We start from the raw sequence: 55,752 nt of genomic DNA, 5'->3' as shown, positions 1-55,752 counted from the left end.
AACGCGAGACAGCCGATGAACGCCATCATCAGCAGCGGCACCGCGAGATTGCGGTTGCCGCGGACGTAGCGCAGGCCTTCGCGCAGCTGCCCGCGGGCGCGCTCGGCCGGCGCGGACCGGTGCAGCGCGGAGGTGTCCAGTCGCACCAGCGACGTCACCACTGCCACGAAGCTGGCGGCGTTGAGCAGGAAGCACACGCCCAGACCGCCCGCGGCGATGGTCACACCGGCGACGGCCGGTCCGACGATGCGGGAGACGCTGACCATCGTCGACTGCAGGCTCACCGCGTTGCGGAGGTCGCGCGATCCCACCATCTCGAGCGTGAAGGACTGGCGCGCCGGGTTTTCGAAGCACTGGTTGAGACCGAGCAGCAGCGCCAGCACGTAGACGTGCCACAGCTCCACCGTACCGGTGATGGTGAGCACGCCGAGGACGAGGGCCTGCACGCCCATGACGGACTGCAACCCGATCATCAGGCGCCGCTTGTCCGAGCGGTCGGCGACGACGCCGCCGTAGGGGCCGAGCAGCAGGATCGGCAGGGTCTGCAACGCGACGACGACACCGATCGCGGTGCCGGAGCCGGTGAGTTCGAGGACGAGCCACGACTGCGCGACGGTCTGCATCCAGGTGCCGACCAGCGAGACGGCCTGGCCGCTGATGAAGCGGCGGAAGTTGCGGTTGGCCAACGCGGCGAACGTCTGGCGGCCGAGTTTCGTGGCCGCCGTCATGAGCGGGCCGTGGCCCGGACCTGACACATGCGTTCGCCCAGCGCCTCGAGGGCGGGCAGGGCAGCGAGCAGATCCTGGGTCTTCGACTCGGGGAGCTGGGTGAGGTACTCGGCGAACAACCGCGTCCGCTTCTCGCGCAGCTCGGTGTGCAGGGCGATCCCGGCGGGCGTGGCCGACACGACGACGGCCCGGCCGTCGTCCGGATGCGCCGAACGCGCCAGCAACCCGGCGGTCTCCATCTTGCCGATCATGCGCGAGAGCATCGTCGGGTTGAGGGTCTCGATCTCGGCCATCTCACTGGCCCGGATCGGTCCCCGCCGCACCGCGGTCGTGAGAATCGAGAATTGCGTCTTCGTCAGCTCACCGCCCGACGTCTGCCGATCGACCTGCCGGGCGATACGCCCGAGCGCGACCCGCAGCCGGGACACCTCGTCGTCGTCGAAGAGGCTCGTCACACCCACCTCCAAATTGTTTGCTTGTCGGCAAGCATACTCTTCGGCGGCGGTCGATCCCACCCGTCGAGACGACCACCACAGCAGCGGCGGCGCCGGTCAGGTGAGCTTGACGCCCTTCGCGATCGGCAGCACCCGCTGCTGGTTGTCGACCCATTCGCGCATCACGACCATCTCCTCGCGGCGCTGCACCGAGTCCCACGTGGCCATCTCGATGTTGCCGACGAGGTTCTGGCTCTCCTTCACCACGCGTTCGCGCTTGGCCTGGACCACCCGGTCGCGGTAGCGCTGCACCGAGACCCGCAGGTCCTGGATGGCGTCGATCTCGCTCTTGATGACCTCGACCGGACGCAGCACGTCCTCGTCGAGTTCGGCCGGGTCCTCGATGCCTGCGGTGACGAGACGCTGCTTGAACAGGTGGATCCGGTAGACGTCGTTGTTGATCTTGCGGGCCACGTCGTCGAGCTTCTCCGGCGTGATGCGGATCGCGCTGATGTCCCGGCCCGCCCACTCGAGGAACGCCTTGAAGAGCGCCACCTCGGTCGCGAGGTACACCAGCAGCGCCACCTCGGTGAGGACCTTGGGGTCGTCCGGGTGCGGTCGGCTCTTGACGCTGAGCAGCTCGCCCTTCACCAACACCTCGTGCTTGGGGAACACGCGGTGCAGCAGATCGAGGTAGACGCCGGGGCTCACCTTCTTGGCACGGATGCGCTTGATCCCGTACTCGTAGCGGGCGGTCCACTCGCCCCCGTCGTTGGGGATGTCGTACAGGAACACCCGGACGGGGTCGCCGTGGGAATAGGACTGATCCGGGCCCGCGCCGTCGTCGGCGTCGGCGACCGGCACGCTCTCGGCGTCGCCCGCCGCAGGTTCCTCGACGGGTGCGGGGACGACGGGATCAGGACCCGTCTCGCCCTCGTGCTTGCTGACCGTTGCCATGACTAGTGAGCGGCCGCGTACGCCTTGACGATGTCGGACGCGATGCGACCGCGCGTCGAGACGGAGTACCCGTTGGCGGAGGCCCACTCGCGGATCTCCTGGGTGCTCGCACCGTCGGAGGCGGCCTTGGTGGCGGCGCGGGCCGTCTGCCGGCCACCCACCTTGGTCGCGTGCCGGATGTAGTAATCCATCTTGCGATGGAACTCGGTGGCGTTCTTGTCGTTGAGGTCGATGGTGTACTCGACGCCGCCCACCGCGAAGCTGATCGTTTCGCCGCCGACGTCGATGGGCTCCCCATCAAGATCATCGATGAGCTCGACAATTACCTTCTGTGCCACGTATCACTCCCGAGGTCCGCCAACCAAGCTGCATCGAGAGCCTACGGGACAACCCCGCACACAATCGGACGCGGATCAGCGTTGCCATGTCGTCGATCGACGGGCCGCCTCGTAGATCGAGTGCAGGGCGGGCAGGGGGTAGAAGTCCTCCTGCTGCAGCAGCCACCGCGCGAACTGTCCGCGCGGCACGACGTGGACGCCGTCGGGCGCCCGTTTGATCGTGACGGACCGGGCGTTGACCGGGACGATGACGGCCTCCACATGCACAGGGAACCCGACTGCCGCGGTCAGCAGACGCGCGGCCCGGGCCGCCTCGTGGCGACTGTTGCGCAGGTACGGCTGGTTGGTCCCGTTCACCAGGAACGTGTTGCCCGCGATCCAGATACTCGCCCGTGGGTGGTGCTTCGTGTTGACCGTGTAGATACAGCCGGGACCGATGACGAGATGATCGATGTCGCTCCCCCGGTCACCGACGGGAATCGCGTGCAGCGCGCACCACCGCGGATCCCGTAGCCGCACACCGGCCAGTTCTGCGGCCACGATCGCCTCGCCGTCCGCACCGATCCGCCAGGCCCGCTCCTCGGTACGCGCGCCGAGCAGGCGCGCGAAGAACGTCCTCACGGGTGCTGCATCGCGGGCGGCCCTCGCCTGCACGCGCGCCGCGGAACCGGGCTCCGAGTGCGCGAGGTCGTAGACCGGCCGGTCCGTCGCAGCCGGCACGTGTCCGTGTCGCGCCAGCCAGCCCGTCGCCGCGGCCGTGACGGTCGACTCCCGTTCGGCGGTGCCGGCGTGCGCACGCCCCGACGCGACGTCCCACCACCCCAGTTCGGTGCCGTCGGCGGCCCGCACGTAGAGGCGGTCGTGTCCGTACCGCTGCCATCGCGTCACCACTACGTCGTCGCGCATACCTGGAGAGATACCAGCCCGACGAAGACAAAGTCCCAGGAACGAGGGATTTCGAGAACGCCCGGTTTGCCGTGCCGTGTGAACAAACCAAAAGGTTGATAAGTTCTCATCGTCCCATTCGGTTCAGTTGTACTGACAGGCAAGGAGTGTCGACCATGATCAGCGTCAACGATCTGTTCACCATCGTCCTCAATCTGGGTCTCCGCGTGGGCTCTGCCGGGTTCGCGCTGAACACCTCGGTGGAGAACCCGGTCTAGGGTTCACTCACCACGGCACTGTGCCCCCGGCGATTTCGCCGGGGGCACAGCTCTGTTCGGTAGGTTTTTCGTCGACACGGCGTCGGAGTGCCGACTCCGGCGCGCGGTCAGCGTCGGCGGCGGCGCCTGACCACGGCGCGGACGAGAAGCAACGCGACCGCCGCCCCCGCCACGGCACCCAGCACGGGGCCGCGGCGCTGCGCCAGCTGGACGGCCTCCTCGGTCTTTTCGTGCACGGCCGCCTTGGTCCGCGCCGACACGTCCACCCGGTGCGTGAGTTCCTCGACGGTCTCCGCGAGCTCGGCTCGTTGCCGCTCCACGTCGGGCTGGGTGGTGTCGTCAGGTCCGGATTCGGTCATCGCACGGTTCCTTTCACGGCTTGCACGTCCCGCCGGACGCTCTCGGCGGTGTCCGCGGGCACGGGCGGTGCGGCACTCTTCGCCCGCGCGGCGCCCACCGCGCCGAGGAGCCCGCCGATCGCGAGCACCACCAGGGACACGATGAGGGCCGCCAGCCACGGTGCCAGCGCGGTGGCCAGGCCCAGGATCGCGGTCGCGATGAGGGCGCCGACGCCGAGGTAGACGAGCATGAACCCCGCACCGGAGACCCCGACGCCGATTCCCACCCTGGTGCCCTTGGTCTTCACTTCTCCGACGGCGTTGGAGATCTCCGTGCGCACGAGCGCCGAGACCTGGCTCGCGAGGCGCTCGGTCAACTGAGCAGTGGACAGATCGTGTGGGTCCGCCTCACGGGGACCCGTTGCGTCAGCCATCGTCACTTCCCTTCCGTTCTGCGGTCGATGTCGTGGTGTGGGACAGGCGGAGTCGACGGCCGTCCTCGACGTCCTTGGTCCGCTGCTTCTCACGCTTCTCGATGTCGTGGGTGTCACGAGGCGGCAACTGGATCGTCTTCTCGGCGGGCATGCCTGCCTGGAGTTCACGTCCGCGCTCGAGCTCGGCGTCGAACTCGGCACCGAAGAGCAGCGCCAGGTTGGTGATCCACAGCCACAGCAGGAACACCACCGCGCCGGCGAGGGACCCGTAGGTCTTGTTGTAGCTCGCGAAGTGCGAGACGTACACGGCGAACAGGGCGGACGCGGCGATCCACGTGACGATCGCGATCGCGGCGCCGGGGCTGATCCAACGGATCTTGGGCTGAACGACATTGGGCGTCACGTAGTACAGCACCGCCACGAGCAGCCCCACCAGCACGAGCAACACCGGCCACTTCGCGATGTTCCACACGGTGAGGGCGGCGTCGCCCAGACCGAGCACGTCTCCGACCGAGCGAGCGACGGGACCGCTGACCACCAGCATCAACCCGGCAGCCCCGACCGCCAGCAGACAGAAGGCGGTGACCACGAACATCAGCGGCCGGAGCTTCCAGATCGGCCGCCCCTCCTCGATCTCGTAGATGCGGTTCATCGCGCGGGCGAAGGCGCCGACGTAGCCGGACGCCGACCACAGCGCACCCAGCACACCGAGGACCAGCGCAATGCCGGCAGACGGGGAGGCGACCAGCTGCTCGACCGGCTCGCGGAGGGTGTCCACCGCGTCGGACGGTCCGAGCTGCCCGACCAGGTCCATCACGGCGTCCACCGTGCGCTGGCCCTGACCGAACACGCCCAGGAGCGAGACGACCACCAGCAACGCCGGGAAGAGGGCCAGGACGGCGTAATAGGTGAGCGCGGCGGCCAGATCGGTGCACTGGTCGGTGCCGAACTCCCGGGCCGTCTTGCGGAGGACGTAGATCCAGGACCGTTTGGTGAGGTCCTCCGGAGAATCCGGCTCGACTCCGTCGTCTGCAGGGCGTGCCGAGCGGCGCGCGGTGGATGAATCGTCCCGAGCTGTCATTTTCGGGTGATACCCGGCACTCGCGGTACGTAAACAGCGGCCCCCACGATCAGGCTGGCAACGGCTCGTCGAAGGTGACCGGCATGGTGCGGGCCGGCCCCCCGAAGATCAACCGGCGCAGCGTGAAGCGGTGGCGGTCGGGATCGTACGGGCGGTACGCGAGGTAGGCACCGAGGTGAGTCACCCAGTGGAGCCGCAGGAGGCGCCGACGTTGCGGAGTCATCGCGTTGTGCCGCTCGAGGGTTTTCACACCGGCCTCCAGATAGTGCGAGAACTCGCGGGGCGGCGTCAACGCTCGGCGCGGGGACAGATCGGCGCGCATCTGGGACAGCTGCGCGATCTCCCAACCGGCCTCACCCACACACAGGGCCAGATCGACGTCCTCGTGCACGTCGCGGTCCCTGCTGGTGGAAGCCCGAACCTGCTCCCAGGTTTCCCGGCGCATGGCCATGTTGGCACCGTGCAGATTCCGTATCCGCTGTTCGCCACCCAGCACGCCCTTGGATACCAGGCGGCGGACGTACCAGCCCTTGATCCGACGGTACGGCGAGTCGTACGAGTTGCTCAAACCGGTCACCACGCCGACCTTCTCCGTGTCCGGACGCTCGAAGAAGTCGAGAACCTCCCGGCACCAGTCGGATTCGACACGCGTGTCGGCGTCGATTCGTCCCAGCACGTCCCCGGTCGCGGCCGCGAACCCGGCGTTGCGTGCATGAACCGCACCGGGAGCGGGCTCCCGGACCAGACGCACCACCGGGTGCTTCGCAGCCACGCGCGCAACGATCTCGGCGGTACCGTCGGTCGAGTTGTTGTCGACCACAACGATTTCGCGGAGGTGCGTCTGCTGCGCCAGCAGCGCGTCGAGGCACGCTCCGATGTAGTTCTCCTCGTTGTAGGCGGGCACGATGACCGACAACGTTTTTCGGGAAGTCATCTCTCCCGTATACCCAATCCTGCGCCGCCCCGCACGGCACGGTGCGCATCGATATCCGGTCTTGATCTTCGACCGGCGTCTCCCGGGCGCTGCCCGGACGCCGCCGCCCATCGCGGGTACCGTGGGGCGCGGAACGCCCGCCATCGACAGCCACGTCAGTGGTCCACCGTCGTTTTCCGTCCGATGGCGGGCGTTTCCTCTCACCCCATTTTCCTTGCGCTACTGCGGAACCGGGCTACGTCGCCCATGCGCGCGATTCGGCATCCTGGGGGATTTCCCAAAATGCGCTGTCTTGCAAGCACGGTCGCCTCGCCGGCGAGCGCCGGGTTCAGAGCAACCCGGCGAGCGGGCTGCGGTCGAGCTCGTGGCGTAGCGCCTCGACGTCGTCGCAGCAGTAGGCCGCTCCCGCCTCCTCGAGTTCCCCGCGCGAGATTCCGCCGCTGAGGACCCCGATGGCGGGCAGCCCCAGCCTCCGGCACGCGCGCACGTCCCAGACACTGTCGCCCACGAACACCGCCCGGTCGGCGTCGGTGCCGGCCCGGTCGAGAGCGATCTGCACGATCGTGGGATCCGGTTTGGCGGTGTCGACGTCCTCGCCGCCGGTCACCGCGTACAGCACGGACTCGCTGTCGAGGAGCTCACGCAGGATGGCCAGCTCGTCGGCCGGCGCGGAGGTCGCCAGCACCACCCGCAGGCCGGACGCGTCGAGGTGCGCGAGGATCTCCCGCGCACCCGGCAGCAGGCGCAACTGCCCGGCGTCGTTCTTGTAGAACCGCGAATGCAGCTCGTCGACGCGGTCGGCGGTGTCGTCGTCGATCCCCGGGCACAGTTCGCGGATGAGGGTGGAACCGTCCATGCCGATCGAGCGGTGGATGCGCCACGTCGGCACGGTCAGACCCGCCTCGGTGAACGCGCGATGCCACGCGTCGGCGTGCAGGTAGTTGGAGTCGACGAGGGTGCCGTCGATATCGAACAGCACCGCGGCAGGCAGGTTGGACATCGGAATTCGTGCTCCTCAGTTCGATGGTTGGTGTTCGGCCGGGTCAGTCGGCGACTCGGCCACCGCGAGAAAGCGCTGGACATCCTCCGGGTGGAGTCCCGGTTCCGCCGACACGGCGTCCACCAGCAGGCGCAGCTGACGCTGCAGGGCCGGGACGTGTTCCGGCCGCCCGCACTCCGCGACGTACTCGGTCAGCATCCGCAGCACGCGCGCGAGCGCGATGGCCACGTGTACCTGCCGCGGGCACGCCTGTCGGATCTGGTCGAAGGCGTGGTCGACGTACTCCGACGGCGACAGCAACCACGGGCGCACCATCGTCCGCCCGTCGTGTCCCGAGACCACCACCGGCGGCATGTCGGTCACCAGCAACGTCCGCAACAGGCTGCCCAGCCGCAGCACCACTTCGGTCGCCGTGGTGGGGTCGTTGATGGCCGCACTCAGCGCCCGCAGAGCGATGTCGACCAGTTGACGCAGCGCGAAGTCGACGTCCTGCTGCATCGTGCGGCTGTTGCCGATCTCGACGGCCGCCTCGAGCCGACGCCGGACCCGGTCGTCGCGCTCGGGGACCGGCGAGACGCGCAGCAACACCTCGCCCCGGTGGATGTACGCGCCGGTGCGCGTCTCCAGCCGGACGACGGTCGAGGACGGCACGGCCGCGAGGATCTGCTCGGTCGGCACCTGCGTGACCCACCCGTCGCGCGCCGCCCGGACGATCAGCTCGGGAACCTCCTCGGGAATCTCCGGTGTCGGAGAGCCCGGCACCTCACGGTGGGCGGCGCGGGAGGCCGAACCGATCACCCCCTCCGCCTCACCGGCGATCGTCCGCACCACCTCGCCCACCTGCAACCCCCGCGCGAGGCGGTCGAGGTAGGCGATGATGAGCACGACCGTCGCCACGGCGAGGACCAGCGCGGTCGTGAGCGGGATCCGCGGCGCCGGGTCGGTGGCGTTCCCGCTGATGTGCCGCAGGGTGAGCACGCAGAAGACGAACGTGGCCACCAACATTCCGATGACCGTCTGGCTCACCCGGTCCCGGATGAACGACCGCATCACCCGCGGCGAGAACTGGCTGCTGGCCAACTGCAGACTGACGACGGTGAGGGAGAAGACGACGCCGGCGGTGGTGATCGTCGCGCCCGCGACGGTACTGAGCAGCCAGGTCGCGCCGTTGCTGTTCATCCGCACGCCCCACCCGGCGCCGCCGTCCTCCACCAGTGCGCGATCGAGATAGGCGCTCACCTCCGCCAGCGCGACCCCGGCGACCACGAGCACCGTCGGCAGCGCGAACAGGCTTTCGCGGAAGCGGTACGCGGCGGCGGCGAGACGCAGCCGCGGGAGAGGTCGGGTGCCCCGGGTCATGCCATCCAAGGCTATCGGCAACGGGTCGGCGCCGCCCCGCACCGCGCGGCCCGCCGGAGCGGAAGTTGCCGAACCCGCAACTTTTCGTGCCGCCAGGTGGCCGGCCCGGCGACACTGGGCGTCCGAGTTCTCGACGAAGGAGACCCCCCATGCAGACCTCGCCCCGCGGGTCCCGCACCGACGCTCGGCCGCCGCGCCCCGGGAACACCGAACACGAGACCCTGCGAGCCTTCCTCGACTACCTCCGCACCTCGGTGGCCGCCAAGGTCGAGGGCGCGCCGGAACCCCAGGTCCGCACCGCCGGCGTGCCGTCGGGCACGAACCTGCTCGGTCTGCTCCACCATCTGACGCACGTCGAGCGCTGGATCTTCTTGGGCGAGAGCGTCACCGAGTGGCCGGCCACGTTCCACGCGGCACCGTCCGACACTGTGGCCGACGTGCTCACCCGCTACCGTGAGGCCGTCCGGCGGGCGAACGACGTGCTGGACGGGTGCACCGACCCGGGGGCACCCCTCCCCCGCCCGGACGGGCGCGCGCCGACCGTCCGCTGGGCGCTCACCCACATGATCGAGGAAACCGGCCGGCACGCCGGGCACGCGGACATCCTCCGCGAACTGATCGACGGCGCGACCGGACGCTGAGACGGAGGATCGGTCCGGTCTCAGCCGGCCGCCACTGCCGCCTGCGCGTACTCGACGTCCTGTTCGGGCTGAGCGCCGCTGACACCGAGCCCGCCGACGACCTCGCCGTCGACGACCACCGGCAGGCCACCGGGCAGCGTGGTGAGCGACTGCCGGGTCTGCGCGTCGATCAGTTCGGCGAGCGCGGGATGCGCGTCCGCGAGCCCGGAGTAGGCGGTCGTCGGGATCCCGACCAGTGCGGCGGTCGCGGCCTTGGCCCGGGCCACACCGGCGGTGAACCACGCGGCGCCGTCGTCGCGGACGACGAGGATGTCGTGGCCGCGGGTGTCCACCACCGCCACACTGACCCGGTTACCGGCGCGCCGGGCGGCCTCGAGTGCGACCTCCACCGCGTGCCGTGCCGCCGCCAGGTCGAGCCGTGCCCGCTGCTCCGCCATCGAATGTCCCTCCTCGCAACCGGTGTCGAGGTCACGAGCGTACGTGAGCGGGCCGGCGACGCCGGAGGGTGATGCAGGTGGCGGCGGTGCCCCACCCTCCGACTTCGCCATCGCTCATTCGCCCGCCCACGCCCCGAGGCCGGTGAGCTTCTGCGGATTGCGGACGAAATCAACTGCGGTGACACGGTTGTCGTTGATTCCGAGCGCAACCACCCCGTCCAGGCGGTCACCGACGAAGACCAGCAGTGCCGGATTGTGGTTGACCACGGTGGCGCGCATCGTCTTGCGCGGCCCCTGCTCGGCGACGGCGGCGAGGAACGCGGCGATGGCGTCGGCGCCGTGGATCGGTTCGAGCGCCGCACGCACGACGCCGCCCCCGTCGGCGGTCAGCACCGCGTCCGGGTCGAGAATCCGCAGCAGGGCCTCGAGATCTCCGGAGGTCGCGGCGGAGGCGAAGGCGCTCACCACCCGGCGATGCTCGGTGGGGTCGACGTCGAATCGCGGCTTGCGGGACTCGATGTGCTCGCGGGCGCGGGAGGCGAGCTTGCGGCAGGCCGCGGGGTTGCGGCCCAGCGCGGTGCCGATCTCGGTGAACGACAACCCGAACAGATCGTGCAGGACGAAGGCCGCGCGTTCGGCGGGGGCCAGGGTTTCCAGGACGACCAGCATTGCCCACGAGATCGAGTCCGCCAGGCCGACCGCGTCGGCCGGGTCGGCGGCCGTCTGCACCGGTTCGGGCAGCCACGGGCCGACGTAGCTCTCACGGCGGTGGCGTGCCGAGCGCAGGACGTCCAGCGCGAGCCGGGACGTCGTGGTCACCAACCACCCGACGAGGTCGTCGATCCGGCCGATATCGCTGCGTTGCAGTCGTATCCAGGCTTCCTGCACGACATCCTCGGCCTCGGTCACGCTACCGAGAAGACCGTAGGCCACGCCGAGAAGGCGTGGGCGCAGGTCGTTGAACACCGTGACGGCGGACATCTCAGCCCCACTGTCCGGGGGTGTAGCTGCCTGCCGGGGTGGCCGCGAGGACATTCATCCGATTGTAGGTGTTGATCAGCGCCACGAGGCCGACCAGCGCGGCGAGTTGGTCCTGGTCGAAGTGTTCGGCAGCGTTGGCCCACACGGCGTCGGGCACCCCTCCGGCGGCGTCGGCGATGCGGGTTCCCTCCTCGGTCAACTCCAGCGCGGCCCGCTCGGCATCGGTGAAGACGGTGGCCTCGCGCCAGGCCGCGACGAGATTCAGCCGCACCGATGTCTCGCCCGCGTGCGCGGCGTCCTTGGTGTGCATGTCGGTGCAGAAGCCGCAGCCGTTGATCTGACTGGCACGGATCTTGACCAGTTCCTGGGTCGCGGCCGGCAGCGTCGAGTCACCGATCACCTTGCCCGCCGAGTTGATGTACCGGGCGAACTTGGCGGCGGTGGCGTTGCCGTAGAAGTCGAGACGAGCGTTCATGGTGTTTCCTCCGGTGCGCTGATGCAGGGTCGCAAGGAGGACGAGGCGGGTCGCCGATGTGTGACCGGATGTGATGCACGTCACCGGAACAATGCCGCCGAGGGTGAAGTTGACGTTCGCACGGCGACGTCAACGGGCCCAAATCACCCGGGCCTTCATCATTTTCGGTAACGACAAGCCGGACGGACGCCCGCTAGCTTCATGACGCACACTGTCGCGTTCGGGAACGATCAGATCCGTCCCGGACTCGGCAATCTTTGCAGGCCAACCACTTTGGTTTCAAGGAGAAACAATGGGATCCCTCTCGCTGCTCGACATGGTCGAGATCGCCCTCGGCAGCTTCGTCCGGGTCATCGCCAGCGACAGCGGCTCGGTCAGCGAGCTCAACGTCTTCACCGCCCTGAGCTGACGGCACTCGACGAGACCCCCGGCCGCCCCCCGGACGGCCGGGGGTCTTGTCGGTCGTGGACGGCCGCGACCACCCGGTCCGGCGTCCCGGGCGCCGCGCACTGGGGGCGGCCCCGGAAAGCGAAAAGCCCCCCACCTGCACGCAGGTGGGGGGCTTTCTGGCGGTGGCGGAGGGATTTGAACCCTCGGTACGGGGTTACCGTACACAGCATTTCGAGTGCTGCACCTTCGGCCGCTCGGACACGCCACCGCCGAGAACTGTACCGGAGTCGACGCTCAGCCAGAAATCGGCTGGTCAGCACTACTTTCCGGTGAGTTTATCCTTGGCTGTCGAGGCGGCGTCCTTGACCTTTTCGCCCGCATCCTTGGCGGCCGACTTGACCTGGTCGCCCTTGCCCTCGTTCTTCAGGTCCTCGTCGTCGGTCGCCTTGCCGGCGGCCTCCTTGGCCTTACCCCCGAGGTCCTGAGCCTTGTTCTGGGCCTTGTCTCCGATTCCCACGAGTCACCTCCGTGAATCCGTCCGAACCTTGCGGCTGCGGTGCCACACGAGCACCTACCTCCACGACACCACGTTTCGCGGAATCCTGCCGGGGATCCTCGGCGACCGGGGCCCCGATACCAGACGTCGTCGCAGGTCAGAGGGTCAGCGCTGGCCCTGAAAGAAACTTGCGAGAACGCCCGCGCACTCGTCCTCGAGCACCCCGCCGCGCACCTCGGGGCGGTGGGTCAGACGGCGGTCGCGGACGACGTCCCACAACGAACCGACCGCGCCGGTCTTCGGTTCCCACGCGCCGAACACCACACGCCGCACCCGGGCGAGCACCAGGGCGCCCGCGCACATCGTGCACGGTTCCAGCGTCACCGCGAGGGTGGCGCCCTCGAGACGCCAACCGTCCCCGTGGACCCGCGCCGCGGCGCGCAGGGCGAGAATCTCGGCGTGCGCGGTCGGGTCGGCCGCGGCCTCGCGGGCGTTCGCCGCCCGGGCCAGTTCCATCCCGTCGGCGTCGAACACGACCGCACCGACGGGCACGTCGATGTCGGCGGCCGCGGCGGCCGCGTCGAGCGCCGCGCGGATCATCCGCTCGTCGTCCTGCAGGGTCACGCGCGGCTACCGGGGATCAGTGCGGCAGCTTGTCGAGCGCCGCCGACAGCTCCGCTTCGAAGCCGCAGCGCTGCGCGATCATCGTCAGCTGCTCGTCGGGGTACAGGTCGGTCTCGGCGAGGATCACGCCCAGGACCGCCTCGGGCAGCCCGAGGTCGGCGAGCACCCCGAGGTCGCCCTCCTCCCAGGGCTCGACGTCGTCGAGGTCGTCCGGGTCGATGTCCGGGACGTCGACGTTGAGGGCGTCGAGCACGTCGGCGGCGATGTCGTAGTCGATCGCGGCGGTGGCGTCCGAGACCAGCAGACGGGTGCCCGCCGGCGCGGGCCGGACGATGACGAAGAACTCCTCGTCCACGTCGAGCAGACCGAACACGGCACCCGAGCTACGCAGCGCCAACAGTTCCTTCTCGGCGGTCCGCAGGCTCGTGAGCGCTCCGTCGGTCAACGGCGTGCACTTCCACCGGCCTTCTTCACGGACGACAGCGATGCCGAAGCCGTCCAGGTCCTCCATCGACCCGGCGGAGGCCCGGTTGTCGTTCGCGCGCTGTGCACCCATGCGCGCAACGGTAGCCCGCGCACCGCCTCCATAAGAAGTCCAGCGCCCGATGTGCCAACCTGTTCGGGTGTCTGCCTCCGTTCCCGCACCTCCCGTCTGTGTTCTCGGCCTGGGTCTGATCGGTGGGTCGCTGCTCCGCGCCGCCGTCCGGGCGGGCCGCCGCGGGTGGGGTTGGAACCGTTCCGCGCCCACCGTGGACGCCGCCCGCGCCGACGGTTTCGACGCCGACACCGACCTCGTCGCGGTGCTCCGCCGGGCCGCTGCGGACCGGGCGCTGATCGTGGTCGCGGTGCCGCTGCCCGCGGTCGACGCGACGCTCGCGGCGATCGCCGAGCACGCCCCCGGCTGCCCCGTCACCGACGTCGTCAGCGTCAAGGCCGAGGTGGCCGCCGCCGTGGCCCGTCACGGGCTGAGGGACCGGTTCGTCGGCGGGCATCCGATGGCCGGGACGTCGCAGTCGGGCTGGGAGGCCGGCGACCCGGACCTGTTCCGCGACGCGGTGTGGGTGGTGAGCGCCGACGACGGCGTCGACCCGCAGATCTGGTCGCAGGTGGCGCGGCTGGCGCTGGACTGCGGCGCCGTGGTGGTGCCGGCCGAGTCCGCCGAGCACGACGCCGCCGTCGCGCGGGTCTCGCACCTGCCGCACGTGCTGGCCGAGGCGTTGGCCCTGGCCGGGGCGGCCGGCGGTGAGCTGGCGCTGGGCCTGGCGGCCGGCTCGTTCCGCGACGGCACCCGGGTGGCCGGCAGCGCGCCCACCCTGGTGCGCGCGATGTGCGAGGGCAACCGGGACGCGCTGCTGACCGCGCTGGACGAGACGCTGGCGGTGCTGAACCGGGCGCGCACCGAACTCGCGGACCGGGGAACGATCGCCGACCTGGTCGAGGCCGGGCACGACGCCCGCCGGCGCTACGAGCAGCGCGAGCGGTGGACCGTCACGGGGATCGAACCGGGCGAGGACGGCTGGCTCGAGAAGCTGCGCGACGCCGGACGCCGCGGCGGGGTGCTGCGCCCGTGAGTCTGCGCGACGTCGCCGAGGCGCTGGCCAAGCGGGAGACGACGGCCACCGAGCACATCCGCACGACGCTCGACGCGCTCGACGGGCTGCTGGGCACTCCGTGGGAGAACCTGGTCGCGGCCCGCGACGACACCGCCGCACTCGAGGCCGCCGCCCGCGCCGACGCGGCGATCGCGGCCGGCGACTGGATCGGTCCGCTGCACGGCGTCGCGGTCGCGGTCAAGGACAACATCGACGTCGCCGGGATGCCGACGCGATGCGGCAGCGCCGTGCTCGCCGACGCCCCGCCCGCCGCCGCCGACGCCCGGATCGTCGCGAGGTTGCGGGAAGCGGGCGCGATCGTCGTCGCCAAGTCCCACCTGCACGAGTTCGCGTACGGGCCGACGGGCGCGGTCAACGCCTCCGGTCCGGCCGCGCACCCGCACGATCCCGGCCTGGTCACCGGTGGCTCGTCCTCGGGTGCGGCGGCGCTGGTCGCCCGCGGCGTCGTGCCGGTCGCGCTCGGCACCGACACCGGCTGCAGCGCACGCACTCCCGCCGCCCTGTGCGGGGTGGTGGGGATGAAGCCCAGCTTCGCGGCGCTGCCGACGTCGGGCATCTTCCCGCTCTCGACCACGTTCGACCACGTGGGGCTGCTGGCCGCCGACGTGTTGGACGTGTCGTTGGCGTGGGGCGCGCTCCCCGGCATCGCGCACGTGCGCACCCCCGTCGCGGGCCTGCGGGTGGGACGGCTGCGCGGCGAGAACTGGGACGCCGTCGACCCCGCGATCGCGGCCGCCGTCGACACCGCCGCCCGCGCGCTCGGCGACGCCGGCGCCGACGTGGTCGACGTCGAACTCCCCGAGACCGAACAGTTCCTCGCGGCATACCCGGTGATCACCGGGTCGGAGGCGTACGAGACGCACCGGCGGTGGTTCGAGTCGACGCCCGAGCGGTACCAGCCGCCGACGGCGGCACTGCTGGCCGCGCAGCGGGACCGCCCCGCGGTCGACTACGTGCACGCCGTCCGCACCGTCGAACGTCTTCGCCGTCAGGCGCTTTCACGACTGCGCGGCGACCTGGGCCTGGACCTGCTGCTCACCGCGACCACTCCGCTGCGGGCGGTCACGCAGGCCGACGCCCTCTCCCCCGACCCGGCGGTGGCCCGGACGCCGTTGCTGCGCATGTGCATTCCGTTCAACGCGCTCGGTGTCCCGGCGATCTCGGTGCCGGTCCGGATCGACGACGGCGCGCCCGTGGGCGTCCAGGTGATCGGGCTGCCGACCACCGCGGGCGGGCACGGCTCGCACCCGGCCGAGTCCGCGGCGCTCGCCGCCGCGCTCGCCGTGGGCTGAGGCCGTTCAGATCCGCTCGGCCAGCCCGGGGTAGTCGAGCACGAACCCGTCCGCGTCGACCGTGATGGACGACGACGACACCGGCGAGAGCACGTGGATGCCGTCGGCGCCGCTGCTGTAGGTCAGGGACGCCTCCTGCACGGCCAGGTCCGGCAGGTTGACGTACACGACCGGCACCTGGATGTCCTCGGACTCGTGCTGCATGCCGTATCGGCGGATCGGCAGCGCGTTGAAGAACGGGCTGAGCACGACGTCGACGTCCTTGGCGCCCGCGAAACCGGACCGCAGGTGCGTGGTCCCGGCCTCGACCATCCAGACGCCCTCCTCGTCGCGGCTGATCGACATCTGCCGCTCGCCGGTCGCGAGCGCGGTCCGCAGGGACAGCCGCCGGGTGACACCGGCCTCGTCGGTGACGAGGTCGTAGGAGGCACTGAAGGCGGGGTGCTCGGGGCACTGGCCGCCGATGATGCGTCCGGCCGCCTTGATCCGGTTACCGCTCACCTGTACGCGTACCGACTCCATGCGGGGCGCGCTGTGCGCGCGCCACGTGAGAACGGCAGGCCAGGGCGACGCGATGCTCGGGATGCTCACGGTCTCTACGGTAAGCGACGAACGGGGTCCGGGCGTGTTGGGCGGGCGGGATTGTCTCGGGCGGGTCGTCATTCGGACATTTCGACCGGTGCGTCGGCGCGTTCGAGCACCACGATGCGGCGGGAGAACACCACCAGCGCGGACAGCCCGACGGCGACGTTGACGAGCGCGCCGAACTCCTCGGCGACGAAGTTGAACACCTCGGTGAGCAGAATCGTCACCAGGGCGGCCACCCGCAGCATCCGCACGGGCCAGATGCTTCCGGTCCGCAGCCGGGCGATCGCCACCCAGCACAGCACGAAGGCGATCGCCGAGCCGCACATCTGGCCGATCGTCGTGATGTCGGTGCCGGTGCCGCCCGCCAGGTCGTCGGCCAGCGTCACCACCGCACCCACCACCCCGGCGGTGGAGAACAGCGCCAGCGCGACCGCCGCGACCCACAGCGCGCGGGGGCCGTCGAACACCCGCGAGAGCCGCACCCGCAGCCACCCGCCCGCGCCGTCGATCCGCCCGCTGCGGCGCGGCGCGCACCGGGCCAGCAGTTCCTCGACGCCCGCGATCGCCTGCGGATCGACGCCCGCCGCGGCCGCCCGCCGCAGCTGCCGCATCGCCTGGGCCCGCCGGTGCACGGTCAGGCCGTGCACCAGTCCGTCGGCGGCGGTGCTGGCGGCGTTGAGGAGATCCTCCGCGGTGGTCTGCTGCCGCACGTCGTGCAGCCACCGGTTGAGCAGCAGCAGCGCCACGACCACCACGTACATGATCGCGACCGACGGCTGGAAGAAGTAGTCGTTGGTCTTGGTCACGAACTTGCCGACCTCGTCGAGGAACAGCCCGAACCCGATCCCGCCGGCGACCACCGCGACCATCCGGGGCAGCGCGCCGAGGAAGGAGAACACGATCACCAGCGCCACCACCATGCCCAGCCCGCCCCACAGGGCGTGCGCGATGTGCAGCGTCGATCCACCGACCTGCGGGTAGCCGGTGGCGTGCAGATAGGCCCGGGTGACGAGGATGGTGAGGATCCCGATGACGACGAATGCCTCGACCAGGGCGCTCGCCTGGGCGTCCCGCAGCAGTCGCGGATTCCGGGGTACGGCCAGGCGGTCGACGAGTGCGGGCTCGGTCTTCATGCGGCACAAACCCTTTCGGACGAGGTTGGCGGCGCGTGCCGCGGTCCGGACCCGAGCACCCTTTACTTTCCCCCGCCGCGGTCGCAAGGTTGAGTGAAGTCCGTTCGACCTGTGCGGACGAGTCCGAACCAGATTGCTGAATCCAGAGATTTGGAGGATAGGACATGACCGAAGGTTGGGGTCGTATGGACAGTCCCTTCGATGACATTTTCGCCAGGTTCTTCGGATCGGGGCTGTCGTCCCAACCCCCGGTCCAGCGGGTCGATCTGGGGCGTCTGCTCAACGACGGTGCCCGCCGGCTGATCGCCACGGCCCGCGACGCCGCCACCGAGTGGGGCAACAGCGAGATCACCCCCGAACACCTGCTGTACGCGGCGGCGCAGAACGATCCCACGCGCGGCGTGCTCACCAGCATCAATCTGGATCCGGACGAGGTGGCCTCGAAGATGGCCGCGCACCTGGACAAGCACGGCACCCCCAAGACCACTCCCGGTTCGCCCAGCCTCAGCCCGGCCGCCAAGCGGGCGCTGCGCACCGCGCAGCAGCAGGCGAGCGAGTCCGGCAGCAGTTACATCGGTCCCGAACACATCCTCATCGGCATCGCCGCGAACTCCGAGAGCCCCGCCGGCAAGGCGCTGCTGGGGGCCACCATCGAGGGTGAGAAGGCCGCCAGCCCGCCGAGTTCTACCCCGACGCTCGACGAGTACGGCCGCGACCTCACCGCCGAGGCCCGCGCCGGCAACATCGACCCCGTCGTCGGCCGTGCCACCGAGGTGGAGCAGACCATCGAGATCCTCTCCCGGCGCCGCAAGAACAATCCGGTTCTCATCGGCGATCCGGGCGTCGGCAAGACCGCGATCGTCGAGGGTCTCGCGCAACGCATCGTCAACAACGACGTGCCGTCGACGCTCACCGACCGCCGCGTCGTCGCGCTCGACGTGGGTTCGCTCGTCGCCGGCACCAAGTACCGGGGCGAGTTCGAGGAGCGGCTGACGAAGATCCTCGACGAGGTCAAGGCGCACTCCGACGAACTGGTGCTGTTCATCGACGAGCTGCACACCATCGTCGGCGCCGGCGCCGGCGGGGAGGGCGCGATGGACGCCGGCAACCTGCTCAAGCCCGCGCTGGCCCGCGGCGAACTGCACGCCATCGGCGCGACCACCATCGACGAGTACCGCAAGCACATCGAGAAGGACGCCGCGCTCGAGCGCCGCTTCCAGCCGGTGCTGGTGGCCGAACCGTCCGTCGACGACACGATCGAGATCCTGCGCGGGCTGGTCGACAGCTACGAGGCCCACCACCAGGTGCACTACACCGACGAGGCGCTGGTGGCGGCCGCCGAACTGTCCGACCGCTACATCACCGACCGGTTCATGCCGGACAAGGCGATCGACCTCGTCGACCAGGCCGGCGCCCGGGTACGGCTGCGCACCCGCACCCCCGACCTCGACACCCGCACCGCCGAGGAGGAGATCGCCCGACTCAAGCGGGAGAAGGACTCCGCCGTGGGGCAGGAGGACTACGAGCGCGCCGACGCCCTCAAGCGACAGATCACCGAGGCCGAGGAACGTCTGGGCGAGACCGCCGAGGAGACCACCCCCGAGGTGACCGTCGAGGACATCGCGCACGTGGTGTCCCGGCAGACCGGAATCCCGGTGGCGGACTTGACCTCCGAGGAACGCGAGCGCCTCATGAGGCTCGAGGACGTCCTGCACGCCCGGGTGATCGGGCAGAACGAGGCGGTGACCGCGGTGGCCGAGGCGGTGCGCCGGTCCCGCGCGGGGCTCTCCGACCCGGACCGCCCCATCGGCTCCTTCCTGTTCCTGGGGCCCACGGGGGTCGGCAAGACCGAGACCGCGAAGGCGTTGGCGGAGGCGGTGTTCGGCGACGAGAACCGGATGATCCGCTTCGACATGAGCGAGTTCCAGGAGAAGCACACCGTCTCCCGGCTGGTCGGGGCGCCACCCGGATACGTCGGCTACGAGGAGGCCGGCCAACTCACCGACAAGGTGCGGCGGCAGCCGTACTCGGTGGTGCTGTTCGACGAGGTCGAGAAGGCTCACCCCGACGTGTTCAACGTGCTGCTGCAGCTCCTCGACGACGGCCGGGTCACCGACGCGCAGGGCCGCACCGTCGATTTCAAGAACACCATCGTGATCCTCACCAGCAACATCGGTTCCGACCTCATCCTCGGCACCAAGGGCGACGAGGTCGATGACCTGGTGCCGACACTGATGGAGCGGTTGCGCTCGCACTTCCGGCCCGAGTTCCTCAACCGGATCGACGAGACGATCGTCTTCCACCGGCTCGACCAGACGGAACTGCGACAGATCATCGAACTGATCCTCGACGGCACCCGCCGGCAGCTGCACGCCCAGAACGTCGAGCTCGACATCACCGACGACGCGGTCGACTGGCTCGCCGAGAAGGGCTATCAACCGGAGTTCGGCGCCCGGCCGCTGCGCCGCACCATCCAGAAGGAACTCGACAACCGGCTCGCCGGCCTGCTGTTGTCGGGTGAACTCGAACCGGAGGACACCGTCCGCGTCGCGATCGACGGCGCCGGGCTCGAACTTGGTGTCGTGCACCACAACGGTGCCGAGGGCTCGCTGCCCACCGAGCCGAGCGAGCCGGAGAAGGCGTCGTCGGAGACCTGACCACCCGTTCCCCGCAGACGCTCGGCCGGCTCGTCCGGCCGAGCGTCTCGTTCCGTGCCCCGCCCGAGGCGAACCCCACCGAGTGTGACTCGGGCTCCGTCGGAGGACTCGAGTAACGTGCTCCTGGTATTTGCGCGTGAGGAAGGGTGCCGTGACGTCGACGGGGAACATGGTGGGGCTGTTCGCCGGCATCGGCGGGGTGGAGTTGGGCCTGCGCAGTCACGGCTGGGAGACCGAGCTGCTGTGCGAGATCGACCCCGGCGCCCAGCAGGTCCTGCGCACCCGGTTCGCGGACGTCGAGCTGCACGGTGACGTCACCCGGCTGCGGTCGCTGCCGCAGCGCACCGAGCTGGTGGCCGCCGGGTTCCCGTGTCAGGACCTGTCCCAGGCCGGCCGGACGGCGGGCATCACCGGCGCCCGATCGGGGCTGGTGGACGAGGTGTTCCGCCTGGTCAAGCGCAAGAAGGGTCCGCGCTGGCTGCTGATCGAGAACGTGCCGTTCATGCTGCAGCTCGGGCGGGGCGCCGCGATGCGGCACATCACCGACGCGCTCGAGGACCTCGGCTACACGTGGGCGTACCGGGTGGTGGACGCGCGTGCATTCGGTCTGCCGCAGCGGCGCCAGCGGGTGCTGATGCTGGCCTCGCGCACCGACGACCCGCGCGAGGTGCTGTTCGGGCAGGACGCGGGCGTCCCCGTCGAGGGCGATCCGTCCCAGTTCCCGTGCGGCTTCTACTGGACTGAGGGCATCCGCGGGCTGGGCTGGGCGGTCAACGCGGTCCCGACCCTCAAGGGCGGTTCCACCGTGGGCATCGCCTCGCCACCGGCGGTCCGACTGCCGTCGGGCGAGATCGTCACCCCCGGACTGCTGGACGCCGAGCGCCTGCAGGGGTTCGATCCGGACTGGACGGCCCCGGCCACGCAGCTCAAGGGAATCCGCAACGGCCATCGCTGGCGGCTGGTCGGCAACGCGGTGAGCGTGCGGATGGCCGAGTGGGTCGGTGGCCGGTTGACCGACCGCCTGCCCTACAGCCGCGACCACGAGACGCCGCTGAAGCCGGGCGACGCGTGGCCGAGCGCGGCGTGGGGCCGGGACCGGCAGGCGTTCCGGGTGCACGAATCGCAGTGGCCGGTGCAGCACCCGTACGAGGACCTCAGCGGGTTCCTCGAGCACTCGCAGTTGCTGTCCGCCCGCGCCACCGCCGGCTTCCTCAAGCGGGCCCGCACCGGCAGCCTCCGGTTCGTGCCCGGCTTCCTCGACGACGTCGAGAGCCACCTCGACCGGATGGGCGGCTACCCCGAGGCGGCCGCCTGACCCTGCCGCGGAGCAGACGCCCGCGACCGGTGCCAGGATGGTGACGATGCCGTCGACCGATCCGCTCACCAGCGCCCGGATGCGGGCGCAACGCCGCCGCGACACCGCCCCGGAGGTGGCGCTGCGCCGCGAACTGCACCGCCGCGGCGCTCGGTTCTTCGTCGATCGCGCGCCGCTGCCGGGGTTGCGGCGCCGCGCCGACCTGGTGTTCCCCCGCAAACATGTCGCGGTCTACGTCGACGGCTGCTTCTGGCACAGCTGCCCGCAGCACGCGACCGCGCCCAAGAACAACGCCCAGTGGTGGGCGGACAAGTTGGCGGCCAACGTCGTTCGCGACCGCGACACCGACGCCCGGCTCGTGGCCGCGGGGTGGACGGTGGTGCGGATCTGGGAACACGAAAATCCGGCGGAGGCGGCGGATCGGGTGCAGGTCGCGCTCGGCGCGGTGTGATCGGTCTCGAATCGGCCGCGGATCCGGCGCGGTCGGTGGCTTTTTCCTAGGCTCGTGCCATGAGGATCCTCGTCGCCGGCGCCGGGGGGGTCGTCGGGCTGCCGCTCACCCGGGAACTGATCGCCCGCGGCCACCACGTCGTGGGCACCTCGCGCAACCCCGATTCGCGGCCCGAACTGCGCGATGCGGGCGCCACGGTGGTCCGGATGGACGCCTTCGACCTGGCGTCGGTGGAACACGCCGTCGCCGAGGCGCGCCCGGACGCGGTGATCCACCAGCTCACCGATCTGTCGGCCGTCGACCTCGAGGCCAACGCGGAACTGCGCATCGTCGGCACCCGCAACCTGGTGGACGCCATGCGCCGGTTCGGGGTGCCGCGGCTGGTGACGCAGAGCATCGCGTGGTTGTACGCCGACGGGGTGGGGCTTGCCGACGAGACGGTGCCGCTGCGCGCCGCGACCGGTCCGGGTGCCCGCACCGTCGAGGGCGTGGTCGCCCTCGAGCACACGTCGGCCGAGATCCCGGATCACGTGATCCTGCGCTACGGCAAGCTGTACGGGCCCGGAACCTGGTACTCCCCCGACGGCGATTTCGGTCGCGCCGCCCGCGACGGGGTGTTCGAGGGCAACGGAGTCGAGAGCTTTCTGCACGTCGCGGACACGGTGGCGCCCACCGTCGCCGCGCTGGACTGGCCGGCCGGGATCGTCAACATCGTCGACGACGAACCGGCCGAACCGGACGAATGGCTGCCGACGTTCTGCCGCTGGGTGGGCGCGCAGGCACCCACCGGGAAGGCGCGCGGCCCCGGCCGGGGTGCGTCGAACGCCAAGGCCCGCACACTCGGTTGGCAACCGCTGTACCCGACGTGGCGAAAGGGCATGGCCGACTGACGATCCCGGACCGTCACCCGAGCGAGCGCAGAGGACGAGGAACCAGCGGATGCCGCGCCGGGAGGCGAAACCCCGTAGCCCGCCGGCCCTACCGGACGTCGAGGTCCGCGATCTCCGCGAAGGCCTCGAGCTGCTCCAGGTACTGCGCGAGCGATTCGTGCCGCACCGTCAGGTTGATCTGGGTGGCGCCCGCCTTCTCCGCGGTGTCGATCACCTCCGCCACCTGGCCGGGCTCGGCGACGGGGTCCAGACGGTGTCCCGGCGAGAAGACGACGTCGAAGTCCTCCGGCAGCTCGTGCCGGTCGAGCATCTGCCGCATCAACTCGGGGCTGGGTCCGCGGAAGGCCTGCGGCGCCGGAGCCCAACCGTCGGCGAGGGTGACTGCCCGGCGCAGCGCGCGTTCGCTGTGCCCGCCGATCCACATCGGCACCCGAGCCTGCGCGGCGTGCGGGTCCACGACCATGTCCCGGAACGCGTAGTACGGGCCCTCGTACGACACCGTGCGTCCGGACAGCGCCGCCCGGAGCGCCCGGAGGGCGTCGTCGGCCCGCGGTCCGCGGTCCTCGAAGGGAACGCCGAGCATGTCGAACTCCTCCTCGAGGTTCCCCACCCCGAACGCGAGGATCAGTCGGCCGCCGCTGAGGTGGTCGAGCGTGCCGTACCGTTTGGCGATCTCCAGCGGGTGGTAGAACGGCAACACCAGCACGTACGGCAGGAACCGGAGCCGACGCGTCTGCCCCGCCAGGAACGAGAAGGTCGACAGCGGGTCGTAGAAGCGTTCTCCGCGCGGCAGCCCCGGCGGGACCGCCACGTGGTCCCCGCACGTCATGAACTCGTAGCCGAGCCGGTCGGCGGCCCGCGCCACCCGGACGAGTTCGGCGGGACCGGCCGCGGCCTCCCAGTCGGGACGCTTACCTGCCAACGCCACGATCGGCGAGCTGATTCCGATCTTCATGCCCGCGCCTCCGTCCCGTGCAGCTTCCGCTGCAACCGGATCAGTGGGTCGTCCCCGTCCCTGCTGCCGGACGGTCCCACACCCTCCTTGGGCATCAGCCGGCCGGCGTCCGAGCGGGTCCACTCGCGGGTGGCCCACCGCTCCGCGATCGCCCACCGGCCGTCCCGCCACTCCATGTGGTCGATGAACCGGACGCCGCTGGTGAAGTTCACCCGGGGGTCGTCGGCGGGCTCACCCCAGTGGACCGACGTCCCGTACGTCTCGCTGATCGCGGTATCGCCCAGCAGTTCGACCAGATGGTTGCCGACGATGTGCATCGTGCCGCCGCGCCGTGCACGCAACTTGGGCTCGACCCAGGCGATGTACTCGTCCAGGGTGCCCTCGAAACCGGTGTGATGGTCGACGCCGTCCGGGTGGTACGCCGACCGGACGAGGTCGAAGTCCAGCCGGTCGATGCCGCGGCAGTACCGCAGGACGACGTCGTGGATCTGCTGGCGATCGGACCACTCGCTGCGTTCTACGTTCATATCGAGCGAACGTAGAGAAGCCCACGCCGCCGCGCGGCCCGCATCCTGCTGTGCGAGAAATCCGCTCGTGGCAACACAGTTTCCTTGGCCGCCACAGGTTCTGGACCCGAGCAGCCGCGGCCCGGCTCCGGGCGGGCGGCGATCGACACGGGCAAGCCCCCGCACCCGAGACGGGTGCGGGGGCTGCTCCGTTCGCGAAGGCGCGCGTCCGCGGGCTCGCGCCGGTTACACCAGGCGGGTGACGCCGATGGTGTGATCGGTAGTGAACTCCTCGATGGCCCACTCGCCGTTGAACCGGCCCAGTCCGGAGTTGCGCTCGCCGCCGAACGCCACGTGCGCCTCGTCCTGCACGGTCCGCTCGTTGATGAAGGTCATGCCGGCCTTGATCTGCTGCGCGAACTGCAGCCCGCGATCGAGGTCCTGTGTGAACACCGCGCTGGACAGGCCGAACTCGTGATCGTTCGCCAGCGCCAGGGCGTGGGCTTCGTCGTCGGCGCGCAGGACGGCGACCATGGGCCCGAAGATCTCCTCGCGGGCGATCTCCATGTCGGCGGTGACGTCGGCGAACACGTGCGGGGGCACCACCCGGCCGCTGATCTCGTCACCGACCAGGACGCGGGCGCCGGCCTGCCGAGCACCGGCGATCTTGTCCTGGAGACCGGAGAGCTGGGAATCGTTGACCACCGGGCCGACCAGCGTGTCCTCGCGGGCGGGATCGCCGAAGGGCACGGCGCGCACGGCATCGGCGAACCGGGAGACGAACTCGTCGTAGACCGGGGCCTGAACGATGATGCGGTTCACCGACATACAGATCTGACCGGAGTGCAGGAAGGCGCCGGTCACGGCCTCGCTCACCGCGGTGTCCAGGTCGGCGTCGTCCAACACCACGAGTGGGGCGTTGCCGCCGAGCTCGAGCGCCACCTTCTTCAGGTACCGGCCGCCGGTCGCGACGGTGCCGACCTTCTGACCCACCGGGGTGGAGCCGGTGAAGGAGATCAGCCGCGGCACCGGGTGCGCGACGAAGTCGTCACCGATCTCCGAGCCGGCGCCCACCACGACGGACAGCACACCGGCCGGCAGTCCGGCCTCTTCGAAGATCCGCGCGATCAGCAGACCGCCGCACACCGGGGTGTCGGACGCCGGCTTGATCACCACGGCGTTACCGAGCGCCAGGGCCGGGGCCACCGAGCGCTGCGACAGGTGCAGCGGGAAGTTCCAGGGGCTGATGACGCCGACGACGCCGACCGGCCTCTTGTAGACCCGCATCTCCCGGTTCGGGGTGTTGGAATCGAAGATCCTGCCGTGGACGCGCGTCGGGAACGACGCCGCCTCCTGGGTGATCCCCGCCGCGAGGGAGATCTCGGCGTTGGCCTTGATCACGGTGGAGCCCGACTCCGCCACGAGCCAGCGGACGATCTCCTCCCGCCGGTCCTCGAGGATCTGCGCGGCCCGGCGCAGGACCGCGGCCCGCTCCGCCGGGGCGGTGGCGGCCCACTGCGCCTGGGCGGCCTCGGCGGCCCGGTACGCGTCGTCCAGGTCCTCCTTCGAGGCCTGCCGGATGGTGGCCACGACGGTGTCGTCGAACGGATTCGTGTCGGTCAACACCCGCTCGGAACGGCCCTCCCGCCACTCGCCGGCGATGAACTGGGACTGCACCGGTTGCCCGGCGAACGTGGCGGTGGACTCGAGCTCGGTCGCTGTCATGGAAGTGCTCCTCGGGTGGGGCGTGCGTGACTGTCGGGCGGACCCGGCACGTCTTGCATCATGACACCTTCGCCGGGGGCGGCGCTGGACGAGTCCGCGCCCGGACCAACGGTCCGCTGCGTCGCATTTGCGCACGTCACGGGCCTCATGGGGCGGCTCGATCCGGCTTGCCGGGCCGCGATCCGGGCGTCGAGGCGTACCCCGACGTGACGGATCAGACGGTGCGGGGTCCGGCGTTTCGTCGGTCACCCGGACGGCCCCTCGCGGGCCGGTACGCGAACCCGGATCGTGCCCGGAAACGGCCCGGTCCCGACCGCTTTCCTCGGTACCATCGGTGACGGGCTCGCCGCCCGCGCGACACCGCGGCGGCACACGTCCTGATCCGGTGGGTCGATCGTCCGTCGGCCCGCCCCGGGCGCCGCACCCCCTGTCGGGAAGGAGCACCCCATGACCGCAGATGCCCCGCAACCACCGAATCCCAGCGACTTCGACGCGCTCTATCGCGGCGACTTCGAGGCCCTGAGCCGCAATCCGCAACCGACCGGGGCCGCGCCGCTGCCGGGTATCCACCTCGATCGAGTGCCGTGGGACATCGGTGAGGAGCAGCCGGTGGTGCACACGCTCGAGGCGGACGGCCAGATCGCCGACGAAGTGCTCGACATCGGTTGCGGGCCCGGCGAGAACGCCATCTTCCTCGCGTCCCGCGGATACCGGGTGTGCGGGCTCGACGCGGCGCCCACCGCGATCGACATCGCCCGCGACCGCGCCCGCGAGCGTGGCGTCGCCAAGGACGTGGAGTTCGCGGTGGCCGATGCCACCGATCTGGGCGATTACGCCGACCGGTTCACGACCGTCGTCGACAGCGCGCTCTACCACTGCTTCTCGGAGGACCAGCGTCACCGGTACGTCGCGGCGCTGCACGGCGCCTGCCGTCCGGGCGCGCTGCTGCACCTGGTGTGCTTCTCGGACCGGGTGCCGGACGCCTTCCCGGGCCCGTACCGGATCGGCGAGGACAACCTGCGCGAGACGCTGACGGGAGCGGGGTGGGCGATCCGCCGCCTCGAGCGGTCGACCTACACCACCGCGATGACGCGGACCGACATGGAGAAACAGGACGACGGGCCCCTGACGGCGGCGGTGGCCGGCCTCGACACCGACGCCCGAAACCGGATCCTCGCCCCGGCATGGCTGCTCACGGCCGAACGTCGTTGAACGCCATGCACACCGTGGCACTGGAACTGGTGCCACCCGAAGCGGACCGCGGCGCGCGCGGAGCCGTCGACACGGCCGCGGCGGCCGCCGAACGCTGTCGTGGGCACGGCCTCACCGACCGGGTGGGTCACGTCCTGATCCCCGGCATCATCCCGGAGGACCCCTCCCGGCCGGTCGCCTTCACCCCGCGCACCGACGTGCTCGACTTCTGGGAAACCGTGCGGGGGTCGCTGCCGGGGGTGGCGGGCCTGTGCGCGCAGGTCACCGTCTTCGACGACGTCCGGCACCTGACCGAACGGGTGCACCGGTTGCGCGACGCCGGGATGGACGGCATCGCGTTCGTCGGCGCACCGCGCGGCGCCTCGGCCGCCGACACCCCCGGCCCCACCCCCGGAGACGCCGTGGCGCGGTTCCGCGGCGTGGTCCCGCACCGGGGCGTCGTGCTGATCCCCACCCGCCGCGGCGAGGTGGACCGGTTCGCCGCGAAGTGTGAGCGCGGCGCGACGTTCGCGCTCACCCAGTTGCTGTACTCCGACCGGATCGTGGGCTTCCTGCGCGCGTTCGCGGCCCGCACCGAGCGGCGCCCGGACATTCTGCTGTCGTTCGGTTTCGTCCCGGGGATCGAGGCGCGCGCCGGGCTGATCGACTGGCTGGTGCACGACGACGGCAACGCCGCGGTGGCGCAGGAGCAGGCGTTCGTCGCCCGCCTCGCCGACGCCCCGCCCCACCGGCGCCGCGCCCATCTCGTGGATCTGTACCGTCGGGTCGTCGACGGCGCCGGTGAGCTGGGTTTTCCGTTGAGCGTGAATCTGGAATCGCCGTACGGGCTGTCCGACGGCGCCTGCGAGACATTCACCGCGATGCTCGACTACTGGTGCCCCCGGGCCTCGGCCGTGGGACAGTCGAACCCGTCCCGCACCGCCGCGCCCACCGGGGAGCTGTCATGACCGACACCGCCGTCCCGCTCGACGTCGAGGCCGCCCGCGTTCATCTCGCGTCACAGCCCTTCAGTGTGCTGTTGGGCGCGCGTCTGGTCTCGTTCGGTGACGGCGCCGCCGTCCTCGAGGTCGACGCCCGGCCGGACCTGCTGCAGCAGAACGGCTTCCTGCACGGCGGTGTGCTGGCCTATGCCGCCGACAACTGCCTCACCTACGCGGCCGGCACGGTGCTCGGCCCCGCCGTCCTCACCGGCGGGATGTCCGTCGAGTACGTGCGGCCGGCCCGCGGACGCACGCTGCGCGCCACCGCTCGGGTCACGTACTCCGGGCGCCGGCGGGCGGTGTGCGCGTGCGAACTGGAGATGATCGACGACGACGGCAGCGCCCGCGTGTGCGCGGTCGGGCAGGGCACGGTCTACCCGCTCACGACGTCCTGATCGCCGGCGGCCGCATCCCGCCCGGCACTGGAATGTCCGAATCGGCCCCGCGCGGGCGCGGCACGCGCTACTGTCCTTCGACATACGAGTGGCCCGCGTCCGAGAAGGACTGAGCGGCGCCACCTTCCGTGCGGTTCGGGAAGGAAACACGATGCAGTTCAACCTCGCCGACGTGTTCGAATCGGTCGCTGCGGCCGTCCCGGACCGGACCGCGCTGACGTACGAGGGAGAGCACTTCACGTACGCGCAGCTGGACGCCGAAGCGAACAAGGTGGCGCACTTCCTCGACGATGTCGGCATCGCGCCGGGCGACCACGTCGCACTGTTCCTCAAGAACAGCGTCGAGCACGTCACCTCGATCCTCGGACTGATCAAGGTCCGTGCGGTGCCCATCAACGTCAACTACCGGTACACGCCGGCCGAGCTCGAGTACATCTTCACCAACTCGGATTCCGCGGCGGTGGTCGTGGAGCTGCCCGAGCACCAACGCACGCTCGCGGCGCTGCTCGACAGCTGCCCGTTGATCCGCACGGTGATCGTCGTCGGCGGGGACCCGATCGAGGAGCTGCTCGCGGCGGCGGTGCAGCGCTCGATCCAGGTGGTCCCGTTCTCGGTGTCGCAGGACTTCCCGTCCGGCGGCGAGTTCGCGCCCCGGTCCGGCGACGACGTGTACGTGCTCTACACCGGCGGCACCACCGGCTATCCCAAGGGCGTCATGTGGCGCCACGACGACTTCTTCCGCAAGCCGCTCTCGGGGGGCAACCCCTACGGGGAGGATGCGCGCCAGGACCTCGCGGAAGTCGCCGCGGCCGCAAAGGAATTCCCGGACCTGGCGTTCCTCATCGCCGCCCCGCTGATGCACGGCGCCGCGCTGTATTCGCTGTTCACCTTCTTCACGCTGGGTGCGCGGGTGGTGCTCATGCGCGACTTCGACCCGAAGAGGGTGGTCGAGGCGATCGAGACGGAGCGCCTGCAGGTGATCCTCATCGTCGGTGACGGAATGGGGCTGCCCCTGGTCGACGAGATGGAGCGCCGCAAGGGCGAGGTCGACTTCAGTTCGCTGTTCTCGATCACCTCGGGCGGCGCCATCTGGTCGGTGAGCGTGCGCGACCGCATGCTCGCGGTCAAGCCCGAACTGCTGCTGCGCGACAACTTCGGTGCCTCCGAGTCGGGCAACGACGGCGCGTTCACCGTCGACGAGGACGGCAACCTCCGGATGCCGCCGTCGCCCAACATGGTGCTGGTGGACGAGCGGCTCGAGGAGATCCCGCCGGGCACCGGCGACATCGGCTACATCGCCCGCATCGGCAACGTCCCCCTCGGCTACTACAAGGACGAGGAGAAGACCGCGCGCACCTTCCCGACCCGCGCCGACGGCACCCGCATCTCGATCCTCGGCGACATGGGCCGGGTGGAGGCGGACGGGACCATCGTGTTCCTGGGCCGCGGCTCGCAGTGCATCAATACCGGCGGCGAGAAGGTGTTCGCCGAGGAGGTCGAGGCCGCGCTGCACGCGCACCCGTCCGTCGCCGACGCGCTGGTCGTGCCCCGCCCCGACGAGCGGATGGGCCAGCAGGTGGCGGCGGTGATCGCCACCTATCCCGGGACGCCCGACCTCACCCTCGACGAGGTGCAGGAGCACTGCCGGAAGACCCTGGCCGGATACAAGATTCCCCGGTCGATCGTGTTGGTCGACGAGGTCAAACGCACCCCGGCCGGCAAGGCCGACTACCGCTGGGCCAAGGAGATGGCGTCTGCGTGAGCGGCCGTCAGACCCGGGCGAGCTCCTTCTCGAGCGTCGCGGCGAGGCGCATGATCTCGCCGGCGGCAGCCACGTTGGCGGCCTTGTCGCTCGAGTCGGCGATGCGCTGAGCGAGGCGGCGGATACGCGCCGCTTCGCTCGTAGCGTTGGTGATTCCGTCAGTGTGCTGGCCGTGGTGTTGCACCGGAAATCCTCTGTCGAATTGGATGTTCGCCCGCAAGGTTAGGCATTCGAACAATCCACGTAAAGCCCCAGTCCCGGTTTCGCGCCCCACGTCACCTCGACGGGGTCGCTCAGTAGCCGGCCTCCGGGTCGATTTCCGCCACGAGGTCCTCCCCGCGGACGAATCGGCGCACGTTGTCGGCGACGTGCTCGGCGTACGCCGGCTTCCGGACGGACGGCGGGTTGGAGTCGTGCGGCGTGACGATCGCGTTCGGCAGCGACCACAGCGGGTGCCCGTCGGGCAGCGGCTCCGGATCGGTGACGTCCAGCCCGGCTCCTCCGATGCGGTTGTCGCGCAACGCCTCCACCAGGGCGTCGGTGTCGACGAGGGAACCGCGGGCGACGTTGACGACCCAGGACCGCGTGTGCAGCGCCGCCAGCTGGTCACGGCCCACCAGATGTCGCGTCGCGCCGGTAGCCGGGGCCGCGACGACGACGTGGTCGACACGGCCGAAGACGTCGTCGACCCGATCGGCCGGCACGGTCTCCGCGGCACCGTGCACGGGCCGCCCGGACCGGTTCACCGCCACCACCGTGGCGCCGACGGCGGCGAGCATCGGGATCAGGGCGCGGCCGATGCCGCCCGCCCCGATGATCGCGACCCGGGCACCGCGCAGCGTGCCGACCTTGTCGAAGAAGTCGCGCTGGCGCCATGTCGTGGCCGCGAGGTGCTCGGGCAGCGCGCGGACACCGGCGAGCAGCATCGCGAACGCGTGCTCGGCGACCGTCGCGGAGAACGCCCCGGCGGCCGACGTCCACAGCACCTGCGGGTGGCTCTGGATGACGCCCGCGGCGAACCATTCCTCGACGCCCGCCGACGGCAGCTGTACCCATCGGATCGAGGCGGGCAGCTCGGCCGGGAACTCCGCGGGATCGTTGCCCGCCCACACCAGCGCGTCGGCGGCGTCGAGCGGCGCCGGCTCGGCTTCCCCCCGCGCGACGGCGTCACACAGCAGCGGGTCGGTGGTGGGACCGATCGCGACGCGGGGACGTCCGGACGGCTCGGGGGAAGACATACGGCGATGGTAGACAGACCGCACAGTCCACGCCGATCGGGCGCAAACGTCGGCCGCACGGCCCGGTCGTCGTTCAGCTGATCCGGCGGTGCCCCGCGGCGGGCGGCTGTCTCGCCGCGGGTTCGGCTCCCCTGATACGCGTACCCGCCGGCCCGAAAAACAGGTATGCAAACGGGTAATAGTCACGTGTCCCGCCCCGGACTCCCCGGGCCAGGCTGGTAGCCGTCCCCCACCAGGTCCGACGGCAGGAAGTGCAGCGTGCAGCGTTCCCATCCCAGCGATGTCGCGTCGGCGACGGGGTCGGTCATCGCGCTGCGCTCGATCACTCGCGGGCTGCTCACGTGGGACTTCGCACCGCGCCGGATCGCGGTCATCGCACTCGACAGCGGCGCGTGGTGCTTCGCGTGGGTCACCGGCGGCCACAGCCGCGTGGGGGCCCGCGTCCGCTACGTCTCCCGCATCGCGGGCGAGACCTATCCCACCTTCGCCCTCGCCGACGGCGAGGGCTAGGACAGTCGACGAGGTGCACAACGAGAAAGTCCCCACCCGCATTGCTGCAAGTGGGGACTTTCGATGTGCGCCCGAAGGGATTCGAACCCCTAACCTTCTGATCCGTAGTCAGATGCTCTATCCGTTGAGCTACGGGCGCATAGCTATCTTCAGTTGTAACTGGACCAACGAAGGACCAGTGTGGCGGAGGCGAGAGGATTTGAACCTCCGGTCCCCTTTAAGGGGGACAACTCATTAGCAGTGAGTCCCATTCGGCCGCTCTGGCACGCCTCCTTGGGGGCCGGCCCTTTCGAACCGCCGGGCGAAACATTACACAGGGATCGCCGGGAAACGCAAAACAGCTGGTCACAGCGCTTCGCTAGCGTAGGTTCGCGTCGAACCAGTCGAAGATCCGCCGCTGCGCGTCGAGGATCGCGACGACGAGCGGATCGTCGTCGTCCGCGGCGGGCTCCGGCACGGGGGGCTCGTCGGCGCGGTGGGCGAGCCCGTCGTAGCTGACGATGTGGGTGGCGACGTCCGCGCGGGCGACCGCGTCGCGCAGCAGCTCGACGTGCTCGGGCGGGGTGCGGGGGTCGTCGGCGCCGTACAGCGCCAGCCACGGCGCCTTGAGCTGCGGTGCGGCCTCCACCAGCGTCGGCGTGGCCTCCGCCAACCGGTTCACGATGCCGTGCGGCGACACACTGACGGCGGCGCCGACGCTCCGGTTGGTGGCCACGAGCATCGCGGCGGTGCCGGCGTCGTCGAATCCGATCACGCCGACGCAGTCCGGGTAGATGCCGCGGTCGACGAGCCAGTCGAAGGTGGCGTCGAAGTCGTCGAAGAGGCTCTGCCCGAATACCTCGGTGTCGCTGTGCGCGGGCTCGCGGTGGAACAGGTGCGGGGCCACCACCAGCCAGCCCTCGGCGGCGAGGCTGCGCATCAACTCGAGGAGCGCGTCGGTGAACTGCCGGGACTCGTGCAGGACGACGATCCCCCCGCGAGCGCGACGTTCGGGCTCGACAGCGGTGAGCGGCACCCGCTCGCGCGCCTGCGGTTCGACGTCGTCGTCAGAGCGCAGAGGCACACTGTCCCGGAGGATTCCCGGCATGCCTCAACTCTGGCACGACCACGTCGTCAGTGCACGTGATCGCAGGGCGCATAATCGCATCGTGACCCCCGTGACCCGCGCCGACCTCGCTTCCATCCCCACCTACGTGCCGGGCCGCAGTTATCCCGGGGCGATCAAGCTCGCCAGCAACGAGACGACGCAGGGTCCGTTGCCCGGCGTCGCCCAGGCCATCGCGGACGCGGCGGCGCTGGCGAACCGCTACCCCGACAACACCGCGGCCGCGCTGGTCCGCGCGCTGTCGGAGGCGTTGGACGTGCCGGCCGAGAACATTGCCACCGGGTGCGGCTCGGTGGCACTGTGCCAGGAACTGGTGCAGGCGACGTGCAACGAGGGCGACGAGGTCGTCTACGCGTGGCGCTCCTTCGAGGCGTACCCGGTGGTGACCAAGGTGGCGGGCGCCGAGGCGGTGCCGGTGCCGCTCACCCCCGAGCACGGCCACGACCTGGACGCGATGCTGGCGGCGGTCACCGACCGCACCCGGCTGATCTTCGTGTGCAACCCCAACAACCCCACCGGCACCGCTCTGAGCCGGGAAGAGCTCGAGCGCTTCCTCGACGCCGTCCCGGCGCACGTGGTGGTCGCGCTCGACGAGGCGTACTTCGAGTACAACCGCTCCGGGGTCGACGGTGTCGAGTTCGCCCGCACCCGCCGCAACGTGGTGGTGCTGCGCACCTTCTCCAAGGCGTACGGACTCGCGGGCGTCCGGGTCGGCTACGCGATCGCCGACCCGGCGATCGTCACCGCGTTGGCGAAGGTGCACATCACCTTCAGCGTCAACGCCGTCGGCCAGGCCGCCGCGATCGCGTGCCTGGACGCCCGGGACGAGCTGCTGCGCCGCACCCACGACGTGGTCGCCGAGCGCGACCGGGTCCGCGACGCCCTCCGCGCCGCCGGTTACGAGGTCCCGGAGACGCAGGCCAACTTCGTGTGGCTGCCGCTGGGCGAGCGGTCCGCCGCCTACGGCGAGGCCAGCGCGGAGGCCGGCGTGCTGATCCGCCCGTACGGCACCGACGGTGTGCGGATCACGATCGGCGACCCGCACGAGAATGACGCGTACCTCGCGTTCGCGACCTCCCCGGCGGCGCTCGAGCTCGCGGGCGTGCCGGCCCCGTCGCCCTCCGCGTAATTCAACCGTTACCCCGCAGCGTTCCCCTCGTGGCCGGATCGTTGGCAAACTCAGGGCCGTGTGCCGACCTGCAGGGGAATTGTCCGAACGCCGCGGTCGCGGCCGGGCGTCCGCTCTGGCGGCGGCGGTGGTCCTCGGCCTGAGTGGGGGCGTCCACGTCGCCGACGCGAAGCCGGCGAACGCCGACACCGTGCCGGTGCGGCTGCTGGCGATCAACGACTTGCACGGCAGCCTGCAGCCGCCGAAGGGTGCCCGCGCCCAGGTCTCCCGCCCGGACGGGCCCTCCACCGATGCCGGCGGCGCGGCCTACCTGGCCGCGTACGTTCGACAGTTGCGCGGCCAGTCCCCCAACTCGTTGCTGTACTCCGTCGGCGACAGCTGGGGGTCGTCGCCGATCGAGTCGGCACTGTTTCACGACGAACCGACCGTGCGGCTGCTGAACACCATGGGCGTCGACGCCGCCTCCATCGGCACCCACGAGCTCGACGAGGGCGTGGACGAACTGCGCCGCATGCAGGCCGGTGGATGCCATCCGGTCGACGGCTGCCAGTTCGAGGCGACGTTCGGCGGCACCGATTTCCCGCTGCTCGCCGCGAACATGACGGCCACGGACGGCACGCCCGGCACCCTCCCGTTCGCGGTGAACTACGTCGACGGGGTGCCCGTCGGGGTCATCGGGGTGGCACCGTCCAACGCCCCCGCGAAGGTGGCGGTCGACGGCGTCGCGGGTCTGCGGTTCGACGACGAACTGGCCGCGATCGACCGGACCGCGGCCACGCTGAGCTTCCTGGGCGTGCGGGCGATCGTGGTGCTGCTGCACCGCGGCGACGAGCGGGCGACCGGTGGCCCCAACTCCTGCGACCTCACCGACAGCCCCGCGCTGACGGTCGCGACCCGCGCCACCCCCGAGGTGGACGCGATCTTCACCGCGGACAGCCACACCCAGTTCAACTGCACGATCGACGACCCGGCCGGCAATCCCCGCCCGGTGATGCAGGCCGCGTCCCACGGCCGGATCGTCTCGGTGGTGGACCTGAGCGTCGACCGCGCGACCGGCGAGGTGAACCGCGAGCGCACCCAGGCCTTCAACCAGGTGGTCACCCACGACATCGCACCCGACCCGCAGGTGGCCGAGATGGTCGCGCGCGCGAGCACCCAGTCGGACGCGGTGGCGCAGCGGCCGGTGGGCGCGGTGACCGCGGACATCACCCGCGAGCCGGGCCCGGGCGGGGAGAGCCCGCTCGGCAACCTGATCGCCGACGCCCAGCTCGCGGCGGCGCGGGAGCGCGGGGCGCAGCTGGCGCTCACCAATCCCGGCGGCATCCGCGCCGATCTGCTGTTCGACGCCGACGGCACCACCACCTACGGCGACGCGTACCAGGTGCAGCCGTTCGTCAACTCGCTCGAGGTCCGCACGCTGAGCGGGGCCCAGCTGCGGGCGGTCCTGGAGCAGCAGTTCCAGCCGCGGGCGGACGGCTCCGCGGCCGAGCTGATCCTGGCACCGTCGGCCTCGCTCACCTACCGCATCGACCGCAGCGCCCCGGTGGGATCCCGCATCGCCGACATCCGCGTCGCCGGCGCCCCGGTCGCCCCGGCCGGGAGCTACCGGGTGGCCGTCAACAAGTTCCTCGCCGACGGCGGCGACGGGTTCACGGCACTGCGCGGCGGCACCGAACCCGCCTCCGCCGGAACCGATCTCGACGCGCTCACCGGCTACCTGCGGGCCCACTCCCCCGTCGCGCCGCCCACACCGGGCCGCATCGCGATCTCGGCGCCCAACTGACCCGACTCACCGGTCCGCGTGGTCCGGCAGTGGATCCGCGGCCCGGGACTCCGGGGAATGCTGCATCTCCCCGGTCGCGGGGTCGACGTCCACCGCGTGCGAGGGGAGCTCGTGCACGGCCACGACGAAGTGGCCGTCCCGGACACCGCCGCCCCCGGACGCACCGGTCGGGGGCAGCCCGGCCAGGGTCGCCGAGACGCCCTGGATGCGCGCGGCGCGCACCGGAACCCGGGCCGCACCGTTCTCGCCGTCGGTGGCGACACGCGTCGAAACCCGCAGGTAGCGCGGCGTCGTCGCGAGCTCGTAGCGGAACGCCTTGAGCATCGACACGCACGCCAGCACCATGATGATCGAAAACGGCACCGCGGTCGCGATCGACGCCGTCTGGAGCGCCGTCAGCGATCCCGCACCGCCCACGAGCAGCAGCACGGCGGCCGCGACACCCTCGAGCACCGACCAGTACACCCGCGTCACCTTCGGCGTCTCGAGATTGCCTCCCGCCGAGAGGATGTCGATCACCAGCGAGCCGGAGTCCGCGGAGGTGACGAAGAAGAACAGCACCACCACGATCGCGAGCACACTCGTCACCGTCGCCAGCGGCATCCCGTCGAGCAGGTGGAACAGCGTGGTGTTGGTGTCGACCGAACCGTCGGCGCCGGTCATGTCCCCGTCGTTGCGCTGCCGAAGGATGCCCGCGTCGCCGAAGATCGTGAACCACAGCGACCCGATGAGGGTCGGGGCCAGCAGCACTCCGAAGACGAATTCCCGGATGGTGCGGCCCCGCGAGATGCGGGCGATGAACATGCCGACGAACGGCGCCCAGCTCATCCACCAGCCCCAGTAGAAGATCGTCCAGGTGCCCGCCCAGCCGTCGTCGGCGAACGGCGACGTGCGGAGCATCATCTTGGGGAATGCCTGGACGTAGCCACCGAGGTTCTGCACCCACGACTGCATGAGGAACAGCGTCGGGCCCAGCAGCAGTACGAACAGGGCCAGCCCGGCCGCCAGCGCCATGTTGATGTTCGACAGCCAGCGCAGCCCCTTGGTCACGCCGCTGACGACGGAGAAGGTCGCCAGGCCGGTGACGACGGCGATGAGCCCGATCACGAACCAGTTGTTCGGCTGCACCCAGCCCAGGTACTCGAGACCCGCCGAGATCTGCTGCACGCCGAAGCCCAACGACGTCGCGACGCCGAACAGGGTGCCGACGATCGCGATCGCGTCGATGGCGTGCCCGAGCGGGCCCTCGATCCGTCGACGCCCGAACAGCGGTTCGAGCAACCATCGGATCGACAGCGGCCGCCCCTTGCGGTAGGTCATGTAGGCCAGACCCAGGCCGACCACCACGTAGATCGCCCACGCGTGCAAACCCCAGTGGAAGAGTGTGAGCTCCATCGCCTGATTGGCCGCGGCATCGGTCGAACCCGGAACCCGGCCCGCCTCAGGGGGATTCACGTAGTGCGACAGTGGCTCGGCGACGCCGTAGAAGACCAGGCCGATTCCCATGCCGGCGCTGAAGAGCATCGCGAACCACGACAGCAGTCCGAACTCCGGCTTCTCGTCGTCGTCCCCGAGCCTGAGGTTGCCGACGCGGGAGAGCCCGCAGTACAACGCGAACAGCACGAAGCCGGTGGCGACCAGGATGTACCACCAGCCCACGCCGTCCGTGATGGCGGTGTTGAGCTGCGCGAACGCGTCGCCGGCCGTTCCCGAGTAGGCCACGGCGAAAACGATCATCGCGAGGATGACCAACGACGCCGGGACGAACACCGGCTTGCGCAGCCCGCGCCACGCGTTTCGGATTGCTGTCAACGCGGTTCCCTTCGATTCCGTGGACACAGGACTACCGGCGCGCATGCGTGCGCGACCGCGTTCCGCTTCAGGCGGCTCGGCGGTTTCGGAGTGCGTTTCGATTCAAAACCGTAATCGAGCCCTGTGCACGACTCAAACGAAGAAGCCCTGGTCGGCGCCTCGGCGCGATCCGACGATCGGCCCGCTGACCAGCGGGTTCACACCCTCGACCGGGCCACCCGAGGCGGCCGAGTCGACTTCGTTACACCGGCGGCCGGGAGGGCCCCGGCAGGGCGATCAGGCCGACGGAGCGGAGCTCTGCAACTGCTCGAGCGCGCGCACCAGCGGCGCGAGAACCGGGTCGTCGCCCGCCTGGTCCAGCGCCTCCCGCAGCGCGGCGTTGTGGGTGGGGCGCGCGTCCTCGAGCAGTTGCCGGCCCGCGTCGGTGACGTCGGTGTAGATGCCGCGTCGGTCGGTGGGGCACAGGTAGCGCGAGAGCAGACCGCGTTCCTCGAGCCGGGTCACCAGCCGGGTGGTGGCGCTCTGGCTGAGCACGACGGAGTCGGCGACCTGCCGCATCTGCAGATGGCCGCCCTCGCCGTCGTGCTGACGGCCGAGCACATCGAGGAGCGAGTACTCGCGCGCACTCAGTCGGTGCGCCGACTGCAGCGCCCGCTCGACCTTGCCCTCGATGCGTCCGTGCAGCAGGGACAGCGCCGACCAGCTGTGCGCCAGTGCGGTCATCGCCGGATCGGTGGCGGTCATGGTCGGCTCCTCTGGGGAATCGGCAGGAAGCGTCGGCGGCGGATCGGCCGAGCAGTCATGCAGCTCACTATACCCGCGTTTGCAACTAGCCATCGTCTGCAACTATTGTCATTGCATGTAAACGGCGTTCGCGCACCTACGCTTCGCGCCTCGGATCCACCCGTCAGAAGGACCCCCTCATGCCGCTCGCTCTGCTCGCCCTGGCCATGGGCGCCTTCGGTATCGGCACCACGGAATTCGTGATCATGGGCCTGCTCCCCCAGGTGGGCGCGGACCTCGGGGTCTCGGTTCCCACCGCCGGCTACCTGGTCACCGGCTACGCCCTGGGCGTCATGGCCGGAGCGCCGATCATGACGATCCTCGGGACCAGGATCTCCCGCAAGAACATGCTCATGCTGCTCATGGGGCTGTTCATCCTCGGCAACGTGGTGTCCGCGGTGGCCCCGGTCTTCCCGGTCATGCTGGCGGGCCGGGTGGTGGCGTCACTGGCCCACGGCGCCTTCTTCGGCATCGGCTCCGTCGTGGCGGCCGAACTGGTGGCGCCGCAGAAGAGGGCCGGCGCCATCGCCATGATGTTCACGGGCCTGACCGTCGCGAACGTCGTCGGCGTCCCCGCCGGCACCTTCGTGGGCCAGACCGCCGGCTGGCGGGTGACCTTCCTGATCGTCGCCGCCCTGGGCGTGCTCGGCCTGCTCGGTGTCGCCAGGTTCATCCCCGACGCCCCCGCGCCGGAGGGCGTACGCCTGCGGCACGAGCTGGCGGCCTTTCGCAACGTGCAGGTGATCCTGGCGATGGCGATGACCGTCCTGGGCTTCGGCGGGGTGTTCGCGGCGATCACGTACATCGCGCCGATGGCGACCGAGGTCGGTGGATTCGCAGAATCCTCGGTCACCTGGCTGATGGTGATCTTCGGTCTCGGCATGGTGGTGGGCAACCTCGTCGGCGGCCGCTTCGCGGACCGCAGGCTGATGCCGATGCTGTGCATCGCACTGGCCGGTCTCGCGGTGGTCCTGGGCGCGTTCGCCGCCCTGGCATCGGACAAGATCGCCACCGTCGTCGCCGTGTTCCTCATCGGCGCACTGGGTTTCGCAACCGTCCCGCCGCTGCAGAAGCGCGTCCTCGACCACGCCCACGGCGCCCCGACGCTGGCGTCGGCGGTCAACATCGGCGCATTCAACCTCGGCAACGCGCTGTCCGCCTGGCTCGGCGGGCTCGTGATCTCGGCGGGTCTCGGCTACGCGGCGTCCGACGTGGTGGGTGCGATCCTCGCCGCCGCGGCGCTGGTGCTCGCGATCGTCTCCTACCGGATCGAGCGAAACTCCGCCCGCGCCGGCGCAATTCACTCGGCAAGCGCCGACGCGGTCGCCGTCCGGTCCTGATCCCCCTCCCTTCGTAACGACACGACAAGAAAAGGAACTCTCATGACCTCGGTACCGAACGTGACACTCGGCAACGGTGTGACCATGCCGCAACTGGGCTTCGGCGTCTTCCAGATTCCCGACGACGAGACCACCGCGGCGGTGACCAGCGCGCTCGAGGCCGGCTACCGCAGCATCGACACCGCCGCCGTGTACGGCAACGAACGCGGCGTCGGCCGCGCCATCGCCACCTCCGGCCTGGCCCGCGACGATCTGTTCGTCACGACCAAGCTGTGGAACGACGACCAGGGGTACGACCGGACGCTGGCCGCCTTCGACGACTCCCTCGAACGCCTCGGCCTCGACTACGTCGATCTCTACCTCGTGCACTGGCCCACTCCGGCACGAAACCTGTTCGTGGACAGCTACAAGGCGCTCGAGAAGATCCTCGCCGACGGGCGCGCTCGGGCGATCGGTGTGTCGAACTTCCAGGTCCCCCACCTGCGCCGGCTCCTGGAGCACACCGGCATCACGCCGGCGGTCAACCAGGTGGAACTGCACCCGGGCCTCCAGCAGAGCGAGCTGCGGGCCTTCCACGCCGAACACGGCATCGCCACCGAGGCCTGGAGCCCACTCGCTCAGGGAGCGGTGCTCCGCGACGAGGCGATCACGTCCGTCGCCGGCGCCCACGGCGTCTCGCCCGCGCAGGTGGTGCTGCGTTGGCACCTGCAGAGCGGCAACATCGTGATTCCCAAGTCGGTCACCCCCGAGCGGATCCGCGAGAATCTCGACGTGTTCGGGTTCGAGCTCTCCGACGCGGAGATGGCCGCGATCCGCGGCCTGGACCGGGGTCTGCGCACCGGCCCGGATCCCGACATCCTGAACTGATCACACCGGGCCCGCGTGGGGTGTCCCGTCGATCCGGCGGGCACCCCACGGGGCGGTCACGGGCTCACGCCGCACGCGCGGCCGCCAGGGCCGCCGTCCGCGCCGCGATCCACGCACGCATCCGGTCGACATCGGTCTGCAGTGCCTCGGCGGACAGCCCGTCGCTGGTGGGAACGGAGTCGGCGAGCGCATCCAGGATCTCGTTCGCGCGGCCGCCGGCGTACATCTCGTCGTAGAGGTCCCAGTAGACCTGCTCGTACACGGCAGTGAACGCGGACGATGCGAGGAAGCGGGTCTTCAGGGTGTTGCCGCCGCGCATGCCACCGCCCTGACCATCCTGCGGTGCGGCTCCCGGAGTTCCCTCGCCCCCGTCGCCCCCGTCGCCCCGGGTAACTCCGGCTCCGCGCCGAGGACCGCCGCCGGTCTCGTTTCCGGCACCGGGCGCGCCCCCGCGCGCACCAGGTCCGCCCCCGCCCATCCCCATCCCCATCGAGACCGTGTCCTGCGGGCCCGCGTCGGTCGATCCCGTCATCGCCAGGTTGAGGTCCCACGACACCACCGAGATCTTCTCGGTGTCGAGGTCGTACCAGAGGTAGTAGTTCTGCCCGGGTCCGGCCATGTCGTCGCTGTTGACCAGCAGGTTCTGCGTGGCGACGTACCGGGCGAACGATTCGACGTCCACCCACCGGTCCAGTTCCTCGGCGAACTCGGTGTCGTCCGCGGCGTCCAGCCACCTGAGGAAGTTGATGATCGGCTGCAGGTTTCCCGACTCGACGTTGTTGATCTGCTCGAACTGCTCGGAGTACGAGGACTGGTCGTCGTCCACGTAGGCGAACCGCGAGTTGGCGTCGGCCTTGTACAGGTAGCCGTCGGAGTCGAACAGAGAGTTCGCGTACCCGTCGTCCGGGTGCTCGAGGAGCAGACGGGTGGTGGTGGCGCCGCCGTTGATCGAGTATACGGAGTACGAGAACCGTTGCGTCGGTTGATCGGTCGCATCGGTCAACGTCAACGCCATCGCCTCGTTCAGGACCGGGGTGCCCGGGCGCACCGAGAGCTCGGTGAGGCCTTGATAGGCCCGGCCGTCGAAGTACTTGTCGAAGCTCAGCAGCAGTGGCAGCGTCGTCGGGTCGTCGGCGGACACCGACGCCATGCCGCCCGGGCCACCCATGCCGCCCGGCGGCGCGATTCCTTCCGGCATCTCGCCGTCGGGCATCGTCAGGCCGTCGGGTAGCCCGAGGCCGGCGGGGGGTGCGAATCCCTCCGGGGGCTGCATCCCGCCACCCGGGCCTTCGCCTCGGTCACCGCGGAGCCCGGTGAGGGTCGAGTTGCCCTTGAGCCTCACCGCGACGTCGGTCACGACGGTGCCGTCGATGGTGGCGGTGGCGTTCACCCACTTCTTGTCGCCGCTCTTCTCGTACGCGGCCAGCATGTCGCTCAGTTCGGCGGCCGGGATGTCCAGGGACAACTCGTGCTCGACCGACAGATCGAACAGGTCGACGGTTCCCGCCACGTTCTCGGTGATGTGCGACGCGATGACGGACGCGTCACCGGTGATGTACGGGCGGATGCGCGCGGTTCCGAACACGGTGGCCATGATCGTCACGAACGCGACGAACACCGTCAGGAGCTTCCAGTGCTGACGCAGCGATGTCGGAATCCGGTGCCGGAGTCTGGGTCTCGGTACGAAGGTGCCATGGGTGTTCGTCGTGGGCATCAGATGTCCGTCTGGTCGTACCCGGTCAGGACGGTGACCCGCTGCCCCGCGTTGACCGCACCGAGCGCGGTGATCAGTTCGGCCGGCTTGCGGCCCTTCTTCAGCTGCGCCGTGTAGTACAACTCGTGCAGCGCGCCCGATCGAACGGTCTCGGTGGAAACGAGTTCGAAGTCGGTGCAGTGCTCGACGAGGACGTCCTCGACGAGCGCGGTGTACTCCTGCTCCGGCGGCACCTGGACCTTGACCACCTGACGCTGGACGTCGAGCTTGAACCAGTTGAACTTGCTCATGATCAGCATCACCAGGCAGATCGCGACGGTCGCCGCTATCGCGAGCAGATAGAAGCGGGTGCCGGTGGTCATGCCGATCGCCATCATCAGGAAGACGAAGCCGACGTCGCGGGTTTCCTTGATGGCGTTACGGAATCGGATGACCGACAGCGCGCCGACGAGCGCGAAGGCGCGGGCGATGTTGGAGCCGACGACGAGCATGATGAGCGAGACGATCATGCCCACCATCACCAATGTCTGCACGTAGGACTGGCTGTAGGAGACATTCTTGTGGGTATACCGGTAGACCCAGCCGACGATCGCGGAGAGCACGAACGCCAACGCGAGCGAGACGATGATGTCGAAGGTCGTGAAGGTGCCGCTGAGATCTTGGAGGTCGAAGTTCACGGGATTCCTGTTCGGTTGCGGGGGGGTGGGGTTTCAGTCGACGGCGGGCACGCGCGTGTCGACGACATCGGCTGGCATGCGGTCCATCCCAGGCGGCAGAACGAGCTCGGGCGCACCGGACCGGGACCGCGGTACCAGTCCGAACGCCTCCACGGACTGGCAGTACTTGGACACCCGTATCACCGACATGTTGAGGCGGGCAGTCAGATCCGTCGCCCAGTACGGGACCCTCTCGTTCGCCTTGAGTTCGACGACGGCCAGCTTGGGTGGGATGACGAAGCGGTTCTCCGCACCGGAGGCGAAGTGGAAGTCACGGTCCCGGCCGTGCACCTTGTGGTCGATCGTCACCCGCAGACCGAGGTCGGCGCCGCGGCCGACGAATGCCTCCCGCAGGTAGCCGGTGGTCACCGTGGGCCGGAGGTCGAGGTTGCCGACGAGCGTGGTCACCTCGTTCACGAACGGGCGCTGCGCCGGGTCGCAATCGATGTCCCGGCGTTCATCGAGCAACCTGCGAGCAGTTTTGTACGGCAATGCGATCCGACGCTTCTGCGTCACCCGATTGACCCGTTGCTTGATCTCGACCTGCACGGTGGTGGCGTCCGTGCAGTCGGCCGGCCGCCCGTAGAGCCGCATGCGGAGCTTGCGTCGGAATTTCAGCCCCTCGATCTTCTCCCAGTAAAAGCGCAGATCGCGGGTGTCGTAGTAGAGCGACGTGACCGGGTAACCCCCGCGCGGTGAGTACGGGTCGGTGTCCATGCGAGCGGACAGCTCGCGGCGCAGTTCGGGCACCCGCAGCTCGTCGACGAAGTACTTGATCTCGTATCGGTTGAACGCGTGGAGCTTGTCGGCGGTCTGCTGGTAGCCGAGGGCGACCGCCGGCACATCTTCGGCCGTTCGGCCTCGCCGACCGGCGGGTGGGTCGCGGAATCGGTCGCGGAAGCTCATGGGATGGCGGTCTCCTGGTCGGTGGGCGACGACATGAACGCCCCCACTACACCCGGTGAACCTTGCGGAAACTTCCCAGATGTCTGGCAATCAGCTGGGAATGAAAAGGTAAAGACGGCTCGGCGTCTCTGCCAGCAACCTGCCAGAGCCACCGCACCGGACGGCCAGGTTCACGGGCAAGCATGTGAATGCGCAACCGCGCAACATCATTCGACCGAAAGGCGTACCCACCGTGGACCTGAGCTACCTGTCCGAGTTCTTCGGCGCTTTCTCCGATCTGTTCGGCGCTCTCAACTTCTTCAGCGGCTCACTCGGGGTCTCGTAGACACCGGGAAATCCTCGGTGGGGCTGCGCACCGCGTGCGCAGCCCCACCGACGTCGTTCCGCCCGATCAGCTCCGGCGGGCCAGGTTGTCGGCGACCTCGCGGCGCCACGACTCCACCGGGCGGGTGGTGTCCAGCTCGTACTCGAACCTGTCGACCATGTCCGGCGCGACGTCGGCGACGTCGACGTAGAATTGCTCGTACCACCGGCGCTGCTGGTACACCGCCCCGTCCTGCTCGCACAGCAACGGGTTGTCGATCCGGGTCTTGTTGCGCCAGATCTCGACGTCCTGCTCGAAGCCCTTGGTGATGAAGGCGCACATGTTCTCGGCCATCTGCTCCGCCGCGGTGGCGTCGAAGTGCTCGGAGTTCTTCACGATCACCCCGTAGGTGAGCACGAAGCTGTTCGCGTCGATCGGATAGTGACAGTTCAGCAAAACCGATTCGACGTCGAATCCCTCGTAGTGGTAGGTCAATTCGTCGATCATGAACGAGGGACCGTAGTACGCGGCCTCGGAGCTGTTGCCGGTCAGCTTCGGCTGTCCGTCCCCGGGCCGGCGGGCGGACGTCCTCGCGCGCCACCCCGCTCATGTACTGCGCCGCGACGTGCCCCTCGAAGACGTTCCGGAAATACGTCGGGAACGACCCGTGCACGTAGAAGAAGTGCGCCATGTCGACGTTGTTGTCGATCAGTTCGCGGACGTTCGTGTGGACGACCGTCTGCTTGAAGCCCTTCCAGTCGGTCCACTCGCCCGACGTGGCGCCCGCGATCCGCGGTGGCGTGATCGCCGCGGGCGGCGGGTTGCCCTCCGGGTCGTGGTAGACGAACAGCAACCCGTCCTGGTCGAGGGTCGGCCACGCGCGGGTCTTGGCGACCGGCGGCACCCGGCGGGCGTAGGGGATGTCGGTGCAGCGGCCCTTGCCGTTCCAGCGCCAGTCGTGGAACGGGCACGCGACCGAGTCGCCCTTGATCTCGCCCTGGCTCAGGTCGCCACCCATGTGCCGGCAGTACGCGTCGAGGATCTGCAGCTCGCCCTTGCTGTCGGCGAACACGACCAGCTTGGTGCCGAACGCGTGCACCGAGTGCGGCTTGCCGTCCCGGAACGACTCGGACAGGCCCAGGCAGTGCCAGCCACGGGCGAAACGATCAGGGGCGGAGCCTGTTTCGATGTCTCGAACCGAAGCCTCGGCGCCAAGGTATGCCGTCATCGCGGCGTTCTCCTTCCTCGTCGACATGATCGCCGTCAGGCCGTGACGCGTCCGGCGTTGCCGGCATCGACGGGCACGACTGCGCCGGAAAGGTGTGCGCTCGCCTCGTCCGCGAGAAACAGCACGACGCGGGTGATCTCGCTGGGATCCAACCACGGCGCCGGAATGGCGTGCAGCCCCCGCATGATGTCGGCGATGTCGTCGGGGCCCGGCGTCTCGAGGTCCGGCCGCAGGTGCCGGTAGAGCACGTCGTTGTGCAGCATCGTGGTGGCGATGTTGCCGGGCGCGATCGCGTTCACGGTGATGCCGTGGGACGCCAGATCGAGTGCGGCGCTCTTCGTCAGGCCGACCACGCCCCACTTCGACGCGCAGTACGCGGCCATGTTGGTGTTGCCTTGCCGTCCGAGCATCGACGAGATGGTCACGATGCGCCCGTAACCACCGTCGATCATCGCCGGGGCGGCGGCCCCGATCGTGTTGAAGACACCGGTGAGGTTGGTGCCCACCACCTCGTCCCACACCTCGGGAGACGTCGACTGGACGGCGCCCTGGACCGAGACTCCCGCGTTGGCGACGGCGATGTCGAGACGCCCGAACTCGGTGAGCGCCCGCGCCACCACCGCGTCCATCGCCGACCGGTCCGCGACGTCTGCCTTGATCGCGATGCAGCGACGTCCCGTCTTCTCCACCAGGCGCACCGTCTCCTCGAGGTCGTCCTCGGTCGGCATGGGATAGCCGACGACGTCCACGGCCTCGCAGCGATCACTGATCACGATGTCGGCGCCGCCCTCGGCGAACGCGACGGCATGCGAGCGGCCCTGCCCGCGGGCGCCGCCGGTGACGAGCGCGACGCGGCCCTCGAATCGGTTCATGCTGTCCCCTCTGCTTCCTGTTCGGTGGGGTCAGTGAGCCAGACGATGCGGGCGCGCGGCCGGCCCATCCCGTCCGGCGAGACGGATTGCGCTCAGATCGCCCGTGCGAGCGCGGTCGCGGCCTCCCGCACGATCGGGACGACGGTGTGCGGCCGGACGGTGCCGGCGTCACCGGCCAGGCAGAGCGAGACGGCGACGCCGTCGCGGGAGCGGACCGCGCACCCGATGCTGTCGATCGCCCCGGTCGCCGTCGTCGCCGACTCGAAGGCGATGCCGCGGCGTTCCCGGATCCGCCCGAGCTCGGTGTGCAGGCTCGGTACGCTCCACCCGCTGTGCGGTCGGGACTGCCCCAGCATCGGGGTCATCACGGCGTCGACCTCCTCCGGGTGCAGGAGCGAGAGCATCGAGCGGCCCCCGGCACCGCGGTGCGCCTGGAGCCGCGCGCCCACTCGCGAGCCGATGCGCCGCGCGAACGGCCCGCCGATCTTGTCCAGGAAGTACTCGTGACCACCGTCGAGGACACCGAGGTGGACCACCATGCCGGTGCGCAGGAACAGCTCCTGCAGGATGTCGTGGGCACCCACCCGGATCCGGGCGTGCAGTAGCTGCGGCCCCACCGCGCCGAGCGCCCGCCACCCCAGCCGGAAGTTGCGCCCCGACCGTTCGAGCCATCCCAGATCGATCAGGTCGACCACGATGCGGTGGGTGGTGGACCGCGGCAGCTCGGCGCGGTGGCTGATCTGGTCGAGATTGAGTTCCCCGTTGGGGTCGACGAACGCGTCGACGATCGCCGTCATGCGCGCCAACAACGACTCCCGGCCCGGCCGGGGTCGAATCGCTGCACTCTCGGCCATCGCTACCCCTCTCCGTCGCCCCACCGGCGGGCGTCCACTGCTCGGGCCAGTGTAGTGATCGCCGCCACAGCAGGAGTGAACGGAACCGGTCAGCGGCAGGTGTCGGCGTCCCAGGTTGTCGTCGGCCCCGGAGGGGTGCGCCGTCCGAACCTCACACGCCGAGCGCGTCGGCAAGAGTCGGCCACGCGGCCTTCAGGTCGTCCTGCCAGTACGGCCACGAGTGGGTTCCGAAGGGGCGGAACAGGAATGTGGCCGGAATGGCGAGTTGATCGAGACGGTCCCGGAACAGCTCCGTACAGGACTGGGACGCCACCTCGAGCGGCCCGCCGACCGCCACCTTCTCGACCATGTCGGGCGCCCCGAGCTCGTGGGGGCCGGGCGCGCCGTTCCCGGTGGAGACGAAGATGTGCTTGCCCCGCAGCTTTTCGGCGTTCACCGACGGGTCGTGGGCCGACCAGGCCGGGCCGCCCGCCGGGCCCCACATGTTGTCCGCGTCGCCGCCCTTCGAGGCGATCGTCCCGCGCACCGCCGCCTCCGACTCGATCCGTCCGGTGTCCATGCAACCGCTCAGCGCGGCCACGCCCCGGTAGAGGTCGGGGTTGCGGGTGATCAGCGTCATCGCGGCCTGCGCGCCCATCGAGAGGCCCGCGACGGCGTTGACGCCGTTACCCCCGAACCGGCCGTCGATGATCGGCGGCAGCTCGCGGGTCAGGAAGGTTTCCCACCGGTTCTGCCCCAGCACCGGATCGCTCTGCTCCCAGTCCGTGTAGTAGCTGGCCGGGCCGCCGACCGGTAGGACCGCGTTCACGTCCTTGTCGGCGAAGAAGGCTGCGGCGTCGGTCTTCTGGGTCCAGGTGCTCTCCCGGAAGTCCGATTCGGAACCGGCGCTCACACCGTCGAGCAGATACAGCGAGGGTCGCGGCGCGTTCCCCACCGGGTGCAGGATCTGGACCTGCACCACCCGGCCCATCGCCGGCGATTGCACGAACACGGCGGTGCGCTGGGCATTCAGTTCGACGACGTGGTCGACGCTGGCGGCCACGGTCACAGTGTCGTTCGGGTGTGGGGCGGCATGCGCAGCCACCGGCCCGAACATCGTCAACGCGGCGGCCAAACCGACCGCAACGGTCCTTCGCCTCATCTCGCCTCCGCCCGTTTCCGGGGTCTCGGTTCGAAGACAACCGTACGGAAGGTCGGCGAGCTTCGCCGGGGAGCGGTGCACCGGTATCGAGTCGGCGCAGAGCCGAGTCACGGCTGGGACCCGTCCGGCCACACACACTCGCCGGTGCCGGTGAGGGTGATGCGCGCACCCCCGGGGGCCATCCGGTACTCGGCGACATAGTGGACGCCCTCACGTGTGCCGTCCACCCGATCCCGAGACTGGGTCGGGGACAATTCGATTGCCGCATCGACGAATCGGGCACGAATCTCCGCGATCGACAGCTGAGCCTCGGCTTCCACCGTGCTCGCCAGCGAGGCCGTGTAGCGGACCTCGGGTGCGACCATGCCCCACCCGGCCGTGGTGCCGACGTTCGCCCCGCAGCCACCAGGATCGTCCGTTTTCGCGTACTCGGGCGCGAACCGGAACGCCGGATCGGTGATGCGGGAGAGGACGTCGCGCAGGCCCGCGTCGATGTGCGCGGCGGACTCCGCGGCGGTGGCGGTGCGCTCCGGCACCTCCACGTGATCGGGCTTCTTCACCACCGCGAAGACCATCAAGCCGAGGACGACGACCGCCGCCCCGAAAAGCCGCCGGCGCGCCCGCCTCCGATGAAAGTCCAAGTCTCCCGACCGACGGGCATGCCGGAGCGCCCATCGGCGGCTTCGCGCGTCGTCCTCGGACGTGTCGGTGTACTCGTGGTAACCCTGCGTCATGGTCCCCCCTGGCGGCGTCGGGGGCGCTCACGATCCGAATACGCCGGACCCGCATCCGCGTCCGGCCTCGTCCCGACACCCCCATCGGCGTCTCGACGTATCCCCCCCATCGAAGACGGCCGCGACGATACCGGATCACGCGGGCACGCGTCGGTCGACGGTGCCGGTCAGGATCGCCGCCCCGGAGCTGTTCTCCGTCTGCGGGGCGCCCCGGCCTGGGTGTGACGTCTAGGGGGTGTTCAGGTACGTCTCGATGGCCTGCTGCGCCTTCGGGTTGCCGTTGCCGATGCCGACGAGGCCTCCGATAACGGCGCCGGTCGGGCCGCCGATCATGCAGCCGGCGAGGCTGCCGGGGAACATCGATAGGCAGCCGATGCCGAGGCCTGCGGCGGAGCCCGTGGCAGCCCCCTGGGCGCCGCCTTGCTCCCAGCCGATGCGCAACTCGTTCAACATGTTGTCGAATGCCTGTTGTTTGGTCAGTGGCTGCTGGGCAGGCGGCGGGTCCGCGTGCGCGGTCCCGGCTCCGGCGAATACCGCCCCGGTGACCAGCGCCGACGCCGCCACCTTCTTGATCAGGTTCATCGTGATCCCCACCTCGCGGTCGAAGGACGAGTCCGGCCGACTGTAGTCCTGCCGTCTTGCGGCCGTCCGGCTAACGGTCAGCACCGTTACCCGGTCGCTGCCATGACGATCCGCCAGGATCCGTTGCACTTCGGGCAGGCCCGCTGCGCAGGCCGATCAGATCGCGGGCCGCGCAGCGCTTCTGGTCGACGCGGCAGTTTTCCGGGTAAGCGCCAAAGTCCGGGCGGCATCGAGGTCTGCCTGCCACGCGCCGGCCACCCTCGCCGCCACGGAGCTGTCGACGACGAAGCTCGACTTTCTCGACGCCATGTCGCAACGTCATGCTCGCGCTACTGACGATCGCGCGTCATGGCTGTGTCACATCGGAAACGCCGTTGGAGCTTCCGACGTCAGGAGCGGTTTCTCGAAACCGCCCTGACCTTGACAGAGGCAGGTGCATGGCATTCGAACCTCTCGCTCTGCTCAGTTGCCTGTAGCTCGCCTACGACTGTGTCGTTGTCGTACTGTTCGTCCGACCACGGCCCCGCGTGCCGCCACGGAAACTGCAACCGAGTGAGACAGGAATACGCCCGCCCCGAGATCCACTCGGAGCGGGCTTATCTGTTTCGCTCTACGCGTAGCGGTAGAACTGGACGAGATCCGGAGTGTGCAGCGGGCCGTGGACAGCCATGCCGACACTAGCGTTCCCGTATGCGGCCGCGTGGCAGGTGATTCAGTGTCGCCGCCGTCTTCACGATCACCAATTCTGGTACAGGTCGACGATGTTGCCCCAGTACGCGGGATCGTTCACGGTGAACGCCATCGTCCCGCCACGAGACACGGCCTCCTTGAGCAATTGGTGGGTCGAGGCGAACACCAACGTCGGGTGCGTGTCGTAGATCGACCCCTCACCGAGATAGATCAACTGCTGATCCCTGGGTACGACGGCGTCGAGAATGTTGCCCGCACCCACATCTCGCAGCACGCGGGTCTCGTTGCGGTCGAACGAGATCGCCTGGTACCGGTCCCCCGAGTAGAGCTCGACAGCGGAGGCCGTCCCCGCGCCGAGCGCCAGGACAGCGCACGCGCCCGCTGCCGAAGCCACAATCTTCACTGCCGCCTTCATGGTCCCCACCTAGGAATCCTCCTGTTCCTGCCGCCGCGAGTCGGCAGCGCCTGACATCACCACGTCGCCGAAATCGAAACCAATGAGATGGGTCGGTTTGTGAGGTATGTCACTTTGCGTGCATGTGCCCTCGAACGCCTGCGAGAGACCGCCGGACGGAGACAGCTTTCTGTAGGGCACGAGTCAATTCAGCAGCTCCCGGAGGGACGCTGCCAGCCCTTCTTCCAAAGTGCTGGTGCCGCCGCACCCGTACCGGGTACCGGGTGCCGGGTGCCGGCGCTCGGCAGCGTGACTTTCTCAACGCCATGCTCGCGCTACCAACGATCGCATGTCATGGCTGTGTCACATCGGAACGACGTCGGATCTTCCGACGTCAGGTGCGGTTTCTCGGCACCGCCCCTGACCTTGGCGGAAGCGGAGGGATATGAACTCTCCCTAACCTCCAGCCCATACGCTCAATGTAGCCTCTACCTGCATAAACGAATCACTTTTGATCGTGCGGAATCGCCCGTGGGCGAGTGTGGGCACGTAGCCCTGGGACGCATCACCCCGGCTTTCCCTACTCGCCGGCACTTCGCTTCCGGCGCCGCTCTGCGTCCAGGTCCGTAATCTGCTGCAGCCTTGCACGGGCAAGCCCATGCATCAGAACTGACCGTGCGAGCGACACAACCTCCAATGAAGACGTTAAGAAGAGGACTACGACTGCACCGAACAAGACCCCCTCAACTTCATATGGAACAAGTGCGGCGAACGCCCTGTAAGCGACAGCGCTGACCAGGGTGACGACTTGAATCCCGATAACAATCATGAAGGGCGATAGGAATGCGAGAATCCCATCCTTCTCGTGGTTGAGCTGCCGGAGGTACGAGTCGGATAGCAAGGCCACAACTAGAGCAAGCGCAGCGAACACCACTCCGAGCAGGGCCGGGGTCAACGCCAAGACGTCACCCGCCAGGGAGGTTCTGGTCTGCGCCGTCGTGCGCTTCACCAGGAACACGGAGGCAACCACGCCAGCGATCAGGCAACCGAGATACTCAATCGTTAGCAGATCAGAAACCCGAAGGCGCCCAAGGGATGACCAGAAGCCTACCTTCCTACGGAGCTCACCCATCGGCAGCCCTCCCTGTAGCCCGCTGAACCGCATCCTTGACGTTTAGGGTTGCACTCTCCCACGTGGAGCCGACATGTTCGATCTCCTCGGTCATCATGTTCTGCCGCTGATCGAACTTGACCTTCCGGCCATTGCGGAAGCCCTTACCGACAACGTATCCGAAGGCTGCCATCGCTGCTGTAATGAACGCGCCAGACGTCGCGTCCTGTTGCAGTCCCTGCTTGTTGATTCCGGTTTCCGGGTTCCGGGCAACGATCCGCTCGCAGATCTTGGACGACTCCAGAGCATCCAATCGATCGAAGAGATGCTGAAATGCATCTTCGGCGTCCGGGTTTGGCCTCATGAAGACGAACTCAAGCGACGTCACAGCGTCGGTTCGATCGATCCAAGCCTTGAACTCACTGCGGTCGCCAACCGGGTCGACGCCCCACAGGACGTTCGGGATGCCAGCGACCGCGTCATCTCTCCGCGCTTCCGCCCTGTTGAGCATCTCCTGAAGAACCCCAGCGACAACCATCGGTTTGAAAGTCGGGTGTTTCAGGATTCCGATGTACCTCTTGTCGACCGAGAACGCGAACGGTGACGTGGCGGATACCTGATTCGCCGTCATCTCGTCGACCCATGACTTCGAATCATCGTTCCAGACGTTCGCGAGTTGCTCTCCCGAGCGGGACCAACCGATGATTCCAGTCAAGACTCCGGGTTCCGGATGCTCGATATTCCCAACTCGCCACTCACGCTTGTGCCGCCTGCCACTCAGTACCTCTGGTGCAGCGAGCAGGTTCTCATTGAGATGGGTCAGGACCTCACCCAGAGGGGCATCGAATAGCGTCGCCGTCTCAGCCGGCCTTCGATTAACCTTGAAGATCCAAACCGGTAGATCCTTACCGGCGAACCAATGAGCTTCATCCGGAGTAAGCGCATCCCGTTCGCCACCCTGTTTGTCAAGTCCCTCCCGCATTCGGGCACCATACCTTGACGCAAATGGGACAATGCACGCTCGGCAGGTGAAAGCGGTATCCCCCGCCGACATCAATAGGCGGGGGGTACGCGGCGATCGGCGCTAGTCGGGTTCTGGGCGGGCGAGATCGTTACGCGGCCGCGGTGGCGCTCTTCACGACGCCGAGCGGCTGGAATACGTCGGCCTGAAACCGGCCTTCAACCCTCGCGCGCGTCTGATTCTTGGCGATGTCGTCTGAGACGTTCTCGCTCCACTTCACCTCGACGCCGTGCTGTCGGTCGAGATGCCGACCGACGCCAGATCGAGCAGTGCGCCGGTCTTAGCCGGCAGCGCGGTGGTGACGACGACCGGAACGCCCCAGACCTTCCGCGCGGTGCGGTCGACCGGGCGGCCGAGCTCGAGCTGCCCCACAGTGTCGGTGCGCGCGAGTTCGAGCGACTCCCAGTCGCCGGGCGACAGGACGAACAGGCCGGGCTCGTGGCCGGCGGTCTCTGCCTTGGTGATCGCCTGCCGGGTCGTGGTGAGCAGGTTGTTCGCGTACGCCTGCACCTGGATGCCTGAGACTCCGAGGATGCCGTCGAGCTGAGGGCTCGCGCCACTGCCGCTGAGAAACTGGCTCTCGAGCGCCACTTGCAGGCCGTACTGCAGCTCGTCGGCGACGAACTGCTCGAGGTTCGCATTGTCGGTCAGCCAGTACGAGTGCACCCGCTCCGACAGGTGCGCGACGACCTCAAGCGCGGACTCGATGTTCTTGAGACCGAGCGTCGTGGTCGGCTTGGTCGCGCCGACGGCGACGGCGACGGGGGCAGCGTCGTTCGTCCGGCCGTTCTGCCGGAGGTAGCTCTAATTCGCCGCGCGGGTGACCGCCGGGATCGCGTCGGGGAGCGACAGCGCGCGGCGGCCCTGCGCGATCGGCGACTCGGCCAGCATCGGCACCGTCGAGACGACCGCACCGGCCGGCAGCAGCGCCTTCGCGCCGCTCGGCTGCTCGTAGGTCATCCCCCCTCGGCGATCTTCGACACCATGCCACTGGCAGCCTTGCGGCCGAGTGCCCGGTAGCTGCGACCCTTTGCCCCGAGCGGGCCGGTACCGCTGGCGAGTTCCTGCGCGAAGTCGAAGATCTCGACGTCACGGTGCGCGGCCTTGACCTGCTTGAGCGGCTCCCCGCCGCGGGGCATCGCCGCCTTGTAGCGCGCCGCCTCGTCGGCGGTGAACTCGCGCCGCTCGGCCTGCGCCTTCTCCGCGATCTCGCGTGCCTCCTTCGTGGCGGCGTGGGCGGCTCCTGCAGGCGCTTCAGTCGCGCCTTGCTCATGAGGGACCTTCCGGTACAGCGCTGCGCACGCGCGTCGCGGGCAGCGCGAAGACTTGGGGGATTCGCCAGTTGGACGGGTTCACCGACTGGCCTTGCCAGCGCGCCCAGGCGCCTGGGGGCGGGTCGGGCTCATGTGGTGCGGTCCTGGTCTTTCAACCGCTTCCCGGGGAGCGATGCCCGTCTGCTGGCCTTGCCTGTGTCCCGTCGTGGCCGCGTCCGGCCGGGACCCGGGGGCGGGCAGGTCGAGCATCGCTTACGACCCAGGATGTTGGTCGGGGTCAGTCTACGGCCTTGCGCGCCAGTACCGCTCATCCCACATCGGCGCCGTGTCGGCAGGCACTCGAACTGTGGTGTACTCGCCGCGGGTGAGGCCGAAAACTCTCTACGCCGACTCGTGCGAGTCTTGGCGTTGCGTACCTCCACCGCCTCGTCGGCCGGCGCTTCAGCGGATGTTCGGACAAGCGTCCGCGGCGATAACTCTGGACACCTACGCGGACCTGCTCGACGACGACCTCGAGGATGTAGGCAGCACGCTTGATCAGGCACGATCGGCGGCAAGTGTGGGCAACGGCCGACTGACCACGCCGTCACCGGGCAACGAAAAAGGCTCTGACCTGGCGATCGAAACCAGATCAGAGCCTTTCCCTCTCTGCGGAAGCGGAGGGATTTGAACCCCCGGTGGGTTTTACGCCACGCTCGCTTTCAAGGCGAGTGCATTCGGCCGCTCTGCCACGCTTCCGTGGCGAATCCTAGCGGCACGGGTCCGGGTGGACGAAACCGCTCACCCGACGGCGCGGTCGCCGATGGCGGCGTCGACCTTGTCGAACACGTCGGCGACCATCTTCATCTCCGACTTGCTGAGCAGGTCGACGAGGTAGCGGCGCACACCCGCCAGGTGTGTCGGTGCGGCCTCGGAGAGGCGTCGGCGACCCTCGTCGGTGATCACCGCGAGCACCCCGCGGCCGTCCTCGACGCACTGGATGCGCTCGACCATCCCCTCGGTCTCCATCCGCCGGATCTGGTGGGTGAGCCGGCTGCGCGACGACAGCACGCCGTCGGCCAGGTCGCTCATCCGCACCGAGCCGTCGGGCGACTCCGACAGCATCACCAGGATCCGGTACTCGGCCAGGGACATGTCGTGCGCCGACTGTAACTCCCGGTTGAGGACCGCCATCAGTCGTTGACTGCCGTCGATGAAACCGCGCCACGCGCGCATTTCCTCGGCACCGAGCCACGCCACCCCGGCACCCGTGGTTACTCGAGCATCTGCTGTCACGAATGCATAGTAGTTCTACCTATCGTCCGACAGAACGCAGCGCGCTCGAATCGACCTCCGCGACGCTCTTGAACCCGGCGAGGCC

General features: G+C 69.5%; 58 protein-coding genes, 4 tRNA genes and 2 pseudogenes (2 of these 64 running past the window's edge). 16 read left to right on the top strand and 48 right to left on the bottom strand.

Features of this window, described 5'->3' with window-relative positions; all coding sequences use genetic code 11:
- The 11 genes from E7742_RS20115 to E7742_RS20065 form a co-directional block, all read right to left on the bottom strand.
- Nucleotides 1-728, bottom strand: the 5' portion of a protein-coding gene (locus E7742_RS20115; protein ID WP_137800555.1) for an MFS transporter. Its footprint begins 604 nt before the window's first position; the window shows 728 of its 1,332 coding nt (coding positions 1-728); its start codon is at nt 726-728; its stop codon lies off the left edge, out of view.
- Nucleotides 725-1,183 (bottom strand): MarR family winged helix-turn-helix transcriptional regulator, encoded by a 459-nt coding sequence (locus E7742_RS20110; protein ID WP_137800554.1) that lies wholly within the window; start codon nt 1,181-1,183, stop codon nt 725-727. The genes E7742_RS20115 and E7742_RS20110 overlap by 4 nt, the downstream gene beginning before the upstream one ends.
- A 96-nt stretch (nt 1,184-1,279) precedes the next feature.
- Nucleotides 1,280-2,119 carry a hypothetical protein gene (locus tag E7742_RS20105; protein ID WP_254699080.1) on the bottom strand — a complete coding sequence of 280 codons (840 nt, stop codon included), beginning with the start codon at nt 2,117-2,119 and terminating at the stop codon, nt 1,280-1,282.
- 2 nt (nt 2,120-2,121) lie between these two features.
- Entirely contained in the window at nt 2,122-2,457 is a 336-nt protein-coding gene (locus E7742_RS20100; RefSeq protein ID WP_137800553.1) for a histone-like nucleoid-structuring protein Lsr2, read from the bottom strand.
- A gap of 75 nt (nt 2,458-2,532) precedes the next feature.
- The gene (locus E7742_RS20095) at nt 2,533-3,363 is read right to left on the bottom strand and encodes a nuclease-related domain-containing protein (protein ID WP_137800552.1); all 831 of its coding nucleotides are present in this window, start codon (nt 3,361-3,363) and stop codon (nt 2,533-2,535) included.
- Between the two features lie 364 nt (nt 3,364-3,727).
- The gene (locus E7742_RS20090; protein WP_137800551.1) at nt 3,728-3,979 is read right to left on the bottom strand and encodes a DUF3618 domain-containing protein; all 252 of its coding nucleotides are present in this window, start codon (nt 3,977-3,979) and stop codon (nt 3,728-3,730) included.
- Complete coding sequence (locus E7742_RS20085; protein ID WP_137800550.1) at nt 3,976-4,392, bottom strand: phage holin family protein; 417 nt, start codon at nt 4,390-4,392, stop codon at nt 3,976-3,978. The genes E7742_RS20090 and E7742_RS20085 overlap by 4 nt, the downstream gene beginning before the upstream one ends.
- Nucleotides 4,385-5,473 (bottom strand): YihY/virulence factor BrkB family protein, encoded by a 1,089-nt coding sequence (locus E7742_RS20080; RefSeq protein ID WP_137800549.1) that lies wholly within the window; start codon nt 5,471-5,473, stop codon nt 4,385-4,387. Before E7742_RS20080 ends, E7742_RS20085 begins: the two co-directional genes overlap by 8 nt.
- A gap of 49 nt (nt 5,474-5,522) precedes the next feature.
- A complete protein-coding gene (locus E7742_RS20075) occupies nt 5,523-6,407 on the bottom strand; it encodes a glycosyltransferase (RefSeq protein WP_137800548.1) in 885 nt (294 codons plus the stop codon).
- Between the two features lie 328 nt (nt 6,408-6,735).
- Nucleotides 6,736-7,407 (bottom strand): HAD family hydrolase, encoded by a 672-nt coding sequence (locus E7742_RS20070; protein WP_137800547.1) that lies wholly within the window; start codon nt 7,405-7,407, stop codon nt 6,736-6,738.
- A gap of 15 nt (nt 7,408-7,422) precedes the next feature.
- Complete coding sequence (locus E7742_RS20065) at nt 7,423-8,766, bottom strand: DUF2254 domain-containing protein (RefSeq protein ID WP_137800546.1); 1,344 nt, start codon at nt 8,764-8,766, stop codon at nt 7,423-7,425.
- Nucleotides 8,767-8,915: 149 nt separating this feature from the next.
- Between E7742_RS20065 and E7742_RS20060 the strand changes: the two genes are divergently transcribed.
- On the top strand, nt 8,916-9,407 hold the full coding sequence (locus E7742_RS20060) for a DinB family protein (RefSeq protein ID WP_137800545.1): 492 nt from the start codon (nt 8,916-8,918) through the stop codon (nt 9,405-9,407).
- A 20-nt stretch (nt 9,408-9,427) separates the two neighbouring features.
- Here the strand turns inward: E7742_RS20060 and E7742_RS20055 are convergent, their stop codons facing one another.
- From E7742_RS20055 to E7742_RS20025, 7 genes are all read right to left on the bottom strand, one after another.
- A complete protein-coding gene (locus tag E7742_RS20055) occupies nt 9,428-9,844 on the bottom strand; it encodes a heme-binding protein (protein WP_137800544.1) in 417 nt (138 codons plus the stop codon).
- A 114-nt stretch (nt 9,845-9,958) separates the two neighbouring features.
- Nucleotides 9,959-10,825 (bottom strand): RNA polymerase sigma factor SigJ, encoded by an 867-nt coding sequence (gene sigJ / locus E7742_RS20050; protein WP_137800543.1) that lies wholly within the window; start codon nt 10,823-10,825, stop codon nt 9,959-9,961.
- A 1-nt stretch (nt 10,826) separates the two neighbouring features.
- Nucleotides 10,827-11,300, bottom strand: a complete 474-nt coding sequence (locus tag E7742_RS20045; RefSeq protein WP_137800542.1) for a carboxymuconolactone decarboxylase family protein — start codon at nt 11,298-11,300, stop codon at nt 10,827-10,829.
- Between the two features lie 567 nt (nt 11,301-11,867).
- A tRNA-Ser gene (locus tag E7742_RS20040) sits at nt 11,868-11,958 on the bottom strand.
- Between the two features lie 51 nt (nt 11,959-12,009).
- Nucleotides 12,010-12,207, bottom strand: a complete 198-nt coding sequence (locus E7742_RS20035; RefSeq protein WP_137800541.1) for a CsbD family protein — start codon at nt 12,205-12,207, stop codon at nt 12,010-12,012.
- Nucleotides 12,208-12,351: 144 nt separating this feature from the next.
- The gene (locus E7742_RS20030) at nt 12,352-12,810 is read right to left on the bottom strand and encodes a nucleoside deaminase (protein ID WP_137800540.1); all 459 of its coding nucleotides are present in this window, start codon (nt 12,808-12,810) and stop codon (nt 12,352-12,354) included.
- 16 nt (nt 12,811-12,826) lie between these two features.
- Nucleotides 12,827-13,366, bottom strand: a complete 540-nt coding sequence (locus E7742_RS20025) for a tRNA adenosine deaminase-associated protein (RefSeq protein ID WP_137800539.1) — start codon at nt 13,364-13,366, stop codon at nt 12,827-12,829.
- Nucleotides 13,367-13,415: 49 nt separating this feature from the next.
- Here E7742_RS20025 and E7742_RS20020 point away from each other — a divergent pair, with 49 nt between their 5' ends.
- Together E7742_RS20020 and E7742_RS20015 are read left to right on the top strand one after the other, a co-directional pair.
- Complete coding sequence (locus E7742_RS20020) at nt 13,416-14,381, top strand: prephenate dehydrogenase (RefSeq protein ID WP_137800538.1); 966 nt, start codon at nt 13,416-13,418, stop codon at nt 14,379-14,381.
- A complete protein-coding gene (locus E7742_RS20015; protein WP_137800537.1) occupies nt 14,378-15,715 on the top strand; it encodes an amidase in 1,338 nt (445 codons plus the stop codon). Before E7742_RS20020 ends, E7742_RS20015 begins: the two co-directional genes overlap by 4 nt.
- A gap of 6 nt (nt 15,716-15,721) precedes the next feature.
- On the opposite strand, the gene E7742_RS20010 is transcribed toward E7742_RS20015, so the two are convergent.
- Complete coding sequence (locus tag E7742_RS20010) at nt 15,722-16,306, bottom strand: putative glycolipid-binding domain-containing protein (RefSeq protein WP_137800536.1); 585 nt, start codon at nt 16,304-16,306, stop codon at nt 15,722-15,724.
- Between the two features lie 68 nt (nt 16,307-16,374).
- Nucleotides 16,375-17,436, bottom strand: a complete 1,062-nt coding sequence (locus E7742_RS20005; RefSeq protein ID WP_137800535.1) for a hypothetical protein — start codon at nt 17,434-17,436, stop codon at nt 16,375-16,377.
- A 164-nt stretch (nt 17,437-17,600) separates the two neighbouring features.
- Here E7742_RS20005 and E7742_RS20000 point away from each other — a divergent pair, with 164 nt between their 5' ends.
- From E7742_RS20000 to E7742_RS19985, 4 genes are all read left to right on the top strand, one after another.
- Entirely contained in the window at nt 17,601-20,093 is a 2,493-nt protein-coding gene (locus tag E7742_RS20000) for an ATP-dependent Clp protease ATP-binding subunit (protein WP_137800534.1), read from the top strand.
- A 151-nt stretch (nt 20,094-20,244) separates the two neighbouring features.
- Nucleotides 20,245-21,408 carry a DNA cytosine methyltransferase gene (locus tag E7742_RS19995; protein WP_137800533.1) on the top strand — a complete coding sequence of 388 codons (1,164 nt, stop codon included), beginning with the start codon at nt 20,245-20,247 and terminating at the stop codon, nt 21,406-21,408.
- Between the two features lie 46 nt (nt 21,409-21,454).
- A complete protein-coding gene (locus tag E7742_RS19990) occupies nt 21,455-21,859 on the top strand; it encodes a very short patch repair endonuclease (RefSeq protein WP_137800532.1) in 405 nt (134 codons plus the stop codon).
- Between the two features lie 59 nt (nt 21,860-21,918).
- Nucleotides 21,919-22,749, top strand: a complete 831-nt coding sequence (locus E7742_RS19985; protein ID WP_137800531.1) for an NAD-dependent epimerase/dehydratase family protein — start codon at nt 21,919-21,921, stop codon at nt 22,747-22,749.
- Between the two features lie 88 nt (nt 22,750-22,837).
- Here the strand turns inward: E7742_RS19985 and E7742_RS19980 are convergent, their stop codons facing one another.
- The 3 genes from E7742_RS19980 to E7742_RS19970 all read right to left on the bottom strand — a co-directional run bounded on the left by E7742_RS19980 (nt 22,838) and on the right by E7742_RS19970 (nt 25,935).
- Nucleotides 22,838-23,704, bottom strand: coding sequence for an LLM class F420-dependent oxidoreductase (locus E7742_RS19980; RefSeq protein WP_137800530.1), 867 nt, complete (start codon nt 23,702-23,704; stop codon nt 22,838-22,840).
- Complete coding sequence (locus E7742_RS19975; protein WP_137800529.1) at nt 23,701-24,231, bottom strand: nuclear transport factor 2 family protein; 531 nt, start codon at nt 24,229-24,231, stop codon at nt 23,701-23,703. The genes E7742_RS19980 and E7742_RS19975 overlap by 4 nt, the downstream gene beginning before the upstream one ends.
- Nucleotides 24,232-24,456: 225 nt before the next feature.
- A complete protein-coding gene (locus E7742_RS19970) occupies nt 24,457-25,935 on the bottom strand; it encodes an aldehyde dehydrogenase family protein (RefSeq protein WP_137800528.1) in 1,479 nt (492 codons plus the stop codon).
- A 447-nt stretch (nt 25,936-26,382) separates the two neighbouring features.
- Between E7742_RS19970 and E7742_RS19965 the strand changes: the two genes are divergently transcribed.
- The 4 genes from E7742_RS19965 to E7742_RS19950 all read left to right on the top strand — a co-directional run bounded on the left by E7742_RS19965 (nt 26,383) and on the right by E7742_RS19950 (nt 30,284).
- Nucleotides 26,383-27,147 (top strand): class I SAM-dependent methyltransferase, encoded by a 765-nt coding sequence (locus E7742_RS19965; protein WP_137800527.1) that lies wholly within the window; start codon nt 26,383-26,385, stop codon nt 27,145-27,147.
- Complete coding sequence (locus E7742_RS19960) at nt 27,120-28,094, top strand: mycobacterial-type methylenetetrahydrofolate reductase (protein WP_254699079.1); 975 nt, start codon at nt 27,120-27,122, stop codon at nt 28,092-28,094. The genes E7742_RS19965 and E7742_RS19960 overlap by 28 nt, the downstream gene beginning before the upstream one ends.
- Nucleotides 28,091-28,522 (top strand): PaaI family thioesterase, encoded by a 432-nt coding sequence (locus tag E7742_RS19955; RefSeq protein ID WP_137800525.1) that lies wholly within the window; start codon nt 28,091-28,093, stop codon nt 28,520-28,522. Before E7742_RS19960 ends, E7742_RS19955 begins: the two co-directional genes overlap by 4 nt.
- A gap of 151 nt (nt 28,523-28,673) precedes the next feature.
- Nucleotides 28,674-30,284, top strand: a complete 1,611-nt coding sequence (locus E7742_RS19950) for an acyl-CoA synthetase (protein ID WP_137800524.1) — start codon at nt 28,674-28,676, stop codon at nt 30,282-30,284.
- Between the two features lie 7 nt (nt 30,285-30,291).
- On the opposite strand, the gene E7742_RS23305 is transcribed toward E7742_RS19950, so the two are convergent.
- Entirely contained in the window at nt 30,292-30,468 is a 177-nt protein-coding gene (locus E7742_RS23305; protein WP_175420544.1) for a hypothetical protein, read from the bottom strand.
- Between the two features lie 109 nt (nt 30,469-30,577).
- Complete coding sequence (locus E7742_RS19945; protein WP_137800523.1) at nt 30,578-31,522, bottom strand: D-isomer specific 2-hydroxyacid dehydrogenase family protein; 945 nt, start codon at nt 31,520-31,522, stop codon at nt 30,578-30,580.
- A gap of 258 nt (nt 31,523-31,780) precedes the next feature.
- Here E7742_RS19945 and E7742_RS19940 point away from each other — a divergent pair, with 258 nt between their 5' ends.
- Nucleotides 31,781-32,032: a hypothetical protein gene (locus tag E7742_RS19940; protein ID WP_137800522.1), complete on the top strand. Its 252-nt coding sequence runs from the start codon at nt 31,781-31,783 to the stop codon at nt 32,030-32,032.
- A gap of 66 nt (nt 32,033-32,098) precedes the next feature.
- Here the strand turns inward: E7742_RS19940 and E7742_RS19935 are convergent.
- From E7742_RS19935 to E7742_RS19925, 3 genes are all read right to left on the bottom strand, one after another.
- Nucleotides 32,099-32,171, bottom strand: a tRNA-Arg gene (locus tag E7742_RS19935).
- A gap of 42 nt (nt 32,172-32,213) precedes the next feature.
- Nucleotides 32,214-32,305 (bottom strand) — tRNA-Ser (locus tag E7742_RS19930).
- Nucleotides 32,306-32,390: 85 nt separating this feature from the next.
- A complete protein-coding gene (locus E7742_RS19925; RefSeq protein WP_137800521.1) occupies nt 32,391-33,119 on the bottom strand; it encodes a dienelactone hydrolase family protein in 729 nt (242 codons plus the stop codon).
- Between the two features lie 61 nt (nt 33,120-33,180).
- Here E7742_RS19925 and hisC point away from each other — a divergent pair, with 61 nt between their 5' ends.
- Nucleotides 33,181-34,266 carry a histidinol-phosphate transaminase gene (gene hisC / locus E7742_RS19920; protein ID WP_137800520.1) on the top strand — a complete coding sequence of 362 codons (1,086 nt, stop codon included), beginning with the start codon at nt 33,181-33,183 and terminating at the stop codon, nt 34,264-34,266.
- 79 nt (nt 34,267-34,345) lie between these two features.
- Entirely contained in the window at nt 34,346-36,049 is a 1,704-nt protein-coding gene (locus E7742_RS19915) for a bifunctional metallophosphatase/5'-nucleotidase (protein ID WP_137801321.1), read from the top strand.
- 6 nt (nt 36,050-36,055) lie between these two features.
- Here E7742_RS19915 and E7742_RS19910 read toward each other — a convergent pair whose 3' ends face one another.
- Both E7742_RS19910 and E7742_RS19905 read right to left on the bottom strand, forming a co-directional pair.
- Nucleotides 36,056-37,861, bottom strand: coding sequence for a BCCT family transporter (locus E7742_RS19910; protein ID WP_175420542.1), 1,806 nt, complete (start codon nt 37,859-37,861; stop codon nt 36,056-36,058).
- Between the two features lie 276 nt (nt 37,862-38,137).
- Complete coding sequence (locus E7742_RS19905) at nt 38,138-38,605, bottom strand: MarR family winged helix-turn-helix transcriptional regulator (RefSeq protein ID WP_137800518.1); 468 nt, start codon at nt 38,603-38,605, stop codon at nt 38,138-38,140.
- Between the two features lie 179 nt (nt 38,606-38,784).
- Here E7742_RS19905 and E7742_RS19900 point away from each other — a divergent pair, with 179 nt between their 5' ends.
- On the top strand, nt 38,785-39,984 hold the full coding sequence (locus tag E7742_RS19900) for an MFS transporter (protein WP_137800517.1): 1,200 nt from the start codon (nt 38,785-38,787) through the stop codon (nt 39,982-39,984).
- 42 nt (nt 39,985-40,026) lie between these two features.
- Entirely contained in the window at nt 40,027-40,851 is an 825-nt protein-coding gene (locus E7742_RS19895; protein ID WP_137800516.1) for an aldo/keto reductase, read from the top strand.
- 64 nt (nt 40,852-40,915) lie between these two features.
- Here the strand turns inward: E7742_RS19895 and E7742_RS19890 are convergent, their stop codons facing one another.
- From E7742_RS19890 to E7742_RS19805, 18 genes and pseudogenes are all read right to left on the bottom strand, one after another.
- Complete coding sequence (locus E7742_RS19890; RefSeq protein ID WP_175420541.1) at nt 40,916-42,565, bottom strand: CotH kinase family protein; 1,650 nt, start codon at nt 42,563-42,565, stop codon at nt 40,916-40,918.
- On the bottom strand, nt 42,565-43,242 hold the full coding sequence (locus tag E7742_RS19885; RefSeq protein ID WP_137800515.1) for a DUF4956 domain-containing protein: 678 nt from the start codon (nt 43,240-43,242) through the stop codon (nt 42,565-42,567). The genes E7742_RS19890 and E7742_RS19885 overlap by 1 nt, the downstream gene beginning before the upstream one ends.
- A 33-nt stretch (nt 43,243-43,275) precedes the next feature.
- Nucleotides 43,276-44,187, bottom strand: a complete 912-nt coding sequence (locus E7742_RS19880) for a polyphosphate polymerase domain-containing protein (RefSeq protein ID WP_137800514.1) — start codon at nt 44,185-44,187, stop codon at nt 43,276-43,278.
- Nucleotides 44,188-44,578: 391 nt separating this feature from the next.
- Nucleotides 44,579-45,719 (bottom strand): annotated as a pseudogene (locus E7742_RS19875) (Rieske 2Fe-2S domain-containing protein).
- A gap of 35 nt (nt 45,720-45,754) precedes the next feature.
- Entirely contained in the window at nt 45,755-46,591 is an 837-nt protein-coding gene (locus E7742_RS19870) for a mycofactocin-coupled SDR family oxidoreductase (RefSeq protein WP_137800513.1), read from the bottom strand.
- 92 nt (nt 46,592-46,683) lie between these two features.
- On the bottom strand, nt 46,684-47,445 hold the full coding sequence (locus tag E7742_RS19865) for an IclR family transcriptional regulator (protein WP_137800512.1): 762 nt from the start codon (nt 47,443-47,445) through the stop codon (nt 46,684-46,686).
- A gap of 151 nt (nt 47,446-47,596) precedes the next feature.
- Complete coding sequence (locus E7742_RS19860; RefSeq protein WP_137800511.1) at nt 47,597-48,586, bottom strand: alpha/beta hydrolase; 990 nt, start codon at nt 48,584-48,586, stop codon at nt 47,597-47,599.
- 107 nt (nt 48,587-48,693) lie between these two features.
- Nucleotides 48,694-49,320, bottom strand: a complete 627-nt coding sequence (locus tag E7742_RS19855) for a hypothetical protein (protein ID WP_137800510.1) — start codon at nt 49,318-49,320, stop codon at nt 48,694-48,696.
- 228 nt (nt 49,321-49,548) lie between these two features.
- Nucleotides 49,549-49,902, bottom strand: a complete 354-nt coding sequence (locus E7742_RS19850; protein WP_137800509.1) for a hypothetical protein — start codon at nt 49,900-49,902, stop codon at nt 49,549-49,551.
- A 736-nt stretch (nt 49,903-50,638) separates the two neighbouring features.
- Nucleotides 50,639-51,016: a hypothetical protein gene (locus tag E7742_RS19845; protein ID WP_137800508.1), complete on the bottom strand. Its 378-nt coding sequence runs from the start codon at nt 51,014-51,016 to the stop codon at nt 50,639-50,641.
- 550 nt (nt 51,017-51,566) lie between these two features.
- Complete coding sequence (locus E7742_RS19840; RefSeq protein ID WP_137800507.1) at nt 51,567-52,118, bottom strand: hypothetical protein; 552 nt, start codon at nt 52,116-52,118, stop codon at nt 51,567-51,569.
- Nucleotides 52,111-53,079, bottom strand: a complete 969-nt coding sequence (locus tag E7742_RS19835; RefSeq protein WP_137800506.1) for a hypothetical protein — start codon at nt 53,077-53,079, stop codon at nt 52,111-52,113. Before E7742_RS19835 ends, E7742_RS19840 begins: the two co-directional genes overlap by 8 nt.
- A gap of 255 nt (nt 53,080-53,334) precedes the next feature.
- Nucleotides 53,335-53,901: pseudogene (locus E7742_RS19830) on the bottom strand (phage major capsid protein); the annotation flags it as partial.
- A gap of 21 nt (nt 53,902-53,922) precedes the next feature.
- Nucleotides 53,923-54,078 carry a hypothetical protein gene (locus E7742_RS23300; protein WP_175420540.1) on the bottom strand — a complete coding sequence of 52 codons (156 nt, stop codon included), beginning with the start codon at nt 54,076-54,078 and terminating at the stop codon, nt 53,923-53,925.
- Nucleotides 54,075-54,257, bottom strand: coding sequence for a hypothetical protein (locus E7742_RS19825; RefSeq protein WP_137800504.1), 183 nt, complete (start codon nt 54,255-54,257; stop codon nt 54,075-54,077). Before E7742_RS19825 ends, E7742_RS23300 begins: the two co-directional genes overlap by 4 nt.
- A 786-nt stretch (nt 54,258-55,043) precedes the next feature.
- Nucleotides 55,044-55,130 (bottom strand) — tRNA-Ser (locus E7742_RS19815).
- Between the two features lie 42 nt (nt 55,131-55,172).
- A complete protein-coding gene (locus E7742_RS19810) occupies nt 55,173-55,607 on the bottom strand; it encodes a MarR family winged helix-turn-helix transcriptional regulator (protein WP_175420645.1) in 435 nt (144 codons plus the stop codon).
- Nucleotides 55,608-55,686: 79 nt separating this feature from the next.
- Nucleotides 55,687-55,752, bottom strand: partial view of an alpha-hydroxy-acid oxidizing protein gene (locus E7742_RS19805; RefSeq protein WP_137801318.1) — the end only. It continues 1,098 nt past the right edge of the window; 66 of the gene's 1,164 nt are visible here — the last part of the coding sequence; its start codon lies beyond the right edge, outside the window — the gene reads right to left on this strand; its stop codon occupies nt 55,687-55,689.

Source organism: Rhodococcus sp. SGAir0479, assembly GCF_005484805.1.
Classification (GTDB): Bacteria; Actinomycetota; Actinomycetes; order Mycobacteriales; family Mycobacteriaceae; genus Prescottella.
The sequence above is the reverse complement of the archived record's forward strand: the minus strand, read 5'-3'. Positions and strand labels throughout refer to the sequence as shown.

Bases quoted from the DNA above. Each gene is read 5' to 3' on its own strand.
- E7742_RS20025 (WP_137800539.1), bottom strand. From the start codon at position 13,366: ATGGGTGCACAGCGCGCGAACGACAACCGGGCCTCCGCCGGGTCGATG.
- E7742_RS19970 (WP_137800528.1), bottom strand. From the start codon at position 25,935: ATGACAGCGACCGAGCTCGAGTCCACCGCCACGTTCGCCGGGCAACCG.
- E7742_RS19990 (WP_137800532.1), top strand. From the start codon at position 21,455: ATGCCGTCGACCGATCCGCTCACCAGCGCCCGGATGCGGGCGCAACGC.
- E7742_RS19850 (WP_137800509.1), bottom strand. From the start codon at position 49,902: ATGAACCTGATCAAGAAGGTGGCGGCGTCGGCGCTGGTCACCGGGGCG.
- sigJ (WP_137800543.1), bottom strand. From the start codon at position 10,825: ATGTCCGCCGTCACGGTGTTCAACGACCTGCGCCCACGCCTTCTCGGC.
- E7742_RS19945 (WP_137800523.1), bottom strand. From the start codon at position 31,522: ATGTCTTCCCCCGAGCCGTCCGGACGTCCCCGCGTCGCGATCGGTCCC.
- E7742_RS19925 (WP_137800521.1), bottom strand. From the start codon at position 33,119: ATGCCGGGAATCCTCCGGGACAGTGTGCCTCTGCGCTCTGACGACGAC.
- E7742_RS19880 (WP_137800514.1), bottom strand. From the start codon at position 44,187: ATGAGCTTCCGCGACCGATTCCGCGACCCACCCGCCGGTCGGCGAGGC.
- E7742_RS20105 (WP_254699080.1), bottom strand. From the start codon at position 2,119: ATGGCAACGGTCAGCAAGCACGAGGGCGAGACGGGTCCTGATCCCGTC.
- E7742_RS19975 (WP_137800529.1), bottom strand. From the start codon at position 24,231: ATGAACGTAGAACGCAGCGAGTGGTCCGATCGCCAGCAGATCCACGAC.
- E7742_RS20090 (WP_137800551.1), bottom strand. From the start codon at position 3,979: ATGACCGAATCCGGACCTGACGACACCACCCAGCCCGACGTGGAGCGG.
- E7742_RS20065 (WP_137800546.1), bottom strand. From the start codon at position 8,766: ATGACCCGGGGCACCCGACCTCTCCCGCGGCTGCGTCTCGCCGCCGCC.
- E7742_RS20075 (WP_137800548.1), bottom strand. From the start codon at position 6,407: ATGACTTCCCGAAAAACGTTGTCGGTCATCGTGCCCGCCTACAACGAG.
- E7742_RS19955 (WP_137800525.1), top strand. From the start codon at position 28,091: ATGACCGACACCGCCGTCCCGCTCGACGTCGAGGCCGCCCGCGTTCAT.
- E7742_RS19840 (WP_137800507.1), bottom strand. From the start codon at position 52,118: ATGGGTGAGCTCCGTAGGAAGGTAGGCTTCTGGTCATCCCTTGGGCGC.
- E7742_RS20020 (WP_137800538.1), top strand. From the start codon at position 13,416: ATGTGCCAACCTGTTCGGGTGTCTGCCTCCGTTCCCGCACCTCCCGTC.
- E7742_RS20005 (WP_137800535.1), bottom strand. From the start codon at position 17,436: ATGAAGACCGAGCCCGCACTCGTCGACCGCCTGGCCGTACCCCGGAAT.
- E7742_RS19895 (WP_137800516.1), top strand. From the start codon at position 40,027: ATGACCTCGGTACCGAACGTGACACTCGGCAACGGTGTGACCATGCCG.
- E7742_RS20095 (WP_137800552.1), bottom strand. From the start codon at position 3,363: ATGCGCGACGACGTAGTGGTGACGCGATGGCAGCGGTACGGACACGAC.
- E7742_RS20000 (WP_137800534.1), top strand. From the start codon at position 17,601: ATGACCGAAGGTTGGGGTCGTATGGACAGTCCCTTCGATGACATTTTC.
- E7742_RS19985 (WP_137800531.1), top strand. From the start codon at position 21,919: ATGAGGATCCTCGTCGCCGGCGCCGGGGGGGTCGTCGGGCTGCCGCTC.
- E7742_RS19960 (WP_254699079.1), top strand. From the start codon at position 27,120: ATGGCTGCTCACGGCCGAACGTCGTTGAACGCCATGCACACCGTGGCA.
- E7742_RS19860 (WP_137800511.1), bottom strand. From the start codon at position 48,586: ATGAGGCGAAGGACCGTTGCGGTCGGTTTGGCCGCCGCGTTGACGATG.
- E7742_RS20085 (WP_137800550.1), bottom strand. From the start codon at position 4,392: ATGGCTGACGCAACGGGTCCCCGTGAGGCGGACCCACACGATCTGTCC.
- E7742_RS20055 (WP_137800544.1), bottom strand. From the start codon at position 9,844: ATGGCGGAGCAGCGGGCACGGCTCGACCTGGCGGCGGCACGGCACGCG.
- E7742_RS19900 (WP_137800517.1), top strand. From the start codon at position 38,785: ATGCCGCTCGCTCTGCTCGCCCTGGCCATGGGCGCCTTCGGTATCGGC.
- E7742_RS20045 (WP_137800542.1), bottom strand. From the start codon at position 11,300: ATGAACGCTCGTCTCGACTTCTACGGCAACGCCACCGCCGCCAAGTTC.
- E7742_RS20080 (WP_137800549.1), bottom strand. From the start codon at position 5,473: ATGACAGCTCGGGACGATTCATCCACCGCGCGCCGCTCGGCACGCCCT.
- E7742_RS19905 (WP_137800518.1), bottom strand. From the start codon at position 38,605: ATGACCGCCACCGATCCGGCGATGACCGCACTGGCGCACAGCTGGTCG.
- E7742_RS19835 (WP_137800506.1), bottom strand. From the start codon at position 53,079: ATGCGGGAGGGACTTGACAAACAGGGTGGCGAACGGGATGCGCTTACT.
- E7742_RS19870 (WP_137800513.1), bottom strand. From the start codon at position 46,591: ATGAACCGATTCGAGGGCCGCGTCGCGCTCGTCACCGGCGGCGCCCGC.
- E7742_RS19890 (WP_175420541.1), bottom strand. From the start codon at position 42,565: ATGCCCACGACGAACACCCATGGCACCTTCGTACCGAGACCCAGACTC.
- E7742_RS19855 (WP_137800510.1), bottom strand. From the start codon at position 49,320: ATGACGCAGGGTTACCACGAGTACACCGACACGTCCGAGGACGACGCG.
- E7742_RS19965 (WP_137800527.1), top strand. From the start codon at position 26,383: ATGACCGCAGATGCCCCGCAACCACCGAATCCCAGCGACTTCGACGCG.
- E7742_RS19980 (WP_137800530.1), bottom strand. From the start codon at position 23,704: ATGAAGATCGGAATCAGCTCGCCGATCGTGGCGTTGGCAGGTAAGCGT.
- E7742_RS19865 (WP_137800512.1), bottom strand. From the start codon at position 47,445: ATGGCCGAGAGTGCAGCGATTCGACCCCGGCCGGGCCGGGAGTCGTTG.
- E7742_RS20070 (WP_137800547.1), bottom strand. From the start codon at position 7,407: ATGTCCAACCTGCCTGCCGCGGTGCTGTTCGATATCGACGGCACCCTC.
- E7742_RS20060 (WP_137800545.1), top strand. From the start codon at position 8,916: ATGCAGACCTCGCCCCGCGGGTCCCGCACCGACGCTCGGCCGCCGCGC.
- E7742_RS23300 (WP_175420540.1), bottom strand. From the start codon at position 54,078: ATGACCTACGAGCAGCCGAGCGGCGCGAAGGCGCTGCTGCCGGCCGGT.
- E7742_RS19810 (WP_175420645.1), bottom strand. From the start codon at position 55,607: ATGCGCGCGTGGCGCGGTTTCATCGACGGCAGTCAACGACTGATGGCG.
- E7742_RS19950 (WP_137800524.1), top strand. From the start codon at position 28,674: ATGCAGTTCAACCTCGCCGACGTGTTCGAATCGGTCGCTGCGGCCGTC.
- E7742_RS19825 (WP_137800504.1), bottom strand. From the start codon at position 54,257: ATGCCCCGCGGCGGGGAGCCGCTCAAGCAGGTCAAGGCCGCGCACCGT.